54 protein-coding genes (2 of these 54 running past the window's edge) are annotated in these 57,671 nt (G+C 47.3%); 37 read left to right on the top strand and 17 right to left on the bottom strand.

Annotated elements, in window-relative coordinates:
• The 3 genes in view from msbA to ACUZ8J_RS08090 are tightly spaced (each overlapping or abutting the next) and all read left to right on the top strand, a layout consistent with a single transcriptional unit that may run on beyond the window.
• Positions 1–282 carry the 3' portion of a lipid A export permease/ATP-binding protein MsbA gene (msbA, locus tag ACUZ8J_RS08080; protein WP_446693542.1) on the top strand. The gene continues 1,521 nt to the left of window position 1, outside the view, so the window shows 282 of its 1,803 coding nt (coding positions 1,522–1,803); the start codon falls outside the window, past its left edge; the stop codon is at positions 280–282.
• Positions 283–1,290, top strand: a complete 1,008-nt coding sequence (lpxK, locus tag ACUZ8J_RS08085) for a tetraacyldisaccharide 4'-kinase (RefSeq protein WP_446693543.1) — start codon at positions 283–285, stop codon at positions 1,288–1,290.
• Entirely contained in the window at positions 1,280–1,459 is a 180-nt protein-coding gene (locus ACUZ8J_RS08090; RefSeq protein WP_011623174.1) for a Trm112 family protein, read from the top strand. The genes lpxK and ACUZ8J_RS08090 overlap by 11 nt, the downstream gene beginning before the upstream one ends.
• A 104-nt stretch (positions 1,460–1,563) precedes the next feature.
• Here ACUZ8J_RS08090 and ACUZ8J_RS08095 read toward each other — a convergent pair whose 3' ends face one another.
• Positions 1,564–2,028 carry a hypothetical protein gene (locus tag ACUZ8J_RS08095; RefSeq protein ID WP_374918748.1) on the bottom strand — a complete coding sequence of 155 codons (465 nt, stop codon included), beginning with the start codon at positions 2,026–2,028 and terminating at the stop codon, positions 1,564–1,566.
• A 163-nt stretch (positions 2,029–2,191) separates the two neighbouring features.
• Here ACUZ8J_RS08095 and ACUZ8J_RS08100 point away from each other — a divergent pair, with 163 nt between their 5' ends.
• Positions 2,192–2,881, top strand: a complete 690-nt coding sequence (locus ACUZ8J_RS08100; protein WP_248968293.1) for an energy-coupling factor ABC transporter permease — start codon at positions 2,192–2,194, stop codon at positions 2,879–2,881.
• 59 nt (positions 2,882–2,940) lie between these two features.
• Here the strand turns inward: ACUZ8J_RS08100 and ACUZ8J_RS08105 are convergent, their stop codons facing one another.
• The 3 genes from ACUZ8J_RS08105 to ACUZ8J_RS08115 all read right to left on the bottom strand — a co-directional run bounded on the left by ACUZ8J_RS08105 (position 2,941) and on the right by ACUZ8J_RS08115 (position 7,397).
• A complete protein-coding gene (locus ACUZ8J_RS08105) occupies positions 2,941–3,297 on the bottom strand; it encodes a glutaredoxin family protein (RefSeq protein WP_086902606.1) in 357 nt (118 codons plus the stop codon).
• A 233-nt stretch (positions 3,298–3,530) separates the two neighbouring features.
• Positions 3,531–6,749: a DUF748 domain-containing protein gene (locus ACUZ8J_RS08110; protein WP_446693544.1), complete on the bottom strand. Its 3,219-nt coding sequence runs from the start codon at positions 6,747–6,749 to the stop codon at positions 3,531–3,533.
• A gap of 267 nt (positions 6,750–7,016) precedes the next feature.
• The gene (locus ACUZ8J_RS08115; protein ID WP_086902608.1) at positions 7,017–7,397 is read right to left on the bottom strand and encodes a VOC family protein; all 381 of its coding nucleotides are present in this window, start codon (positions 7,395–7,397) and stop codon (positions 7,017–7,019) included.
• Between the two features lie 352 nt (positions 7,398–7,749).
• Between ACUZ8J_RS08115 and ACUZ8J_RS08120 the strand changes: the two genes are divergently transcribed.
• The 4 genes from ACUZ8J_RS08120 (at position 7,750) to ACUZ8J_RS08135 (ending at position 9,675) form a co-directional block, all read left to right on the top strand.
• Entirely contained in the window at positions 7,750–8,454 is a 705-nt protein-coding gene (locus ACUZ8J_RS08120) for a DUF445 domain-containing protein (RefSeq protein ID WP_446693545.1), read from the top strand.
• A 166-nt stretch (positions 8,455–8,620) separates the two neighbouring features.
• The gene (gene tnpA / locus ACUZ8J_RS08125; RefSeq protein WP_039978090.1) at positions 8,621–9,055 is read left to right on the top strand and encodes an IS200/IS605-like element ISShes8 family transposase; all 435 of its coding nucleotides are present in this window, start codon (positions 8,621–8,623) and stop codon (positions 9,053–9,055) included.
• 85 nt (positions 9,056–9,140) lie between these two features.
• Complete coding sequence (locus ACUZ8J_RS08130) at positions 9,141–9,488, top strand: VOC family protein (protein WP_446693546.1); 348 nt, start codon at positions 9,141–9,143, stop codon at positions 9,486–9,488.
• On the top strand, positions 9,469–9,675 hold the full coding sequence (locus ACUZ8J_RS08135; protein ID WP_089067539.1) for a DUF1289 domain-containing protein: 207 nt from the start codon (positions 9,469–9,471) through the stop codon (positions 9,673–9,675). Before ACUZ8J_RS08130 ends, ACUZ8J_RS08135 begins: the two co-directional genes overlap by 20 nt.
• Positions 9,676–9,787: 112 nt before the next feature.
• On the opposite strand, the gene cdd is transcribed toward ACUZ8J_RS08135, so the two are convergent.
• A complete protein-coding gene (gene cdd / locus ACUZ8J_RS08140; RefSeq protein ID WP_086902612.1) occupies positions 9,788–10,678 on the bottom strand; it encodes a cytidine deaminase in 891 nt (296 codons plus the stop codon).
• A 207-nt stretch (positions 10,679–10,885) separates the two neighbouring features.
• Positions 10,886–12,298, bottom strand: a complete 1,413-nt coding sequence (gene sbcB / locus ACUZ8J_RS08145) for an exodeoxyribonuclease I (RefSeq protein ID WP_446693547.1) — start codon at positions 12,296–12,298, stop codon at positions 10,886–10,888.
• 175 nt (positions 12,299–12,473) lie between these two features.
• Here sbcB and ACUZ8J_RS08150 point away from each other — a divergent pair, with 175 nt between their 5' ends.
• From ACUZ8J_RS08150 to ACUZ8J_RS08160, 3 genes are all read left to right on the top strand, one after another.
• The gene (locus tag ACUZ8J_RS08150; RefSeq protein ID WP_446693548.1) at positions 12,474–13,280 is read left to right on the top strand and encodes a hypothetical protein; all 807 of its coding nucleotides are present in this window, start codon (positions 12,474–12,476) and stop codon (positions 13,278–13,280) included.
• 32 nt (positions 13,281–13,312) lie between these two features.
• Entirely contained in the window at positions 13,313–14,128 is an 816-nt protein-coding gene (gene rlmA, locus ACUZ8J_RS08155) for a 23S rRNA (guanine(745)-N(1))-methyltransferase (protein WP_446693549.1), read from the top strand.
• Between the two features lie 306 nt (positions 14,129–14,434).
• Complete coding sequence (locus tag ACUZ8J_RS08160; RefSeq protein ID WP_011072720.1) at positions 14,435–14,644, top strand: cold-shock protein; 210 nt, start codon at positions 14,435–14,437, stop codon at positions 14,642–14,644.
• A 410-nt stretch (positions 14,645–15,054) separates the two neighbouring features.
• On the opposite strand, the gene ACUZ8J_RS08165 is transcribed toward ACUZ8J_RS08160, so the two are convergent.
• Positions 15,055–16,614, bottom strand: coding sequence for a SulP family inorganic anion transporter (locus ACUZ8J_RS08165; RefSeq protein ID WP_446693550.1), 1,560 nt, complete (start codon positions 16,612–16,614; stop codon positions 15,055–15,057).
• Positions 16,615–16,758: 144 nt separating this feature from the next.
• Complete coding sequence (gene rne / locus ACUZ8J_RS08170) at positions 16,759–20,046, bottom strand: ribonuclease E (protein WP_446693551.1); 3,288 nt, start codon at positions 20,044–20,046, stop codon at positions 16,759–16,761.
• Positions 20,047–20,641: 595 nt separating this feature from the next.
• Here rne and rluC point away from each other — a divergent pair.
• Together rluC and ACUZ8J_RS08180 are read left to right on the top strand one after the other, a co-directional pair.
• Positions 20,642–21,601 carry a 23S rRNA pseudouridine(955/2504/2580) synthase RluC gene (gene rluC, locus ACUZ8J_RS08175; RefSeq protein ID WP_086902634.1) on the top strand — a complete coding sequence of 320 codons (960 nt, stop codon included), beginning with the start codon at positions 20,642–20,644 and terminating at the stop codon, positions 21,599–21,601.
• Positions 21,602–21,713: 112 nt separating this feature from the next.
• Positions 21,714–22,388 (top strand): HAD-IA family hydrolase, encoded by a 675-nt coding sequence (locus ACUZ8J_RS08180; protein WP_446694919.1) that lies wholly within the window; start codon positions 21,714–21,716, stop codon positions 22,386–22,388.
• A 163-nt stretch (positions 22,389–22,551) separates the two neighbouring features.
• Here ACUZ8J_RS08180 and ACUZ8J_RS08185 read toward each other — a convergent pair whose 3' ends face one another.
• A complete protein-coding gene (locus ACUZ8J_RS08185) occupies positions 22,552–23,139 on the bottom strand; it encodes a Maf family protein (protein ID WP_374918759.1) in 588 nt (195 codons plus the stop codon).
• Between the two features lie 286 nt (positions 23,140–23,425).
• Between ACUZ8J_RS08185 and yceD the strand changes: the two genes are divergently transcribed.
• The 11 genes from yceD (at position 23,426) to ACUZ8J_RS08240 (ending at position 32,128) form a co-directional block, all read left to right on the top strand.
• Entirely contained in the window at positions 23,426–23,950 is a 525-nt protein-coding gene (yceD, locus tag ACUZ8J_RS08190) for a 23S rRNA accumulation protein YceD (RefSeq protein WP_011623156.1), read from the top strand.
• Between the two features lie 17 nt (positions 23,951–23,967).
• Positions 23,968–24,138 (top strand): 50S ribosomal protein L32, encoded by a 171-nt coding sequence (gene rpmF / locus ACUZ8J_RS08195; protein ID WP_011072715.1) that lies wholly within the window; start codon positions 23,968–23,970, stop codon positions 24,136–24,138.
• A 15-nt stretch (positions 24,139–24,153) separates the two neighbouring features.
• Positions 24,154–25,182, top strand: coding sequence for a phosphate acyltransferase PlsX (gene plsX / locus ACUZ8J_RS08200; protein WP_023267848.1), 1,029 nt, complete (start codon positions 24,154–24,156; stop codon positions 25,180–25,182).
• Between the two features lie 9 nt (positions 25,183–25,191).
• Positions 25,192–26,151 carry a beta-ketoacyl-ACP synthase III gene (locus ACUZ8J_RS08205; RefSeq protein WP_055647216.1) on the top strand — a complete coding sequence of 320 codons (960 nt, stop codon included), beginning with the start codon at positions 25,192–25,194 and terminating at the stop codon, positions 26,149–26,151.
• 104 nt (positions 26,152–26,255) lie between these two features.
• On the top strand, positions 26,256–27,182 hold the full coding sequence (gene fabD / locus ACUZ8J_RS08210; RefSeq protein ID WP_037427248.1) for an ACP S-malonyltransferase: 927 nt from the start codon (positions 26,256–26,258) through the stop codon (positions 27,180–27,182).
• Positions 27,183–27,191: 9 nt separating this feature from the next.
• A complete protein-coding gene (gene fabG, locus ACUZ8J_RS08215; protein ID WP_037427245.1) occupies positions 27,192–27,938 on the top strand; it encodes a 3-oxoacyl-ACP reductase FabG in 747 nt (248 codons plus the stop codon).
• Between the two features lie 163 nt (positions 27,939–28,101).
• Positions 28,102–28,335, top strand: coding sequence for an acyl carrier protein (gene acpP / locus ACUZ8J_RS08220; RefSeq protein WP_006081231.1), 234 nt, complete (start codon positions 28,102–28,104; stop codon positions 28,333–28,335).
• A gap of 209 nt (positions 28,336–28,544) precedes the next feature.
• Positions 28,545–29,783, top strand: coding sequence for a beta-ketoacyl-ACP synthase II (gene fabF, locus ACUZ8J_RS08225; protein WP_037427243.1), 1,239 nt, complete (start codon positions 28,545–28,547; stop codon positions 29,781–29,783).
• A 178-nt stretch (positions 29,784–29,961) separates the two neighbouring features.
• Positions 29,962–30,330 (top strand): hypothetical protein, encoded by a 369-nt coding sequence (locus ACUZ8J_RS08230; protein ID WP_037419714.1) that lies wholly within the window; start codon positions 29,962–29,964, stop codon positions 30,328–30,330.
• A gap of 116 nt (positions 30,331–30,446) precedes the next feature.
• A complete protein-coding gene (locus tag ACUZ8J_RS08235; RefSeq protein WP_037419717.1) occupies positions 30,447–30,926 on the top strand; it encodes an acyl-CoA thioesterase in 480 nt (159 codons plus the stop codon).
• Between the two features lie 326 nt (positions 30,927–31,252).
• Complete coding sequence (locus ACUZ8J_RS08240; protein ID WP_055647217.1) at positions 31,253–32,128, top strand: NAD(P)-dependent oxidoreductase; 876 nt, start codon at positions 31,253–31,255, stop codon at positions 32,126–32,128.
• A 96-nt stretch (positions 32,129–32,224) separates the two neighbouring features.
• On the opposite strand, the gene ACUZ8J_RS08245 is transcribed toward ACUZ8J_RS08240, so the two are convergent.
• Complete coding sequence (locus tag ACUZ8J_RS08245) at positions 32,225–33,073, bottom strand: D-hexose-6-phosphate mutarotase (protein WP_279768985.1); 849 nt, start codon at positions 33,071–33,073, stop codon at positions 32,225–32,227.
• A gap of 227 nt (positions 33,074–33,300) precedes the next feature.
• On the opposite strand from ACUZ8J_RS08245, the gene ACUZ8J_RS08250 reads away from it, so the two are divergent.
• The 3 genes from ACUZ8J_RS08250 (at position 33,301) to ACUZ8J_RS08260 (ending at position 38,950) form a co-directional block, all read left to right on the top strand.
• On the top strand, positions 33,301–35,091 hold the full coding sequence (locus ACUZ8J_RS08250; protein WP_446693552.1) for an acyl-CoA dehydrogenase C-terminal domain-containing protein: 1,791 nt from the start codon (positions 33,301–33,303) through the stop codon (positions 35,089–35,091).
• Positions 35,092–35,350: 259 nt separating this feature from the next.
• Complete coding sequence (locus ACUZ8J_RS08255; protein ID WP_446693553.1) at positions 35,351–37,579, top strand: TonB-dependent siderophore receptor; 2,229 nt, start codon at positions 35,351–35,353, stop codon at positions 37,577–37,579.
• 363 nt (positions 37,580–37,942) lie between these two features.
• Positions 37,943–38,950: a patatin-like phospholipase family protein gene (locus ACUZ8J_RS08260; protein WP_446693554.1), complete on the top strand. Its 1,008-nt coding sequence runs from the start codon at positions 37,943–37,945 to the stop codon at positions 38,948–38,950.
• A 162-nt stretch (positions 38,951–39,112) separates the two neighbouring features.
• On the opposite strand, the gene asnB is transcribed toward ACUZ8J_RS08260, so the two are convergent.
• The 5 genes from asnB to purM form a co-directional block, all read right to left on the bottom strand.
• Positions 39,113–40,777: an asparagine synthase B gene (gene asnB, locus ACUZ8J_RS08265; protein ID WP_446693555.1), complete on the bottom strand. Its 1,665-nt coding sequence runs from the start codon at positions 40,775–40,777 to the stop codon at positions 39,113–39,115.
• Between the two features lie 468 nt (positions 40,778–41,245).
• On the bottom strand, positions 41,246–42,919 hold the full coding sequence (locus tag ACUZ8J_RS08270) for a M28 family metallopeptidase (RefSeq protein ID WP_446693556.1): 1,674 nt from the start codon (positions 42,917–42,919) through the stop codon (positions 41,246–41,248).
• A gap of 185 nt (positions 42,920–43,104) precedes the next feature.
• Positions 43,105–43,851 (bottom strand): HAD-IIA family hydrolase, encoded by a 747-nt coding sequence (locus ACUZ8J_RS08275; RefSeq protein ID WP_037419391.1) that lies wholly within the window; start codon positions 43,849–43,851, stop codon positions 43,105–43,107.
• 139 nt (positions 43,852–43,990) lie between these two features.
• Complete coding sequence (purN, locus tag ACUZ8J_RS08280; protein ID WP_249555369.1) at positions 43,991–44,635, bottom strand: phosphoribosylglycinamide formyltransferase; 645 nt, start codon at positions 44,633–44,635, stop codon at positions 43,991–43,993.
• Positions 44,635–45,672, bottom strand: a complete 1,038-nt coding sequence (gene purM / locus ACUZ8J_RS08285; protein WP_011623139.1) for a phosphoribosylformylglycinamidine cyclo-ligase — start codon at positions 45,670–45,672, stop codon at positions 44,635–44,637. The genes purN and purM overlap by 1 nt, the downstream gene beginning before the upstream one ends.
• Positions 45,673–45,999: 327 nt before the next feature.
• Between purM and upp the strand changes: the two genes are divergently transcribed.
• Positions 46,000–46,626: a uracil phosphoribosyltransferase gene (gene upp / locus ACUZ8J_RS08290; protein ID WP_011072698.1), complete on the top strand. Its 627-nt coding sequence runs from the start codon at positions 46,000–46,002 to the stop codon at positions 46,624–46,626.
• A 217-nt stretch (positions 46,627–46,843) separates the two neighbouring features.
• Positions 46,844–47,509 carry an RDD family protein gene (locus ACUZ8J_RS08295; RefSeq protein ID WP_446693557.1) on the top strand — a complete coding sequence of 222 codons (666 nt, stop codon included), beginning with the start codon at positions 46,844–46,846 and terminating at the stop codon, positions 47,507–47,509.
• Between the two features lie 73 nt (positions 47,510–47,582).
• On the opposite strand, the gene ACUZ8J_RS08300 is transcribed toward ACUZ8J_RS08295, so the two are convergent.
• A complete protein-coding gene (locus ACUZ8J_RS08300; RefSeq protein WP_446693558.1) occupies positions 47,583–48,902 on the bottom strand; it encodes a Na+/H+ antiporter family protein in 1,320 nt (439 codons plus the stop codon).
• Between the two features lie 370 nt (positions 48,903–49,272).
• Between ACUZ8J_RS08300 and ACUZ8J_RS08305 the strand changes: the two genes are divergently transcribed.
• Positions 49,273–49,878, top strand: a complete 606-nt coding sequence (locus tag ACUZ8J_RS08305) for a peroxiredoxin (RefSeq protein ID WP_011623136.1) — start codon at positions 49,273–49,275, stop codon at positions 49,876–49,878.
• 83 nt (positions 49,879–49,961) lie between these two features.
• On the opposite strand, the gene rnt is transcribed toward ACUZ8J_RS08305, so the two are convergent.
• A complete protein-coding gene (gene rnt, locus ACUZ8J_RS08310) occupies positions 49,962–50,630 on the bottom strand; it encodes a ribonuclease T (protein WP_011623135.1) in 669 nt (222 codons plus the stop codon).
• Between the two features lie 142 nt (positions 50,631–50,772).
• On the opposite strand from rnt, the gene motY reads away from it, so the two are divergent.
• From motY to tolB, 7 genes are all read left to right on the top strand, one after another.
• Positions 50,773–51,645 carry a flagellar protein MotY gene (gene motY, locus ACUZ8J_RS08315; RefSeq protein ID WP_089067560.1) on the top strand — a complete coding sequence of 291 codons (873 nt, stop codon included), beginning with the start codon at positions 50,773–50,775 and terminating at the stop codon, positions 51,643–51,645.
• 794 nt (positions 51,646–52,439) lie between these two features.
• Positions 52,440–54,620 (top strand): prolyl oligopeptidase family serine peptidase, encoded by a 2,181-nt coding sequence (locus tag ACUZ8J_RS08320; protein WP_374917957.1) that lies wholly within the window; start codon positions 52,440–52,442, stop codon positions 54,618–54,620.
• A gap of 170 nt (positions 54,621–54,790) precedes the next feature.
• Complete coding sequence (gene ybgC / locus ACUZ8J_RS08325) at positions 54,791–55,192, top strand: tol-pal system-associated acyl-CoA thioesterase (protein ID WP_011626519.1); 402 nt, start codon at positions 54,791–54,793, stop codon at positions 55,190–55,192.
• Positions 55,182–55,868, top strand: coding sequence for a protein TolQ (tolQ, locus tag ACUZ8J_RS08330; protein ID WP_011623131.1), 687 nt, complete (start codon positions 55,182–55,184; stop codon positions 55,866–55,868). The genes ybgC and tolQ overlap by 11 nt, the downstream gene beginning before the upstream one ends.
• The gene (tolR, locus tag ACUZ8J_RS08335; protein ID WP_011623130.1) at positions 55,868–56,302 is read left to right on the top strand and encodes a protein TolR; all 435 of its coding nucleotides are present in this window, start codon (positions 55,868–55,870) and stop codon (positions 56,300–56,302) included. The genes tolQ and tolR overlap by 1 nt, the downstream gene beginning before the upstream one ends.
• Complete coding sequence (tolA, locus tag ACUZ8J_RS08340) at positions 56,303–57,325, top strand: cell envelope integrity protein TolA (protein ID WP_109285679.1); 1,023 nt, start codon at positions 56,303–56,305, stop codon at positions 57,323–57,325.
• A 9-nt stretch (positions 57,326–57,334) separates the two neighbouring features.
• On the top strand, positions 57,335–57,671 hold the start of the coding sequence (tolB, locus tag ACUZ8J_RS08345) for a Tol-Pal system beta propeller repeat protein TolB (RefSeq protein ID WP_011623128.1). Its footprint extends 992 nt past the window's final position; 337 of the gene's 1,329 nt are visible here — the first part of the coding sequence; the start codon lies at positions 57,335–57,337; its stop codon lies beyond the right edge, outside the window.

A 57,671-nucleotide genomic window follows, 5' to 3' on the forward strand; every position in this document is an offset into this window, starting at 1 on the left:
GCGATCGCCCGCGCTATGCTGCGTGATGCGCCAGTGCTGATCCTCGATGAAGCCACCTCGGCACTCGATACCGAATCTGAAAAGGCGATTCAGCAGGGGCTGGATAATCTACGTCAAAACCGTACCTCGGTTGTGATTGCCCACCGTTTGTCGACCATTGAAAGTGCCGATCAAATTTTAGTGGTCGATCAAGGCCGTATCGTCGAGCGCGGTACCCATAAATCCCTGCTGGAACTTGGCGGCATGTATGCCAAGTTATACCAAATGCAGTTTGGTAGCTAAATGCAGGCGCTGGTAAATAAAATTTGGTACGAGGGTCACCCATTGCGGTGGCTCTTGCTGCCGTTTTCTGTGTTATTCGCTTTGATCACCGCGATTCGTCGCAGCCTGTTTCGCTTGGAATTCAAATCCCAAACCCCATTACCCGTGCCTGTTATTGTGGTGGGAAACATTACCGTTGGTGGCAGCGGTAAAACTCCCACAGTCATTTATTTGATTGAACTGCTACGGCAACAGGGGTTTAACCCTGGCGTGATCAGCCGTGGTTATGGTGCGGATATCCAAGGGGTCAAAGTCGTTACCGCAGCGGATAGTGCGGCGGCTGTAGGCGATGAGCCCGCCATGATAGTCGCGCGCACCGGCGTACCTATGGTGGTGGGAGCCAAACGTGTCGATACCGCCAAGGCGTTGCTGGCACAGTTTGCCGTGGATGTGATTATCTGTGACGATGGCTTGCAACATTACGCCCTTGGCCGTGACATTGAGCTGGTGGTGATTGATGGAAAACGCGGTTTAGGGAATCGTCATTTGCTGCCAGCAGGGCCGCTACGGGAAGGTGCTTGGCGCCTAAACCAAGTGGATTTTGTAGTGGTCAACGGTGGGCCCGCTCAGGCGAATCAATATGAGATGCAGCTGAGTCCGAGTGCGGTGTTGCCGGTAAATCCCAAGGCTGAGGCCGTGTTTGACCCGACGCAACCCGTGGTGGCGATGGCGGGCATTGGTCATCCGGCGCGTTTTTTTGAGACGTTAACGCAGCAAGGTATTCAACTCGCGTTATCCCATGGTTTTGATGATCACCAAGCCTACGATAAACACGTGTTATGCGAGCTTGCGGCATCTCGCCCGCTGATGATGACAGAAAAAGATGCGGTTAAATGTCGCGATTTTGCACAAGAAAACTGGTGGTATTTGGCTGTGGATGCCAAGCTATCGCCACAATTTGATCAACAGCTGCTGAGCCGTGTGCGCTCTGTGGCTGCAGCTAAACAAGGAAAATCCCATGGCGTTTGATAAAAAACTGTTAGACATAGTCGCTTGCCCAGTGTGTAAGGGAAAATTGGAATACGATAAAACAACGCAACAATTGATTTGTAAGGCAGACAAATTAGCCTATCCAATCACGGATGGGATCCCTGTGTTACTCGAAAACCGTGCCGTTCCTTTAAACGAAGCAGTTTGATCTGCTGGGCCATTGTGAATCATCGGTAGGCCATTTGGGGCTTAAGATGCTTCGGTCTATAAATGGCAAGCTTAAGAGGGCGATAATCTCGCCCTCTTAATGTTTTAAAAACGCACGAATTTTTGTTTATCTTCCTCGGTGGCGCCTTCTTTACATTCTCCACGAATTTCGCCGCGTCCCGATTCAATATTTCGACTCAACTCGAAATAACCCTCGCGGCAATATCCTGTCATTTCTAAGGTTTTATCTAATCCCAGCTCGACTTGTTTACCCCAAATCTCGAGTGAGTCGGCCTGCTCTTTGCGGCTACGGCGTTGCTCTCTAGGATCTTGGGCGACTTGGCGCATGCGTTCTTCGTGGGGGAAGGGGCGCTCGGCATTATCCTTTTTCGATTTGTCTTCGGCTAAACCGGCTTGATAGGTAAAGAGTTTCAGGCCATCGGCGCGGATATCTGTGGTGAGCTTATCTTTAAACTTCCCCGCAAATTCAGCGGGATCTATCGGGGCGCTGCTACAGGCGAGTAGGGTAAAGCAGCTCAGCAGTGTCAGACTTATCGATCTTAATGGCATATGAGGGATTACTCTTAGGTGATTCACTTATCGAAGAATACCTTAATATGCCGCGAAATATCATGCAATTATGGGTTTTATTCGCGATATACTCACTCTCGTATACCGCTTATCTTTACCGCTTTAGCACGCCGAATGGCGCTGTACCGAGGGAGCCTTACTCATGTTGGACTTTTGGGCGAATCGTTTTGCACAAATCGAATGGGATATCAGCCCATTGCAGTGCCTGAGTCTGTTGCTGCTGGGACTGTGGATTTATGCCATCTGGCCCAAGGAAGAGTTACAACAGGTACTGAAGGACAAAGGCCTACAATGGCGACTGTTACTGACCTTGATTGCGGTGAACACCCTGTGGCTGCTCAATGCCAGTATTCAAGTGGGATTGCATTTACACTTTTTAGGCATAGTCACTTGCCTACTGATGTTTGGTTGGCGTTTAGCCACGGTTGCCTTGCTGCTACCGAGCGCTTTTTTCAGTGTCTTTGTGTTAAAGCAGCCCGCCGAGTTTGGTGCCTTTAGCCTGTTTGCGATTGCGATTCCGCTGTTCTGTGCTTTTATTCTCTACAGCCGTAGTTATCATTTGTTCCCTAAGCATATTTTTGTGTTTATTTTTGTTGGCGCTTTTATTAACGCTGGTTTGTCGACGGTTTTTCATCAATTCAGTTGGGCATTCTGGCTGTGGTGGTCAATGGATTACGACTGGGGCGTGTTGATTGATAACTATCTGATGTTAATCCCACTATTAGCCTTCCCCGAAGCGCTACTCAATGGTATGGCGGTGACGCTTTTGGTGGTGTACCAACCCCAGTGGTTGTTTGACTATTCCGATCGCGAATATCTTTGGCGTAAATAAACGTGGTGCCTGTAAAGCAAGAGGCAAATAAAAAGCGCGCCATAGGGCGCGCATTTCACTTAGGCAAAGCGTTGATCTAAGTAATTAATAATTTCTTTCGATTCATACAGCCATTGCACTTGGCCATTTTCTTCGATGCGTAAACAAGGAACCTGTTGTTTACCCCCCTTTGCGATGAGCTCATCTTTGTGCGGTGATTGTTTTGCATCAACCGTTTGAATATTTAGTCCTTGACGACGCATGGCGCGGCGCACTTTTACGCAGAAAGGGCAGGCATTGTACTGATATAAGGCCAACGCTTGGGTCTGGGCGTCAATCTGTTGTTGCTCTGCCTGTGGGCGCTTGCGCTTCTTTGGAGTGAACACAAAGTTCAGTAACAAAATGATCCGACCTAAAATCCAGCGAATAATAAACATAATTACCTCGAATAAAGTGTGTTAGCGCGCCGCAGTATGGGTGGTGCAAAAGGGCATTTCGTTGTCGAAAATACTTGGCGAAATGTGATTCCGTTCGCATAAAGCCGCAGAGTGTAACCTAAGGGATGCGTGAGGCCAAGCAATTGAGAGTGAGGCTGTTTGTCGACTCGCGGTATAAAAACGCCCAGTGGGCACTGGGCGTTTTATTATCCATGTTTTGATATTGGTGAGTATTAGTTCGCGTCGATGCTCATATTCACCTGCGCCGCATCTTGGTTCAGGGTCACGCGGCTCTCGAGTAGGAAAATCCGCTCCGGCGCTATCCCTTTACTGTCGACAAGATAGGCCTTCACCGACTTCGCCCTCTCTTGGGCTAAATCACCAAGCATACCTTGGCTGACGTTTTGCGCTTTTACCGTGAGGTTATACAGGGCGATGTGCCAACGGGTAGTGAGTTCCTCTTTGCTGAGTGGTGCATCTTTGGTCTCGGCAATAATAGTGTCTTTCACATCATCCGGATTGGTTTTGACTTCCTGCTCGTACAGTTTGACCAGTGCATCGGCCAGTGGACCCTCGGTTGGGAATTGGCTCGGACTGAGATCCGCGGGTAATTCTGTCAGTGGCAGATTGGCTAGTGTGGCCAGCTTACGCTTCATCATACGCTCGGCAATCGCTTGGCTATCCTTGACGGCATCCACGCTGCCTTCGAGACTCAACTTGAGCATTGGGCGATCGTCTAAGCCTTTAGCGAGTTTATCTAAGCTTTCCTGCTCATGTGGACTGAGTACAAATTGCCCTGGATTGAAGGGGATTTTATCCAAGGTTTCATCGGAGCCCACCAGACCCGCAAGGAAAGAGAAGGGCGCTGTTACGGCCTTAGTGATCACATTGGTGATGGCCGTCATGATAATACCGCCGACACTAAAGCTGGGTGAGTCTAAGTCGCCGGAGACTTCCATCCCAAGGTCAATCACGCCGTGGCGGTCCTGCAACAGGGCAATCGCTAATGTCACCGGTAAACTGGTAGCTAAGTCACTGTTACTGCGTTTACCCAGTTTGAGCTGATCAATCACTAAGTGGTTGCTGCCCTTGAGTTGGTTTTGCTCCAGTTTGTAGTTGAGCGCTAAGGATAATTGCCCTTTATCGATGTAATAGCCAGCATAGGTGCCTGAATAAGGATTTACTGAGGTTAGCTCGACACTCTTAAACACTAGGTCTAAGTCAAGATAAGGCTTATCCAGTAGTGGGTTAATATCCCCTTTTAGGGTCACTGGCGCATAACGGTCAATTTTCCCCTTAATATCGACCGATGCCTTAGTGCCGGGTTTAGAGGATAAGTGACTGATATTGCCTTCAAGCTGCTCAATGCCTGAGGCAAAGTTAGGCGTGAGGGAGTTATCGGCGAAAAACGCCGAGCCTTGGTTAAAGCTGATTGTCTGAATATCTAAGCTTAACTCGGGCTGCTTAGCCGTTGCATCGGGGCTGCTCTGCGGCTTAGCCACTGTCTTTGCCGTTGAAGCAGTAATCTTAGGTGCGTCGGTCGCAGGCGTTTCCACTATCAGATTACTGATATTGGTCGTGCGATCCTTAGCGATAACCACTTTAGCGTAGGGCTGGTCAAAGCTTAAATGGTCGATATTAATTTTATTCAGCTGTTGGTCAAAATCGAGCTGATTAATATGCATTTTTTGCCATTTAACCAAGGGCGCTTTACGAATGTTGTCGAGGATACTCAGCTCATTCAGTTCAACACTGCCTTGATAAATCGCCTTACCTTTGCCATCGGCGTTTAGCTTACCCTCACTGCTGAATAGGCCGCTGCTGAGCTGCATATTCACATAGGGTGCAAGATAGGGTTGGAATTGGGCTAAGGCGAGCTGTTCGACTTTCAGATTGGCACTAATGGCTTCGCCAGGCACATCGACCTGCCCTTGAGAGTGGAAGCGCCCTTTGTCATTCAGACCAAAGGAAAGTTCGTAGTCGATGGGTGCTTTTAAATCACTCACAATGGCTTGTGTTGCAAAATTAAGGGGATAAACACGCCATTGCTGTGGGGTTTGGGTGAGTTTATGCTCCTCAAGTTGAATATCGTAGTTTTCGATACTCAGCCCGCCCAGTGTCACTAACCAAGCATCTTGCTGTTCAGTGGCGCTCTTTTCCGAGGCCTTTTGTGAAGGCGATGCGGCGGACGTGTTCGTTTCAGCTGACGCTTCTGTTGTTTGCGCTTCTGCAGGTGTGTTCGGCGTTGCGGTATCTGGGCTGGCAGCCATAGATGTTGGCATTAACAGCTGCGCTAAATCGATGCCTTGTTCATCCAGCTTGGCCTTAAGGCTTAAACCTTCACTGTGGATTTGCTTAATGTTGATGCGCTGCTTGGCGAGGTTGAGGTTTACTCCATCTATCGCCAGCAAGGGTAAGGCGATAATGGACTGGTCGCCATTGAGTAAATCAACTTTCTCTACAATCACTTGGCCGCGATCGGCCGTGAGTTGTACGTTTCCATCCGCTGGCAACTCAACTTGGTAATGACTGTTGATACTGAGTTCACCCGTCGCCAGTTTTACCTTGAATTGCTCAGCAACAAATGGCCAGAAGGGGGCGAGTTGCAGTTTTGCGAGTTGTACATCCCCGACAAGTTTAAAAGGGAAAAGCTGGAATTGTCCGGCAAGGCTGACTTCACCCGCATGGGCATCCTGTAGCTGGGCGACAAATTGGTTGTGCAGAATGCTCGGAGGATTCGATGCAGTGTTGGCCTGAGCCGTAGGCGCAGCCGTTGCAGGCTTATCCTGAGATTGAGTCGCTTGAGCAGTTGCAGGGTTAGCGGGATTGGCCGTCATCAAATACTCAGTATCTAACTGACTGAGTTTAAAATTGATATTGGGATAATCAACTAAAGCATGGGTGATGTTATCCTCAAATTTGACCTTACCCGCCGTTAAGCTGAATTCACCTAAAATCACTCGCAGTGGGCGGGTATTTTCTGTGGTGGTTTCTGGCTCATTCGGGGTTTTTGCCTGATTAAGCCGAGTCAGAATGTCGTCAAAATTGAACTGCGTTGCCCCTTTAGATTGAAAACGGCTGACATTGGCGAAGGGCCCTTGCAGCTGGATATGGTCAATCACAAGGGCTTGATTAAACACGGATTGCCAGAAGTTCACTTCAAATTGAAGCTGAGATAATCCCGCAAAGGCTTGATTGTCACTCTCTTTAACTTCGAACTGTTCGATATTGACTCTATAGGTAAAAGGATTAATTCGCAGATCCTGTAATGACACAGGACGGCCCAAGACTTCGGTAAGCTTCTCTGGGGCGAAAGACACTACGGCCTTGGGGAGTACCAGTCCAAGGATAATTAGGTAACTTAAGTAGGTTATCGCTAAATAGGCGAGAATTCGTTGGTATCGTGGGCGGCTAAAGAACGCGAGTTTTAACCGTGATAGCTGAGTCAACATAGTGAGATTAAGGCTCCAATACGCACGCTGGCGCGAAATCTATCAATTAATGCGGCTATTCTAGCGAATAATGCTTAAGTGTGCATGATTTGTTTTGATTTTTCCCAATAAAATCTGAGCATTACCTTGCGATAACCCATTTAGGTGATAAGCGATATTAAGTGATAACCCTAGATTCACAGGGGCAACATTTTTGTGCCGCTCAACTTTGGCTGACAAGTTGAGCCTCATATTAATAATCAGATAATGCGCGAGCTCAATGCTCTGTTATACCGAGAGATAACTTATCGCCGCGATAATGGCACCCTGTGGGTCTTTTATCCAACAAAAACGACCTACTTTGGGAATATCCTCTGGGCCAAAGAGTATGTCTCCACCAAGTTTTTTGGCATTAATTGCCACTATATCGACATCGGCGACAGTGACATAACCCGTCCAATGGCAAGGTAGTGCGGGGATTAGATTATCTGTGATCCCTCCGATGCCAACACCTTGATTTTCAATGAGGTGATACTGACCATGGGGCATTTTGACCGTTCTAAACTGCCAACCAAACACTTCGCCATAAAAGCGCATGGCTTCTTCGGAATCGTGGGTACTGAGTTCATGCCAACCTAAGGCACCAGCGGTGTTAAATGCAGAGTCCATAAGCGCATCCCTTATGTTTTGAGTTATTGAGCAAACGGGTGAAGTAATAGCCACCTTGAGTGTAGACGATGCTTTTCAATAATTCCTAAGCGCCTTGAGAAATGTGCAATTATTTTTGTTTAATAATCATTAAACTAAGTTAATGTTAATTAATGAAATAACCTCATTCGCTTCGCTCATCATCATCTAAGTAACGCCGGTTCGATACCGCTTGAGTTAGCTGGGTTTTCGCGATGTTTTATTGATCTTTGGTGACGCTTCGCATCTCTTTTCAGCATTAGACCTGCATCCCCTTCGCTTGCTAAACTAGCGCCATTTGCAATCGCATCGATAGCTTAAGAGGGGAGTAAGATTGAATAAGAGTTTAGTGACAAATGTGTTAGCGGCCATTTGTGTGATTTTGGGATACGCACTGAGCTTACCCATTCTGTTTAATGTGGGTTTGTTTGCCCTATCTGGCGCCATAACTAACTGGCTTGCGGTGTATATGCTGTTTGAGAAGGTCCCAGGTTTATATGGTTCTGGCGTGGTGCCATCGCGTTTTGAAGAGTTCAAAGCGGGGATTGCACATCTTATGATGAAGCAGTTCTTCACCACAGAGAATATTGACCGTTTTCTGTCGGAAAAAGAGGGGATTAGCCAAATCGATTTGGCGCCAGTGATTGATAAAGTCGACTTAGCACCTTCTTTCGATGCCTTAGTTAACACTGTGGCACAATCTTCCTTCGGTGGCATGTTATCCATGTTTGGCGGCACAGAGGCGTTAATGCCGTTAAAGGAACCCTTTATCGAGAAAATGAAAGCCTCTTTGGTGGAAATGTCCGAGAGTGAACAGTTCCGCAACTTATTGAAACAAGAGATTGAACAGCCGAGTGTGATGGCCGATCTACAAACGAAGATCGCCAATATCGTTGAACAACGCCTGAGTGAATTAACGCCGCAAATGGTTAAACAAATCGTGCAGGAGATGATCCAAACACATTTAGGTTGGTTGGTCGTGTGGGGCGGGGTATTTGGTGGCGCCATCGGACTTGTCGCCGCCTTAGTACAAGGTTAATCTGGCAATAGCCAGCATACTAAAGGGAGCATTGGCTCCCTTTTTTATTTTTAGCCCAAAACCACCTACTTCAGTAGGTGGTTATCATCATTTGAGGCTTTGCCTGTATACCTACCCATGTTAAATGCATCTTTGATTTTTAGCGAAGTCAAAAGAGGCAAATAACATGAGTAGATACGAGCAAGCATCGCATGTGTTCTGGCGATGTCAATATCATATAGTCTGGACACCAAAGTACCGCTTTCGGATATTGAAAGGTAATGTCGGAAAAGAGGTTTATCGATGCATTCAGGTTTATTGCCATCAAATGGGATGCATAGTCATGGAGCTAAATGTTCAAGTTGACCATGTCCATTTAGTGGTGAAGGTACCTCCGAAGATATCTATATCGAATTTAATGGGGGCGTTAAAAGGTAAGATAGCGTTGAAAATATTCAGTAAATTTCCTTACCTACGTAAGAATAAACTTTGGGGAAATCATTTTTGGCAGAGAGGATACTTCGTCGATTCGATTGGAATTAACGAGGAAATAATCCGTAGATACGTTAGGCATCAAGAGAAAGTAGAGCGGCAAGAGCAGGGTCAACTTGCTCTTGAATAAAGGCCCCCTTTTAGGGGGTTAAAACAAAGCCACCTTCTTCAGAAGGTGGATTCTTTACTTTGATTAATCATGAGCAGGGAACGTTATGGATCATCACAGTATTAATTATTTAGAAATCCCCACCACAGATATTAGCCGCTCCAAGGCCTTTTTTAATACGGTATTTGGCTGGCGCTTTGAAGATTACAGCCCGCAGTACAGCTGTTTTATTGATGCGGGGATCACGGGAGGGTTTTATCAAGCAGAGGTGAATTTTAACCTCGAAAAAGGTTGCCCGCTCATCGTGTTGTACAGCAAGGACTTAGAACAAACTCAAGCGGCGGTGACGGCGGCGGGCGGCGATATCAGTGCAGATATTTTCAGCTTTCCCGGTGGACGGCGTTTCCACTTTATCGAGCCTGCGGGCAACGAATATGCGGTCTGGTCAGAGTAATCACCTCGAACATCCCTGCGTGCGAAATTGCTGCCTCGATCAGCAAGATATCTGCATGGGCTGCTTTAGGCATTTGGATGAGATCTTAGCGTGGCGCACCATGACACAGGCGCAGCGCGATGATTGTTACTTGAGAATGGCTGAGCGAAAGGCGTTGTTCGAGGCTAAACGAAGCGCTAATCCTTAAGTGTTAATCTTTAAGCTGTAGGCGGTAAATTAAGAGTATCTTATTGTAACAGCTAGAAAAACGGCGCTTAGCAAATACAAGTGTATAAAGCTAAAGCGCCGCTAGACTCGCGTTAGACGGGGTCGACCACAATGTGCTCAAGTTCGATGGCCGCAACGGCATGTAAAGCATCCATAGTTGCGCCCACTAAACTGATTTTCCCCTGTGACGATTCGACCAACACTGCACGGCGGATCTCGCCAAAATCACGGTTATGTCGAGTCAGATTCGATAAGGCCATCTGCATTGGCAGCATGGAAGGGTTAAACGCCGCGTTTTCAGCGTAGCGACCACAATAGGTTGCACCATCTGCCGTTTCTAATACGACAGCCGCGTAACTTTGGGTATAAGGTGCATAGCTTAAACCCGCATGATCTAATGCCTCAATCACCATAGGATCGCTGCTATCGAGGGCAAATTCGGTTTCATGCTTGACCAGCAAGGGCGACTGTACATTTAAGTCCTTTGGCCCAAATGCGTAGGGTAAGTAATAGGACAGTAAATGGCTGTCTTGCGATGGCAGATGGATCTTAATTTGGCCACCCTCGACGAGTTCGTTCATAAACTGACGGCAATGACCACAGGGGCTGGCATTGACTATCATGTCGACAATTTGGCTCTCGCCACTTAACCATGCGTGGCTGATGGCGCTTTGCTCCGCATGCACTGAGTGAAACAGGGCCTCGCCGGGCAGTTCTAAGTTGGCGCCCATATAGATGTCGCCACTTTTGCCTTTGGCAATCGCTCCGACATAAAACTCGCTGATCGGCGGTTTCGCTAAGGCGGCGGCAATAGGCAGCAGTGCCAGTAACACTTCGGCTTCGGTCATTTTGCTGCTTTGGACTAACTCTGCCAGTTGCTGTGCATCAATATGTCCCGCAAAATTTTGATGTAATAGGGGAATTAATGCGTCAGCCAATGGTGTTGGCAGCTGGGTTATGCTTCTGATAAATCTATCTTGCATTTCCCGACTCCTTGTTTGTTAAGTTCATGGAAGAACATTCTAGTAATTTTGTTACGGTATAAATGCGAGTTAGTTCGCGTTTACACCTCAATTTAACGCCAGATAGGTTACATCTGAAAGTCGTTATCACTGTCTGGCGTTAACTAACGGTCTTATTTAGCTATCTGCTTATCGGTTCACTATCGGTGTTTTAGCGTTCGCGTCGCTTTAGAGCCCGCGTAAATAGTGACACAGAGCTGCGAGTAACTTCTGTTTGTGTTCATCACCCTCGGTATCTTGCAGCAGATTTTCAAGTTTCAGTAAATAATCCTGATCGCTCAAACGTTGCTGGCAGAAGGTACGCCAACGCTGGGCCTCTTGATCATTCAGCTGCTCTGGGTAGTTACGTGCCCGATAGCGAAACAGCATCTCGGGGATACGTCCATCGTCAAACTGCAGATCTAGCGCCGCTAGATTTTGTGGCAAGGTATGGCGAATGATCTCCATCTTGGCTTTATCGGCGGGGCTGAAAAAACCACCGGAATACAGCATCAAATCGGGATCTGTGGTTGTCACTTCGCCTTCATGCTCAAAGAGTTGCGCGAGTTTTTCCCGCAATTCTGGATGAGCCTTTAAGCGTTTGTATTGCTCTCTAGCAAAGGCTTTATCGATATTGAGTCTGTCTGCTTGGGCATCATCCAAAATCTTGGCCGAGGTAATAAAAGGACATTTGTTAAGGTGAACTTGTTTGACGGGAATAGGTAACTCATCTGCGGCAAGTTCGGCTCTTGGTGTATACATGCGAGTCTTTATTTGCTCGACATCCAGCTCAAACAGCGGGCTTAAATCCATCGCTAAGTTAACGCAAATGATGGCGTTTTTGTTGCTTGGATGGTGGGCAACGGGGGCTATCAGCGTCGTACAACCCTGCAGCGCACTGATTTTGGAACTCACATGGGCAAGCGGTTGCATATTCAATACATCGATTTGTGCACTCACGGCCTGTTTACGACGCAGCTCAAAATAGTATTGATATAACTTGGGTTGCTTTTCTTTAATCAGCTTGGCCATGGCGATGGTGGCGTACACATCGGACATGGCATCGTGGGCTTTTTCATGGCTTAAACCATTGGCTTGCGTCAGGTGCTCTAACTTAAAACTGGGTGAGCCATCTTCTTTTAAAGGCCAATGGATCCCATCTGGTCTAAACGCATAGCAAGCTCTGACTAAATCGATGATATCCCAACGTGTATTGCCATTTTGCCATTCGCGGGCATAGGGATCGATAAAGTTACGGTAGAATCCGTAACGGGTGACTTCATCGTCAAAACGTAAGGAGTTATAGCCTGCGACACAGGTATTCGGTTGGCTAAAGAGTGCATGAATGCGCCCCATAAACTCGGTTTCTGGCAAGCCTTTTAAGTTGGCTAATTGTGGTGTGATCCCTGTGATTAAAATGGCTTCGGGCGAGGGGAGATAATCCGTTGATTGTTTACAGTAAAAAGTCTCGGGTTCACTGATGATATTGAGATCTAAGTCTGTGCGGATCCCGGCAAACTGGGCCGGTCTATCCTTGGCTGGAGTGGCTCCGAAGGTTTCATAATCGTGCCAAAAAATACTTGGCTGAGATGCTGTATACATAATTTCAATCAAATGACGGTTTTGTCGAATGATAGCATCTTAACACTTAAACTCACCGCAATATTCATTAGCAAAAACCGAGATTGAGAAATTATATTGAAAAGATAAGCGCTTAAGAGGTGATCTTTACCTCGGTTGACAGTTACAATTCCCCCTTGAACAGGGAATCAGTCATATGCATCATCAATATCTTAATGAACCTATGGTACTCGATGTCGGGCTGGCCTCGACGCTGACCTTAACCTTGCCCAGCAATATTAGCGATTTCATCGTGCTTGAGGCGATGGGGGGACCATTGCTCGAGTTGATTGTAGTGTCAGAAACACCACAGCCGCAAATTGCCGTCCGCTTCCAGCCTATTTTGGGACTTAAGCTCAATGCAGTTGTGGTTGATGCCGCAAGCTTTACCACATCTAGTTTACGGCATCGGGGGCAGGGCGTTCGGCTTTATCCTCGTCTGGGGACTGCACCTAAATTTTGCGCCCAAGAGCTGCGGACAGGGATATCCATTAAAGTGGATGTGCCGGACGGAGTCGCTTTGTCACTACAATCTGCGTCTAAGTTTGAGTTAGTCACACTCGAATCCGATGTTCGGAGTTTACACGAGCCCAAAGTGCTAATGATGGCTAAAGCTATTTTAGCGCGGGAATATGACTATAATGCCACTGCCGAATCCCTTGCTGTATGCTTGACTGAGATCGAGCAAGTCCGGCTTGAGCTGCAAGCGTTTTTGCGGGGGGAAGTAGGACTCTGCCATGCCAGTTTAGCCGAAGAGGCGGTTCGACTCGATCCCTTGCTGCAACAAAAACGTCAATGGCTGTTTCGCACTTATACCCATATGTTCGAGCGACCAAACTTTAGTCGCGCCGCCAATGACGGTTTGAATATTGATAAAGCCTTAAGGAAGCTCGAATGTTTTGAGCTACTCGCTTCCCCTGAATTACTGCAAATGGTGGAGCGACTCATGGAAGATGAGGCATAAGCTAGCCATTCCAAACATTTAAGAGTTAACCAATGCAATATATATGTCCTTTGTGTGCTTTACCGCTCACCTTGACTGAACGAACTTGGGGATGCCCGCAGGCACACAAGTTCGACATGGCCAAAGAAGGTTATGTGAATCTGCTCCCCGTGCAGAAGAAAAATTCCAAAGATCCCGGTGATAATCAGCAGATGATGTTGGCTCGCAGGGAGTTTTTAAATGCGGGTTACTATCAAAGTTTAAGTGACAGAGTGAATGCGTTGGCACTTGAGTATGCCAGCGAGGCGCAGCGGATCCTCGATATCGGCTGTGGTGAGGGGTATTACAGCCATCGTCTATACGATACTCTGGCAGCCAGTCATCCTTGCCTATTACAAGGTGTTGATATCTCGAAATCGGCAATAAAATATGCCGCCAAACGTTATCCTGGCTTAAGCTTTTGTGTGGCGAGTGCCTACGAAATGCCAATTCCAGCCAACAGCATCGATTTAGCGATTCGCATTTATGCCCCATCAAAGGTGGAAGAATTACAGCGGATCATGGCGACTGGCGGGATACTGATCACTGTGTCACCTGGGCCTTTGCATCATTTTGCATTGAAACAGCAAATTTATGCTGAACCTAGATTACATCCAGTGTCAGACGCAAAGATAGTAGGCTTCGACTGCTTACATCAAGAGCGGCTAAGGTCACAACTTGAGCTAAATATCAGCCAAGATATTAGCCATTTTCTTGAAATGACTCCCTATGCTTGGAAGTTTTCTGCGGAACAAAAGCAAGCATTTGCTCGAAGTGGGTTAAGTTGCGAATTAGATTTTCAGATTGAAGTACATCGCATTTCAGTCTAGAGATTGATTTTAAGCTATTGAAATAAATTATTTAAAATGCTTAACTGTCGATGCTTAAGCCGTAAGAACATGCTGTTCTGCGAGCCGGTAGCAAAACCTTAAACTGGCTTGGTTTAAATAAATTTTTCAAAGTGTCGCAGTGTGTTGACTTATCTTTAGAATGGTTTATAGTTTTACTAGCTTGAAGGTTGGGCTTATATTTATGTGTTCAATACGACCAGTTCGTCCTGTAAACATAAGTAATACCGGCATTTTCCAGCTCCACCGCCGTTAAGGCTTTAATTTTTTATTTACAGGATTTATATCATGTCTCAAGTTACTGGTGTAGTTAAGTGGTTCAACTCTGACAAAGGTTTTGGTTTCATCGAGCAAGAATCTGGTCCAGACGTATTCGTTCACTTCCGTGCAATCAACTCTGACGGTTTCAAAACTCTTGACGAAGGTCAAAAAGTGTCTTTCACTGTGACTCAAGGTCAAAAAGGTCCTCAAGCTGAAAACGTAACCGTAATCGGTTAATTTTCAGTGCTGTTAGCCTAGGTGCTAATAGCAAGGGATTTAAGAGCTGTGGTTGATACCATGGCTCTTTTTATTTGTGCCGCGTTTAAGTTTTCTGCGTTATTGCTTTACGTCCCTGCGTGTTGATTCGATAGTTTTCTTGCTCATTGCTCATTGCTCATTGCTCATTGCTCATTGCTCATTGCTCATTGCTCATTGCTCATTGCTCATTGCTCATTGCTCATTGCTCATAGCTCATAGCTCGTTTTCTCTATTGTTATCTCCTATTTATCAAACCTAAGTTTGGGTGTGATGTTAAGTCATCAGGTGTTTATACACATCAAGTCTTGTTTTCAATATAAAAATAAACCCACGATCTTTTGTGACGTTATCCTTCAGACCGTGGGTTATGCAGTTTTATTAGGTGCTTTTTAAGAATCTAGCTTATCGTCCGCGACTTTATAGTGGGGATCGTCCAGCAAATTCACTTCAACCAGATCGCCCGCTTTGTGAAGTAAGGCCTTGCAGTCGGCACTTAAATGCACCAAATGCAGCTTTTTACCCAGCGTGACATAACGTTCGGCAAGGGTATCTATGGCTTCTAGCGCCGAGTGATCGGCTACACGTGAATGTTTAAAGTCGATGATAACATCTTGGGGATCCTGCGAGGCATCGAAGAGTTCGAGGAAACTGGCCACTGAGCCAAAAAAGAGTGGGCCGTTCAGCTCATAGACTTTCCAGCCAAGGCTATTTGAGGTTGCTTTTACACTGATGTGTTTGGCATGTTGCCATGCAAACACAAGCGCTGACACCACGACACCGACAAAGACGGCAAAGGCGAGATCGGTAAAGACGGTCACAGTGGTCACGAGCACAATGACAAAAGCATCATGTTTCGGCACTTTGCCCATAAACTTAAAGCTTGCCCATTCGAATGTGCCGAGCACCACGATAAACATCACCCCAACCAAGGCTGCTAGTGGAATAATTTCGATAAAGGATGCACCAAAGAGGATAAAAGTCAGTAAACCGATAGCCGCAGTTATACCAGATAATCTGCCGCGTCCACCTGAGTTAATGTTGATCATAGATTGACCAATCATGGCACAACCGCCCATGGCACCAAAAAAGCCGCTAGTGATGTTACCTACGCCTTGACCAATACATTCTTTATTGCTTCGTCCTCGGGTATTAGTCATCTCATCGATAACCGTTAATGTTAACAGGGATTCGATTAATCCGACGGCGGCTAAAATAAAGGAATAGGGCAGAATAATGTAGAGTGTCTCAAGGTTAAAAGGCACTTGTGGGATCGCAAAGCTTGGGAGTGAACCTGCGATGGTCGCATGCTCATCGCCACTCATGGTTTTAAGAAAATCCAACACATTTCGGGTGTCTAAGTCAAAACCGATCACGATGGCGGTCACGCTTAGAATCGCAACTAACGATGAGGGCACAGCTGTAGTCAGTTTGGGGAGAAAGTAAATAATCGCCATAGTCAGTGCGACTAGCCCTAGCATTAGCATCAAAGGTTCTTGGGGGAGCCAGACTAATTCCCCTGCGGCATTTTTGACTTTAAATTGCCCGAGCTGAGCCAAGAAAATCACAATGGCGAGGCCGTTCACAAAACCTATCATCACAGGATAGGGGACAATTCGGATAAACTTACCCAGTTTAAATATCCCTGCGCTGATTTGGATTAATCCAGCCAGTACCACAGCAGCAAATAAGTATTGCACGCCATGTTCAACCACGAGGGACACCATCACCACGGCCATTGCACCCGTTGCGCCAGAAATCATGCCTGGGCGTCCGCCTATTAATGCGGTAACTAATCCCATAATAAAGGCTGCATAGAGTCCGACCATAGGTTCGACGTTGGCGACGAAGGCGAAGGCTACGGCCTCAGGGATCAGCGCTAGGGCGACCGTCAGTCCCGAGAGAATATCGGCTTTGTGACTAGATGTTTTGTGGCGAAAGAGATCGAACATGAAACCTCTGTTAATCATTTGTGTTGGCAAAATAGCCGCGAATACTAACAAAAAAGCCGATTCAGCTAAACCTTAAATATGACTTAATTGGCTGAAAATAAAAAAGCCATGCAAGTGCATGGCTTTTTAACAACGACTTGGCGATTATGGACGAGCCATATCCGATTCGGCGCTATTGCTTTGCTTCAGCTTAGGGGCAGTGACTTCGGCTGAGGCGGTATTGTCATACTCGCGGCCTTTTGGCACTTCTACCTGTGTTCTGACTTCTACCGTCGGCTTGGTCATATCTGATGACACCATTGAACCAAAACGGCTAGCGGCTTTGGGTTTGCTCACCACGGTTTCAGCTGCAGGGGCTGCGACAGCTTGAGTCACAACGGGTTTCGCCTGTGGTTTAACGATTGGCGCAGGTTTTGCCATTGGAGCTGAGGCCACTGATTTCACGGCTTCTTTCACTTCGGCTTTTTCCACTTCGGGCGCTACTGCTTCAATTGCAACAGTTTCTGATTTCGCTTGAGCAACTGGAGTTTCAGCTGGGGTCACAATGGCTTCTGTAACCGCTTCTACAGTTTTAGCTGGCTCAACAGCAACTTCTTCAGCCTTAACGCTCGTCTCTGGCTTGTTGTTTACCGCAGTGTCAGCAGGCGCTTCTGTTACTGCAACTTCAGCTTTAATCTCAGCCACTTGCTCTGTAGCTACTACCTCAACAACTTCAGTCTCAACAGCTTTATTGGCGGTTGTTTCAGCAACTACAATGACATCTGCCGTTTCGACTACAGCTGCAGGAGAAGTCACTGTCGGTTCTGCGGCGACTTCAATTGCTTTTGCTTCTGTGGTCTCAGCTGCTTCTGCAGTTTGAGCGGTTGGCGCTGGGTAGTCTTGAGCATCACCGAGTGCATCGTTTGGTACGAATTGCGCAGGTGCAGAGACGCCTTGCTCATCTTCATCACGGCGACGACGTTGACCGGCCGCTCTTAAATGACGTGGGCTACGGCGACTACGACGTTGTCCATCGCGAGATTCGCGTTTCGCTTTATCATCTGCATCGGCACTGACTTCGGCGTTATCTGCATCGGTCTCTGCTTCGGTCTTCACTTCGATTACGTCAGCTGGGGCCTCAGCACGGTTTTCAACCACTGGCTTTTCAGCGCTAACTTCAGTGCTTGCTTCCACTTGGCTTGCTGCGTCAGTCGCTTCTGCTGTCTCATTGGCAACAGCAGCTTCTTTGCGTGGCTGGCGGCGTGAGCGCGGTGCTTTCGTCTCAGCTTGTGGCTCTGTTGCAACGTCAGTATTGGCAGCATTAACGGCGGCCACTTCGGCTAATACCACTTCTTCTTGAATTGGCGCTTCGGTCGTTTCATTGGCGTTATCGATGCGTACTTTACGACGCATGTTACGGCGCTGACGACGCTCACGGGCCACTTCTTGCTTTGGTGTGTCGTCTTGAGACTCAGCAACCACTTCTTTTGGTGCTTGATTACGACTCTTAGGCTCTGGTTTAGTGCGCTTTGCATTCTCATCTTTTTCACGAGCTGGGCGCTCTTGAGCCTGAGGTACATCAGCCGACTTCTTGGCATTGCGAGTGCGTGGCTCGCGGGTGCCTTCTTTCGCTTTGTCAGCATCTTGGTTATTGCGAGTGCGGCGAGTGTCATTACGACGATTACGACGGTTCGCATTGGCAGTTTGGCTGTCAGACTTTTTGGTTTCTGTGGTCTTTTCTGCCGCAGGCTTATCGCTTGAGCTGAAGAAGGCGCCAATGGCACTGAACAGTTTGCTGAAGAAACCTGGCTCGGTTGCTTCCACTTTGTTGGCAACAGGTGCAGCGGCTTGTTCGACTTTCTGCGGTGCGGTGAAGCCTTTTAGGGCTGGTGCTGGCGCAGCAGTGCGTTCCAGTTTACGGGGTTCGTATAACTTGGCTTCAGGCTGTTCGATGCGCTTGTAGCTGGATTCATCGATTTCATCGTCAGTGCGGTGACGAATAACGCGATAATCAGGAGTCATCATATGTGGATCTGGGATCACATAGACCTCTACATCATGGCGTTGCTCAGTGATACGAATCGCTTTGCGTTTTTCGTTCAGCAGGAAGGCCGCCACATCGACAGGCACGATGGCTTCGATTTGTGAGGTGTTTTCCTTGATGGCTTCTTCTTCCATCAAACGAAGAATCGACAGCGCTAAAGATTCGGTACTACGAATCGTGCCTTGGCCATGACAGCGAGGGCAGATATGTGCAGCCGATTCTTCTAAGGATGGACGCAGACGTTGACGCGACATTTCCATCAGACCGAAGCGAGAAATGCGGCCCAATTGTACGCGGGCACGGTCGTGGTGCACTGCATCACGCAGGCGGTTTTCAACTTCACGTTGATGGCGCACTGGCGTCATATCAATAAAGTCGATCACGACCAGACCACCTAAGTCACGCAGACGTAATTGACGGGCAATCTCATCGGCGGCTTCAAGGTTGGTATTTAATGCGGTTTCTTCAATATCGCCGCCCTTCGTTGCGCGGGCAGAGTTGATATCGATTGAGGTTAATGCCTCAGTTGGGTCGATAACAATCGAGCCGCCCGATGGCAGACGCACTTCACGTTGGAACGCGGATTCAATTTGCGACTCGATTTGGAAGTGAGTAAATAATGGCACTTCGGCTTCGTAGAGTTTTACACGCTCAACGAAATCAGGGCGTACCAGTGCGATATGTTGCTTGGCTTCTTCGTAAATACGTGGGTGATCGATTAAAATCTCGCCCACATCACGGCGCAGATAATCACGAATTGCACGCACAATCACGTTACTTTCTTGGTGAATTAAGAAAGGTGCATTGCGGCTTTGTGCGGCTTCGGTAATGGCGGCCCAGTGGTGTTGTAGAACTTTCAAGTCCCACTTAAGTTCGGCTGATTCTTTGCCAACACCCGCGGTACGCACGATAAGCCCCATACCCGCTGGTACTTCTAAATCGGCCATGGCTTCTTTTAATTCGGTGCGCTCATCACCTTCGATACGGCGAGAAATACCGCCAGCACGAGGGTTGTTTGGCATCAGGACTAAGTAAGAACCCGCTAAGCTGATGAAGGTCGTCAGTGCAGCACCTTTGTTGCCGCGCTCTTCTTTGTCAATTTGAACAATAACTTCTTGTCCTTCACTGACCACTTCTTTGATATTTGGGCGGCCTTGGAAAGAATAACCTTTAGGGAAGTATTCTCTGGCTATTTCTTTTAGCGGTAAAAAGCCGTGGCGCTCGGCACCATAGTCAACGAAAGCGGCTTCTAAAGAGGGTTCTACGCGGGTGATTTTACCCTTGTAAATGTTGGATTTTTTTTGCTCGTGACCAGGACTTTCAATATCCAGATCGTACAGTTGTTGCCCGTCAACCAGGGCAACACGCAACTCTTCTGATTGAGTTGCATTGATTAACATACGTTTCATGATGACGTCATTCTTCTTTAAATGGAGGTCATCAAACAATCGCGTTTCGCTGCATTACGGGCCTAGCAGTAGGTCAACGAAGCCTCACGGCTGGTGGCTAGGCAAGGTGCGCATTACTGTTAGACGCAGTCGCTGCGTGTCGCATCCTATTTATGGCTTATTTTTTAATGATTACAAAAACAAGGAATTCGTTGTAAAACATCAACCAACCCCATAAATTCTTTAATTTCGTTCCGGTAATGCCCAAGTCGAATCGGTTTGTCTGACGACAAGTTAAAATATATTTCGAAATCGGTGAGAAAAACTTTAGATAAACCTAGTCAAAGTAAGGTTAGATTCTCGATTTAATCGTAAAAAACGCATTTGTGGTATTTTTACTCAGTATACGATTTGCAAATCAATGAGTTGCTATCAAGAAAATCTTTTTTAATCTATAAAGCTTTTCACTTGGGACTGGGACCTTGTGAACACTTTATTCACGGCTTATCCCTAATCGCTGGTGAAATATAGCAATAATCAAAAAATTCAGCAATGGAAAGGCACAATTCTTCTTAAGTGTTGTACAATGGCCGCCGTTTTAAGCAGATGGCACATCATGAATACAGAATCTCCACAGCTACAGGTGCAGTTGATCACGATTGACGAAGACCACCTCGACCAACGAATCGACAATTTTTTAATCACAGTGCTCAAGGGCGTTCCTAAGAGCATGATTTACCGTATCGTTCGTAAGGGCGAGGTACGGGTGAATAAAAAACGCATTAAGCCCGAGTACAAATTGCAAATCGGTGATGTGGTTCGCGTACCGCCGGTCAGAATGGCTGAGCAGGATAATCGTACCGCGCCTTCCGCAAACTTGAGTAGAGTGTCACAGCTTGAAGACCGTATTTTGCATGAAGACAATCATCTGATTGTTTTGAATAAACCTGCGGGCATTGCGGTCCATGGTGGCAGTGGCGTCGATTATGGTGTGATTGAAGCATTGCGTTCCTTGCGTCCACAACAAAAGTTTTTAGAACTGGTTCACCGTCTCGATAAAGACACCTCGGGCGTGTTGTTGGTGGCCAAAAAACGCAGCGCCCTTAAACATATGCACGATCAGTTGCGTTATAAAAAGATGCAGAAAGATTACTTGGCATTAGTCAAAGGTGAGTGGTCGGCGCAGGATAAAGTGGTTAAACAGCCGCTATTAAAATTAACGCTTAAGTCGGGCGAGCGTATCGTTCGAGTCAATGCCGAAGGCAAACCCTCGGAAACGCGCTTTAAAATTGTACAGCGTTATCAAGGTTGTACTCTGGTGCAGGCGAGTCCTGTGACAGGACGTACCCACCAGATTCGGGTGCATTGCCAATATATGGGGCATCCTATCGCCTGTGATGAGAAATACAGCGAGCAGGCGTTTGATGACAGTATGCGCGCACTCGGTCTGACCCGACTGTTTTTACATGCGGCAGAGTTAATGTTTATTCATCCTGAAAATGATGAGGTGATGCGAGTCTCAGCGCCGCTCGATGATAATTTGCAGCAACTGCTCGGCAAGTTAAAGCGCGCTTAGCGTTTTTTCTGCGCCTATTACCTTCGGATAACCTGAGAACGTGAAAGTGTCAGTGAGTCATTCAAGCCAACGAAAATACGATTTAGTGATTTTTGATTGGGATGGCACGTTAATGGATTCTATCGGCAAAATCATTGTTTGCATTGAGAATATGGCAAGGGCGCTGGCGTTGCCAGTGCCTGCTGAGGCGGATATTCGCAATGTGATTGGCTTGTCGATGACGCAGGCGTTACAGGTGTTATTTCCAGAAGGTTTGACTTCAGTGCCGCCGCGTAACGGATCTGCAAGCAGCGCAGCACAAGCGGGGGCAACTCAAGCACTTGTTGGCACTGATGATTGCTATATAAAGATGCGCGCCGAGTTTAAGACGCAGTATTTGCACCTTGATACCACGCCAACGCCGATTTTTAACCAAGCTCCCCAATTACTCGAATCATTATCAACAGCAGGATATCAACTTGCTGTCGCAACGGGTAAGGCGAGAGCAGGCTTAGTGCGCGTGTGGGAGCAATCCGGCTTAGGTCACTATTTTATTGCTTCGCGCTGCGCCGATGAGGCGCAGAGTAAACCTCACCCAGAAATGATCTTAAGTTTGCTGCAGGAGCTTGGTGTTCAGCCTGAACGAGCATTGATGGTCGGAGACTCTTTGTTGGATTTAACCATGGCGGCGAATGCGGGTATCGACGGTGTGGGTGTCACTTACGGCGCCCATAGTAAAGAAATGCTCCAGCAAGCTAATCCCATCGCTTTAATCGATTCCCCTGAAAAACTCTTGCTGCATTTATAGTGATTGACTCATCTGCGCCGATTAATGACGAATGCTGAGCTGAATCGCTAAAAACCTAAGTGCTTGTTGAGTTATCTAGGCAAGCGATTATGGATAACAGTGCCATCTCGCTTGCCCATCTCGATCCGCACTTACGTCATGCCACCTTAATAACCACTTCACGCTAGCCGGCTAAGACATCGATTCCATAATTGAGCAGCATTTCAGTTAACAGTATCAAGGGCAGCCCAATCAGGGTGTTAGGATCTCGGCCCTCTAAGCGAGTAAACAAGGCAATCCCTAAACCTTCACTCTTAAAGCTGCCCGCACAATAAAAAGGTTGCTCTTTATCGACATAAGCGGCGATTTGCGCGGCCGTCAGCTGACGAAAATGCACGGTGAAAGGTTCGACCTGAGCAGTCACTTCTCCAGTCTTAGCATGGTAGAGCGCAAGACCGGTATAAAAGGTGATAGCTTTGCTAGAGGCTTGGCTGAGCTGCTTAATCGCATTGTCTCGATTTAATGGCTTACCAATAATCTTGCCGTCAATCACGGCGACCTGATCTGAGCCTATAATTAATCCATGTGGAAAATGGCTTGCACCTGCCTTGGCCTTAGCTTTGGCGAGTCGTAAGACTAAGTCTTGAGCGGACTCATTTGCCATGGGGCTTTCATCGATATCCGGATTGCAAGTCTCAAAGGCTAAGCCTAACTTTTGCAATAGTGCTTGCCGGTAAACAGAGGTAGAAGCGAGGATTAACTGGGGCGTCATCGGTAAAAATCCATAAGAAAACCTGACTCATTGTCGCTAATCGTCACGCTTGAATGCAAGCGAGTGGTGGCTGATAGAATGACTTTAGGGCGGTAATCGGGGATTCTTACGATGAGTGCGGCTATTTTAGACGGCTTACGCTTGTGCGCCGCCCCGTGCTTGGGTAAAATTTCGCTTCCGTTAATTTCAATGTTGGGGCTAGAGAATCACTTAAGTCGCAAACTGGGACTTAAGTTAGAAATTTTTCTTTGACTCTAGCGTTTTCAAACTATAATATGCGCGCCTTATGCAAACAGTAAAGATACCGGTTTCAATTGATCCTATTCGCGCCGCCTCGAGCCGTTCTACCTATGAGGGGATAGTGCCAGGGCAGCAATTGAAAAGATTAAATGAGTTATGTGCCGGCGACTGTTCCGATGTGGCAGTGTCGATTGAATGTGGCGTAGATTTGCAGGGGATAGTCTACCTGAAAGGGAAGGCTGTGACGGAGCTCACTCTGGTTTGTCAACGTTGCATGACGCTATTTACCACTGAGGTTACGGTCGAGTTTTGCTTCGGTCCATGCCGGACTAAGGCAGAAATCGATGAGCTCCCGGATGCGTATGACCCAATTGAGTGCAATGAGATTGGCGAAGTACGTCTGCATCAATTGATCGAAGATGAATTGATAGTCGCTATGCCTATCATCCCGATGCATGAAGAAACTGATTGCAACATCGGGTCAATGGACATAGTTGTAGGCGAGATCGAACCCGCTCAAGAGGAGCGTCCAAATCCGTTTGCAGTGTTAGAAAAACTGAAGAGCAAGTAATCTAGGAGACAGGGCCAATGGCTGTACAACAGAATAAAAAATCTCGTTCTAAGCGCGGTATGCGCCGTTCACATGACGCACTGAGCACTGCTCAGCTGTCTGTTGACGCTACCAGCGGTGAAGTCCATATGCGTCACAATGTGACTGCTGATGGTTTCTATCGCGGTAAAAAGGTAATCAACAAGTAATTTGTTGGTTTCCTAATGACGAGTCTGACGCTCGCGTTAGATGCGATGGGTGGCGATCATGGCCCCCACGTCACGGTGCCTGCAGCCTTGCGGGCACTAAAATCTCACTCTTCTCTTAAAATCATTTTAGTCGGCGATAAGACTGAAATTGATGTCTATCTGCGTCAAGCAGAACAACCGTTACTCTCACGTATTGAAGTCATTCACACCGATGAAGTGGTGAGCATGTCCGATAGACCCGTGCACGCTTTGCGTACCCGCAAGAATAGTTCGATGCGCTTGTCGATTGAACTGGTGCGTGACGGACGAGCGGCGGCGTGTGTGAGTGCGGGCAATACTGGTGCCTTGATGGCCATGGCCAAGGTGTTATTAAAAACCTTGCCCGGCGTAGACAGACCCGCGTTGGTCAGTTGTTTACCCTCGGTCACGCAAAAGCCGGTTTATTTATTGGACTTAGGTGCCAATATCTCCTGCGATTCAGAAACGCTTTTCCAATTTGCCGTGATGGGCTCTGTGCTGTGTGAGGCAGTGGATAAAAAATCCCGCCCTAAAGTTGCACTCCTTAATGTGGGCACAGAAGAAATCAAAGGCAACGATCAGGTTCAACAAGCGGCGCAAATACTGCAAAACACCGATCAGATTAATTACACCGGTTTTATTGAAGGTGATGAAATCTACTCGGGCAATGTGGATGTGATCGTTTGTGACGGTTTTGTGGGTAACATCACGCTCAAAACCTCTGAAGGCATTGCCAAGTTATTGGTTCATCAGTTAAAACGTGGACTAACCCAAGGTTTCTTCGTGCGTTTTTTGGCAAAACTCATCGCCCCCCGCATTCAGGCGGTTCTCAGCCAGATGAACCCCGACCACTATAATGGTGCAAGTCTGATAGGATTGCGCGGCATAGTTGTAAAGAGCCATGGAAATGCGGATGAAACTGCCTATTTACAAGCAATTAGTTTGGCAGTGACTGAAGCGCAACGTCGACTCCCCGAAATGATAAAAGATCGTTTGGAGTCGATTCTTTTAGATATAAATAACTGATTCCTCCTTATGCATACAAAAATTCTCGGAACTGGTAGTTACCTACCGGTGCAGGTGCGTAGTAATCAAGATTTGGAAAAAATGGTGGAAACCAGTGACCAATGGATTGTTGAACGCACTGGTATTTCAGAGCGCCGCATTGCAGCGCAAGACGAAACTGTCTCAACGATGGGCTATCAGGCGGCATTAAATGCGTTAGAGATGGCCGGTATTGAGGCATCAGATTTAGATATGATCATTTGCGGTACAACCAGTGCGGCAAATGCATTCCCTGCCGCGGCCTGCGAAATCCAAGCCATGCTCGGTGTGCACACCATTCCAGCCTTCGATATCGCGGCGGCTTGTTCAGGCTTTGTGTATGCCTTATCGGTTGCGGACCAATTCGTTAAAAACGGTACCGCGAAAAAAGTCCTCGTGATTGGCGCTGATGTATTATCCCGTCTGTGTGAGCCGGAAGATCGTACCACCATTATTCTGTTTGGGGATGGTGCGGGGGCGGCGGTTATCGGTGCTTCCGATGAGCCCGGGATTATTTCAACCCATATTTATGCCGATGGTCGTCAAGGCGATTTGCTTAAGTGCGCTTTCCCACCACGTCAGGGGGAAACCTCTGAAGCGGTTGGTTTTATGACGATGAAAGGCAATGACGTCTTTAAAGTGGCGGTGACTCAGTTATCCCATGTCGTGACTGAAACCTTGCGCCTGAATAATATCGATAAGTCGGAAATCGACTGGTTGGTGCCGCATCAGGCTAACTTCCGCATTATTAATGCCACGGCGAAAAAGCTAGACATGAGCTTAGATAAAGTGGTGTTAACCCTTGCTAAGCATGGTAATACCTCGGCGGCTTCGGTACCTATTGCTCTGGATGAAGCTGTGCGTGATGGTCGGATCCAACGTGGTCAGCTCTTGCTGCTCGAAGCCTTTGGCGCTGGTTTTGCGTGGGGCAGTGCGCTCGTCCGTTTTTAACCGTATCTGTATACGAATAAATTCCTGCTCATCGTTATCTTGGTTAGCTGTCCAAGATAACGGTTTAGTGTTCAATAAATTAAGTTCGCCATAGGTAATTTGATATGGAAAATGTAGCTTTTGTATTCCCAGGCCAAGGTTCACAGGCCCTTGGCATGTTAGCCGAGCTGGCTGCTGTACAGCCGATCGTGGGACAAACCTTTGTCGAAGCGAGTGAGGTGTTAGGGTATGATTTGTGGGCATTAGTGCAAGACGGCCCCGTTGAAACCTTAAATGAAACCGATAAAACTCAGCCTGCTTTATTAGCGGCAAGTGTGGCGATTTGGCGTGCCTATGTTGCCTCTGGTAAAGCTATGCCTGCGATGTTAGCGGGTCACAGCCTAGGCGAATATTCTGCATTAGTTTGTGCTGGTGTGATCGACTTTAAAGATGCGATCAAACTTGTTGAACTACGTGGTCAATTGATGCAGCAAGCCGTACCCGCCGGTACTGGCGCTATGTACGCGATTATCGGTTTAGATAATGACGGTATTGCTAATGCGTGTATTGAAGCCGCTCAAGGCGAAGTGGTAAGCCCAGTTAACTTCAACAGCCCTGGCCAAGTGGTTATCGCCGGTCAAAAAGATGCGGTTGAACGCGCTGCTGCGGCCTGTAAAGCGGCGGGCGCCAAAATGGCGGTAGCCTTGCCTGTCAGCGTGCCATCACACTGCGCATTAATGAAACCTGCTGCTGATAAATTAGCTCTTGCGTTAAACGATGTGCAGTTTAATGCGCCGAGCATTACCGTTATTAATAACGTAGATGTGGCATCACCCACTGCGGTTGCCGACATTAAAGATGCGCTGGTGCGTCAACTGTATTGCCCTGTACGCTGGAGCGAAACTGTTGAATTAATGGCCGAAAAAGGCATTACCCAGTTAGTTGAGTGCGGTCCTGGTAAAGTATTGACAGGTCTTGCGAAACGCATTAATAAATCTCTTTCTGCCCAAGCAGTTAATGACGTTGCATCCCTTGCCGCGTTAACTGAATAAGGAGTTTGTATGAGTATCAATCTGAGTTTAGCGGGCAAAGTTGCCTTAGTGACAGGCGCGAGTCGTGGTATTGGCCGTGCGATTGCCGAAACCTTAGTCGAAGCCGGTGCGATTGTGGTTGGAACTGCCACAAGTGAGAAGGGCGCCGAAGCAATTCAAGAATATCTGGGTGACAAAGGTTTTGGTTTAGTGCTTAATGTTACCGATAGTCAATCCGTCACCGATTTATTCGATTCGATCAAAGAAAAAGCGGGTGATGTTGATATTCTAGTCAACAACGCGGGTATCACCCGTGATAATTTGCTGATGCGAATGAAAGATGATGAATGGAACGATATCATCGATACCAACCTGACATCATTGTTCAGACTATCAAAACCTGTGATGCGTACCATGATGAAAAAGCGTTTCGGCCGGATCATCAATATCGGTTCAGTGGTAGGCACTATGGGCAATGCAGGTCAAGTTAACTACTCGGCAGCAAAAGCTGGTTTGATCGGATTTACAAAATCTCTTGCAAGAGAGGTTGCATCTCGTCAAATTACAGTTAATGCTATCGCTCCTGGATTTATCCAGACCGATATGACTGATGAGCTGACCGAAGATCAGCAAAAAGCTATCATGTCTCAGGTTCCGATGGAACGATTAGGGCAAGCGCAAGAAATTGCCAATGCCGTACTCTTCTTGGCGTCGGACTCTGCCGCTTATATCACAGGCGAGACTTTGCATGTGAATGGCGGAATGTACATGGTTTAAGGGCGGATGGCAGGGATACTGTCGCAACTGAGTAGTGATCTGTATCAATTGGTCGCTAAATTTCGTGGTTAGACCACGAAAACTAAGCTTGCATTGTCAGCCAAATCTAATAAACTACTCGCAATCTTACGCAAGTGCGTAATTTGAATAGGAAAGAAAACTAATGAGCAACATCGAAGAACGTGTAAAGAAAATCATTGTAGAGCAACTGGGCGTTAAAGAAGAAGACGTTAAACCAGCGGCATCTTTCGTTGACGATCTGGGTGCAGATTCTCTGGACACTGTTGAGTTGGTTATGGCTCTGGAAGAAGAGTTTGATACCGAGATCCCTGATGAAGAAGCTGAAAAGATCACTACTGTTCAAGCAGCGATCGATTACGTTTCTAAGAATCAGTAATTCTGAATTCTAGAGAACAGGCGGCAAATATGCCGCCTGTTTTTGTTTTATCCCCGCCTAATTCTGCAATAGTGCCATTCAATCGTCTCTGGAAGCTGTGTTGAATTTATCCATGAGATGCTCGCCGCAGATTGGCGAAGACATTTTAATGATAGAACTGCATTTGTCTGTCATAACTTAATCTATTTAGCATTCAAAAGGTGACTGCCGTGTCTAAACGTCGTGTAGTGGTAACCGGTTTAGGGTTAGTAACGCCCGTGGGCAATACTGTCGACACTACTTGGAAAGCCCTGCTTTCGGGTAAGAGTGGGATTGCGCCCATAACCAAATTTGATGCCAGCGAATTTACCACTCGTTTCAGTGGTTCTGTAAAAGATTTCGATGTTGAGCAGTACTTAACTAAAAAAGACGCCCGCAAAATGGACCTCTTTATTCAGTATGGTATGGCTGCGGGCATCCAAGCTATCCAAGACTCAGGTCTGGATATGAGCAAAGAAAACCCTGGCCGTGTGGGTACCGCAATCGGTGCTGGCATGGGCGGTATGTGGTTGATTGAACAAAACCACAGCGCGCTATTAAGTGGTGGCCCTCGTAAAATTTCGCCTTTCTTCGTGCCAAGCACCATTATCAATATGATTGCCGGCCATTTATCGATTATGTACGGTATGACGGGCCCTAACTTTGCCGTCACTACCGCCTGTACTACCGGTGTGCATAATATCGGTTTTGCGGCGCGCACTATTGCCTATGGCGATGCTGACGTAATGGTTGCCGGTGGCGCCGAAGATGTGACTTGTCCACTCGGTGTTGGTGGTTTTGGTGCGGCCAAAGCGCTGTCAACCCGTAACGATGACCCAACGGCGGCCAGTCGCCCATGGGATAAAGACCGTGATGGTTTTGTCATCGGTGATGGTGCGGGTGTGATGGTGATGGAAGAATACGAGCACGCGAAGGCGCGCGGTGCGACCATTTATGGTGAACTCGTCGGCTTTGGTATGAGTGGTGATGCGTTCCATATGACATCGCCTCCAAGTGATGGAGCGGGCGCTGCGGCCGCTATGGTCAATGCAGTGAATGATGCTAAGCTGCCATTTGAAAAAATTGGTTATATCAATGCGCACGGCACTTCAACGCCTGCGGGTGATAAAGCTGAAGCGGCAGCGGTGAAATCTGTGTTTGGCGATCATGCCTACAACCTGCTTGTAAGCTCGACTAAGTCTATGACGGGTCACTTGCTGGGCGCTGCGGGTGCGGTTGAAGCGATTTTCACTCTGCTTGCGCTGCGCGATCAAGCCGTACCACCGACCATCAACCTCGATAATCCAGATGAAGGCTGTGATTTAGACTTCGTGGCGCACACTGCCCGTGATGTAAAGTTAGAGTATGCTCTGTGTAACTCCTTCGGATTTGGTGGCACTAACGGTTCATTGCTGTTTAAGAAAGTCTAAACAGCGGTTAGCTCGATAAAAAATGCGCCTACTGGCGCATTTTTTTATGCTCGAATTGTGCCTAATATCACTTTCTAACCTGCTGATATCCAAATAGTTAACCTTTGTTCATCAAGCTTGTTTAATGCCCTTTGCCGCCGATAATGACAGGCATATTCTATTTAAAAGGAAATCTGTCATGTTAAACCCTCTGGTGATCCCGCTTGTGCCTATCGTTGGTGCCGTAACCGCAAATTTGACCGAATTAATTCGTGGTGAATCCAAAGCTTGGCATCCTAATATGGATATCGGCATGAAGACCTTCACCTTTGCGATTGCGGCATATGTGTTGGTGTGGTTCGCCTTATTGGTGACCGCCATCAGTGTCGGTGGCAGTAACCATATGTCATCGGGATTTGAAGTGATTGGGTTGTTTTTGGCTGGGTTGGGTGTTTACACTTATGGCAAGGGCACTCGCTTTGTTAGCAGTCAATTACAGCTGTGGTTGTATCGCCTGGCGTTGCCGGGATTATTACTCTCCTGTGGGCTAATAAGTTACTTTGGCTAAATCGGTTCTCTTCACTGGGACAATCGTAATTATCTTTACGCTATTGCGCATTTCTATCGTAAACTCAACTTATTGCAAAATCATTGAGCCACAGAGGCTGAATAAGTTGAGGTTATATGGCTGGTATCGATAGACAAATTACCCTGAGATTTTTGTCAGAACCCGCAGATGTGAATTTTGGTGGTAAGGTTCACGGTGGCGCTGTGATGAAATGGATTGACCTTGCGGCTTATGCCTGTGCTGCGGGCTGGAGTGGTAAATATTGTATTACCGCCTATGCGGGTGGAATTCGATTTGTTCAGCCTATCCTCGTGGGAAATATCGTCGAAGTCAGCGCTAAGGTGATTTATACCGGTAAGACCTCTATGCACATCGGTATTGATGTGCGGGCAGGGGATCCTAAGGTCTCTGAGCGTCATCTCACCACTCACTGTATTGTCATCATGGTTGCCGTGGATGAAAATGGTCAACCTACACCCGTGCCTGAATGGGTGCCGCAGACTGAGTATGATATTCATCTGCGTGATTCCGCACTGCGCTTAATGGAAATGCGCAAGAAAATTGGCGCCGAAATGGAAGCACACGTACAAAAGTGATTTGGGTTAGTTATAAAAACAAAGGCGCCTCTGTGCGCCTTTGTTGTTTCTGTCGAACACTGCGTTTGTTGCCAAGTGCATTTTTACTCTGACGCTCGCCTAATCGAGTGCTACACTGCCGCCACCGTTTTAGCTACAGATTGACCTTTTAAGTTGAAACACTTGCTCGCATTTTTTTAGTTTGGGTAGGGTCTTTCTCGGAGTAACATAAGCGCGCATCCTGTGTGTCGTTAATTTATTGTGTTAATTCAGTGAGGTTAAATGAACGCAGTGCAAATGTGTGGTGTAAAACGTTTCACCTTGTTTATCAATTAAAGGAGTTCCTCATGGCAAAAGTCGCATTTATTGGTTTAGGCGTAATGGGTTACCCCATGGCAAGACACTTACTCAACAAGGGCCATGAGGTTACTGTGTATAACCGCACTTTTGCCAAGGCACAAACCTGGGTCGAGAACTACGGTGGTCGCTGCTGCCCAACGCCTAAAGAGGCGGCAATCGGCCAAGATATTGTTTTTACCTGCGTAGGCAACGATAACGACTTGCGTGAAGTGGTATTAGGCAATGATGGCCTGATCCATGGTATGGCTCAAGGCACTGTATTGGTGGACCATACGACGGCTTCAGCCGATGTGGCCCGTGAATTACATAAAGTGCTGGCCGAAAAAGGCGTCGATTTTCTCGATGCGCCTGTATCTGGTGGCCAAGCTGGTGCCGAAAATGGCGTACTGACTGTGATGGTCGGGGGCGATCAAGCTGTGTTCGAGCGTGTTAAGCCCGTTATCGAAGCGTTTGCGCGCTGCGCAGAGCGTTTAGGTGAGGTTGGTGCAGGCCAGCTCACTAAGATGGTCAACCAAATTTGTATCGCAGGTGTGGTTCAAGGCCTTGCCGAAGCACTCCAATTTGCCCGTAAGGCTGGTCTTGACGGTGAAAAAGTGGTTGAGGTGATCAGTAAAGGCGCGGCGCAAAGTTGGCAGATGGAAAATCGCTACAAAACCATGTGGGGACAGAGCTATGATTTTGGTTTTGCCGTCGATTGGATGCGTAAGGATTTAGGCATTGCCCTAGAAGAAGCTCGCCGCAATGGCTCGCACTTACCCTTAACCGCGCTAGTGGATCAGTTTTACTCAGAAGTTCAAGCCATGGGTGGCAATCGTTGGGATACTTCTAGCTTGTTAGCGCGTTTTGAGAAAAACACTAAATAGGCGGTGATTGCCAAATAGATTGCCATCGTGAATTTGATGGCATAAAAAAGCCCAGTCATGCACTGGGCTTTTGCATTGATGGGGGATAAAGACGGATTAGTCTGCCCAGCGAATATGGGTGACTAAACTGTGACTCTCGCCAGGAGCCAGCGTTAATTTATCTTCAAGCACATTGGCGGCTTCAAGACACACCATGGTCTGATAATCATCGTGATTAAAGCGGGCAAGGCGAGTCGATTTTTCAATCCAAGGGTTCCACAGTACGGCCGAGTGGCTATTTTCGCGGCTCACTTCAATCACACCTTGGGGCGTATGTAAGTGTTGAACTGGACCTAGGTTGGTGTAAACGCGGTCGGTTTCGCGGTCAAATAGCACATCATCTGTCGTTTGCGGATAAGGCCCTTCGGCAAACTCAATATATTGAGCGCCACTAAAACCAGTGGCTTTAAGCTGGTGAATATCTTCAATCGGAAAATAGCTGTGTAGTGCTTGGGTGAGCGTAACGGGCACATCGCCAAGGTTAGTATTAACTAAGCTGATACTTAAGGTTTCACCTAAGGTAAAGAGCACGTTGACTTGGGTATGGTGCGGCCAAAAGACCTTGTCTTCTTCGCTGATCGTTAAACTGAAACGCAAATCCACCAGTTGATTCCGCATCTCAACCGACTCGAGTGTCCAAATACGGGTGCGGGCAAACCCATGTTGTGGAAAATTAGCTTGATTGCTCATGCCAAACCAAGGCCAGCAGACGGGTACACCGCCACGGATCCCATTACCGGGTTGATAGTCATCCGCCGAAGACACCCATAACAAGGGCGGCTTACCTACGGGTTGAAAATGGTCGATTTGCGCGCCCTGTAAAAAAATCCTTGCTTGGCATAACGCAGTGTTTACTTCGACATAATCGAGCCCGTTTGCGTGTTTTTTGGTGGTAACAGAACCCATAGTAACAATATCCTCAACCTGATGACGTATCAGCAATACAGACACTTAGCTTACAAACTTTTGCACTTGAGCATAAGCCTTTGTTGCGATCAATTTACGGTTTCGCTGTTCGATTGTGTAAACAAAAGTCACTGCACAGAGTCTCAGATGCTTCCTTTTTCAACAGATTTAGCTAAAGTGGTCAGAGCACTTAGTCCATTGCCATAAAACAAGAAAGGGAAGCGATTATGCCAGTCTATCAAGCACCACTACGTGACTATCAATTTATCCTCGATGAAATGTTGCATATTTATCAGCAAGATGCCCTAAAAGGCTTCGATGAAATCGACCCTGATCTGGTCGATGCCATCCTGCAAGGTATGGCGGATTTCAGTACTGAGGTGATGTTGCCGTTAAATAGCGTGGGGGATGTGCAGGGCTGCAAACTCGTGGATGGCAAAGTGGTTACCCCCGAAGGTTTTGCCGACGCCTATCAGCAGTTTGTCGACAATGGCTGGCCGACACTGACCTGCGATCCCGCCTACGGTGGTCAAGGACTGCCCGAAGTGGTCGGGATTTTTGCGACCGAGATGCAAACCTCGACCAACATGGCCTTTGCCATGTATCCCGGCCTTACCCATGGCGCCTATTCGGCCATTCATGCCCACGGCAGTGAGGCACTTAAACAGAAATATTTAGCCAAATTAGTGAGTGGTGAATGGACTGGCACCATGAACCTCACAGAATCCCATGCCGGAACCGATTTAGCGCTATTGCGCACTAAGGCCGTTCCCGCGGCGGACGGCTACTTTGCCATCACTGGGGAGAAAATTTTTATTTCCTCGGGTGACCATCAATTTACCGATAACATAGTGCATCTGGTACTCGCCCGTTTACCCGATGCGCCCGAAGGTGTGAAGGGGATTTCGCTGTTTGCCGTGCCTAAAGTGTTAGTGAACAGTGATGGCAGTTTAGGAGAGGCGAACAGCCTCTATGCTAGCGGCCTTGAGCACAAAATGGGGATCCACGGCAACTCAACCTGCGTGATGGTATTTGAGGGGGCACTCGGTGAGTTAGTCGGCGAACCCCACCAAGGGCTGCGCGCTATGTTTACCATGATGAACCAAGCACGCTTAGGTGTTGGGATGCAGGGGTTAGGCGTGTCCGAAATCGCCTATCAAAACGCCTTGGCCTACGCCAAGGACAGATTGCAGAGCCGCGCCATTAGTGGGGCTAAGGCGCCCGAAAAAGCCGCCGATCCGATTTTGGTTCACGGTGATGTGCGCCGAATGTTGTTATCGCAAAAAGCCTTTAACGAAGGTGCCCGTGCTCTCGTTGGCCAGCAGGCGCTGTGGCTCGATGAGGCTGAGCGCCATAGCGATCCTGCCAAGGCGAAAGTGGCTGCCCAGTTAGCGGCCTTATTTACCCCAGTGGTGAAAGGCTTTATCACTAATCGTGGCTTTAATGCCTGTGTGGATGCCCAGCAAGTGTTTGGCGGTCATGGCTATATCCACGAGTGGGGAATGGAGCAGTTTGTGCGTGATAGCCGCATCGCTTTGATTTATGAAGGCACGAATGGCATTCAGGCGCTCGATTTAGTTGGGCGTAAGCTGCTGAGCGATCGCGGCGCTGCCATGCAGCAATGGTCAGCGCTAGTGACTGAGTTTATTCAATCACAGGGCAAAGATCCGCAAATGCAGCCCTATGTAAGCGGGCTAATGGATTGCGCCACCGATTTACAAAAGGCGAGTGGTTATTTAGCGACCCATGCGGCGAGCAATCCCGACATTATCGGCGCGGCATCGATGGCGTATCTAGAGTTATTTGGCATAACCGCCCTCGCGTGGATGTGGGCTCGTATGGCTAAGATTGCCCTGACGGCACTCGAAAATGGCACGCAAGAGACCGACTTTTATCAAGCTAAACTGAAAACGGCGGACTTTTATATGGCGTATTGGGCCGTGCAAAGCCGCAGCCTGCGTAAACAGTTGGAGCAGGCGAGTGAGATGTTAACAACGCTCGATGAGGCTATTTTTTAAGTCTTTACATTCAAAGCGTTATAGCCAGTAAAACAGTAATAAGCCAGCAGAGTGATGCTGGCTTTTTGATGCTGGCGCTGACCTAGATAAGAATTGCGCTCCTGTATTGGAGTGACGCTCCCATCTTTACAATTGTTACAAAAACCCATCCATGTAAATTTAAATGAGAATTATTGTCACCTACGATTCAAACTTTATAATGACGCCAACTTAAGATGACAGGAGTAGACCACAGGTCTACTCGAGGTTGGGGGACTTTGTGAAATCTCGTTTTGCCTATTCAATACTAACGCTTGCCCTGATGCCGCATTTGGTTTTTGCGGCTGCGTCTAACGCTCAAGAGAGCAAACCCGAGCAAGAAAATGCTTCAGCGGCACAATCCGCTACCCAAGCAAGCACTCAAGCTTTAGCGCAAACCAGTGCTCAGACTGACACTAAAGCGCCCGAGCGGATTGTGGTACGTGGTCGCGCCATGCAAATGTACGTCGATAAAGAGACGGAAATTGGTACAAAAACGGCGGTTAATGTGATGGAGCTGCCGCAGTCGGTACAAGTGCTGACCGAGCAACTGATTGACGACCAAGCCGCTCGCAATATTACCGACTTATACCGCTCCATTGCGGGGGTGAGTGAATTTAGCTATTCCGGTGTGACCTTTCGTGGTTTTCGCGACGATGCCAACGTGTTTTACGACGGCGTACGTGGCGATCCGTATTCGGGCTTTTCGGTGCCACAACTGTTCAACGTGCAGCGGGTTGAAGTGTTAAAAGGCCCCGCATCGGCACTCTATGGCGGCGGTGAACCCGGCGGCATGATCAACTATGTCACTAAAAAGCCGACGTTTGTTGAGCGTAAAGAGCTCACCCTAAGCACAGGCAGTTACGACATGATGGGCGGCTCGCTGGATTTCACCGGTGGCTTAACTGAGGATTTAGCCTATCGTTTAGGGGGCTATTATCAGCAGGAAAATAGCTTTCGTAACAATGCCGATAGCATGAATGCCGAAGTGGCGGGTGGCTTACTGTATGAAATCAGTGACGATACTAAGCTCACCACCACATTCGATCTGATCAAACAGGATTTGGGCGGTAATCGACTCCGTGGTGTACCCGTGGATGATGCGGGGAATTTCCTGGTTGACCCATCCTACAATGCCAACGAGAAGAGCGACTTCCAAAAGATGGATGCTTTGGTGCTGCAAGCGATTCTCGATCATCAATTTACGGATGATTTTTCGGTGAAAACGCAGCTCCGTTATCTCACGAATGACTCCGATCAGCAGTACCACGAGTCCCGTGGTTGGGTCGATGTCAACGGTGACGGCAAAGCTAACAGCGCGGATGGCACGATCAAACGTGAATATCGGGTGCAAGCCCGTGCTAATGATGAAATCAGTTTAACCAATGATTTTGTTTATCGTTTTAATGCCTTAGGTTTTGAGCATGAGTTCCTGTTCGGCGGCGATTATCACTATGTTGAAACCGAGTACCATTACAAACTGGCGACGGATAAAACCGGCGTCGGTAACCTGAATATTTATGAGCTTAACTACGGTGAGACTGATCCTAGTACTTATCAGTTAAAAGACATGGATACTGACGGTACCCGTGCCAACCGCTTTGGCCTGTATCTGCAAGAGCATCTGCATTTTAACGAACAGTGGTCACTGATTGCAGGCCTGCGTTTCAGTCAGTTTGAAGATTACAACAAGAAGACCGGATTCTCCTTTAGCGATAATGCCATTACCCCAAGGGCGGGCCTGAATTATCGTCCACTCGAGTCTATGTCCTTTTACTTGAACTATTCAGAGAGCTTTAATCCCGCTTCATTGAGCGATCAGGAGCAGGAAGGGGGCGATGGCTATCTTGATCCTGAAACCGGTAATCAAATTGAGCTTGGGATGAAAAACGAGTGGTTGGATGGCCAGTTTATGACCACACTCGCGCTCTATCGTATTGAAAAACAAAACGTGGCTCAGGCGAACCCGCTCGATACCGGCAAGGATGATGGAATTCCTGACTTAGTGAATTTAGGCGAAGTGCGCAGTCAAGGCGTCGAATGGACGCTGGTGGGGGACTTAACCGATAACCTGACCATGACCGCTAACTATGCCTATAACGATACCGAAGTGATCAAAGGCGTGACCAACGACAGCCTGACCAACACCTTCGGTGACGGTAAACGTTTTGCCAATGCGCCGCGTCACCAAGCGGGCTTATGGACGCGCTATGATATTCAAGCGATTGATTCGGCCATCGCCTTTGGGATGGACTATGTGGGTGAGCAATTTAGCCTCAATGGTCAAACGGTAAAACCCCATACTGTGTTTGATATGAGCTGGACGACCCAGTGGGACCAAACCCAAGTGCGCGTAAATCTGAAGAATATCTTCGATAAGGAATATGCTGTCAGTGGATTTAGTGAGCGCAATGGCCATTTCCCTGGCGAGCCTCGCAATGTCACGCTTGAACTGAGCCATAAGTTCTAGTGGGATAGGCCTTGCAGATAACGAGCTAACTTGGGTTGGCTCTTTATCTTTTACTCGATATTTATTTGATGACTCGCTCATCTCTTTCTCATGTTTTTCTCATGCGAATGTGCTGCCAAGGATTTGTTTTATCCTGTGCGGCAGGCATGGTTAATCATTCACTCTCTCACCAGCACCCTTAATCATCCCGTGATTGGCGAGTCGTTCACGCCAGATGATAACGCCTGCATCATGTATATCATTCGCAGCTTATTTTAATTTTCGATTACCGCGATTGATTCTATCCGTTTTTTGCTATCGCAATCTTTGTTTAGACTGAGCTTATCTATTCTCCATTGCGTCTTTGTTGCGATAAGGTCAGTTATGCCGCCGATTAGCCATTTATCTTCTGCCTCTCAATCTGTTGCCGCGTCGAAAGTGGCGTTAATTGCAGAAGGCGGCGGCCAGCGTGGCATTTTTACCGCAGGCGTACTGGATGCTTGGCTTGAGGCGGAGTTCGACCCCTTCGACTTATTGATTGGCACCTCCGCAGGCTCGCAAAACTTGACCAGCTTTTTAGCCAGACAAAAGGGTTACGCCAAAAAACTAATCCGGGGGCTAACGCGCCATAAACGCTTTTATCAGCTAGGGCGCGGTCTGATTGGTGCGAATGTTATCGATCTCGACTGGTATTTTGCGCAGACTCAGCGTGGCAGCTTTAAGCTGGATTTAGCCGCGGCGAGTCAATCCCTCAATGGGCGAGAACTCCTTATCACCACCACGAGAGTTAGCGATCGCCAAGGGTATTTCTTGAGTCCAACCAGTCATGAGCACTGGCGTGAGTTACTTAAAGCCTCTAGCGCATTGCCTTTTTTATATAAACAGGGAGTGAAGTTAACGCCTTGGCTAGGGATTGAATCTGCCAATCATAGCGATGCGACACTCGAACCCGAGCAAGACTTTTACCTCGATGGTGGCTTAGCGGCGCCGCTGCCCGTGCGTGAGGCGTATAAACGGGGTGCCCGCAAAATTGTGGTAGTGAGGACGGTCAATGCAGACTTTCAAGCTCAATCGGCTTGGGTACATAAGCTTAAATCGTGGATCTGTGTTTCTGGTTTTTGCCCTAAGACCATTGATTACTTAGTGCAGCATGAAGAGGCCTATCAGGCCGAGTTAGATTTTATTGCCAATCCTCCCGATGATGTCGAAATTGTGCAGATTTTTGCGAAGGCACCATTACAGAGCAAGTTGTTAGGTAGCACAGATGCGGATTTACGGATTGATTACCAACAAGGGATAAAGGCGGGGAAGGCGTTTCTTGCTAAGTCTTCTTGGCAAATTGCCAAGGTTAAAGATGTGACGCCTTTTTCACCACTGGCGATATCGGTCTAGGTCATGGAGTATCTGCCTAGAGCACTTAAGGGATATTGCTTGGTCGTCTTTGCGTTTGCCTAGCGCGGCAGAGCTAGCTCCCATTCTTAAAGAAATGAGTTAATGAGTTAAAGATAAAAGCCACCCTTGGGTGGCTTTTATCTTAATGAGATGCGTTGGCGATTAATAGCTGGCAGCATGCACTGAGCGTACGGCACGGCCAGAAGGGTCGATAATGCCACGTAAGCTTTCGTCCCATGCCAGCGCTTCTGGAGTAGAGCAGGCGACTGACTTGCCACCGGGCACGGTTTCGGCCGCGCTAGCTAAGGGATAATGCTCCTCAAAGAAACAACGGTAGAAATAGGCTTCCTTGGTTTCTGGCGTGTTGTACGGGAAGCGGAACTTCGCGTTGGCCAGTTGCAAGTCGTCTACTTGCTCGGCGGCATGGGCCTTCAAACCATCGATCCAAGAGTAACCCACGCCATCACTGAATTGCTCCTTTTGACGCCAGGCGACTTCTTTGGGTAATTTATGCTCAAAGGCTTGACGCAGAATGTGTTTCTCAATCCGGCCATCCTTAGACATTTTTGCCTCAGGGTTGATACGCATCGCCACATCCATAAATTCCTTATCGAGGAAGGGTACGCGGGCTTCGAGTCCCCATGCGGCCATGGCTTTGTTGGCGCGCAGGCAGTCGAACAGATGCAGTTTATCCAGCTTACGGACTAATTCCTCATGGAAAGCCTGTGCGTTTGGCGCCTTATGGAAGTACAAATAACCGCCAAAGAGTTCGTCGGCACCTTCACCCGATAACACCATTTTAATGCCCATCGCCTTGATTTTTCGTGCCATTAAATACATTGGTGTGGCAGCACGAATGGTGGTGACATCATAGGTTTCTAAGTGATAAATCACTTCTTTAATCGCATCTAGCCCTTCTTGGAAGGTAAAGTTGATCTCATGGTGAATCGTTCCAATCGCATCGGCAACCTTCTTCGCTGCGGCTAAATCCGGTGCGCCTTTTAAACCGACAGCAAAGGAGTGTAGCTGCGGCCACCAAGCTCCTGTTTCACCGTCATCTTCGATACGGCGTTTGGCAAAGGTTTGGGTTATCGCCGAGATCACCGATGAGTCTAAACCGCCGGAGAGTAATACTCCGTAAGGTACATCGGACATCAATTGGCGCTTAACTGCGGCTTCTAGAGCTTCACGCAATTCTTCTTGGCTGGCGCCGTTATCTTTCACCGCATCAAAGCTTCGCCAATCGCGAGTGTAGTATTGCACTGGCTCACCGATGCTTGAGTACAGATATTGCCCGGGCTGAAATTCGGCCACGGTTTTACAGACGGGCATCAGCGCCTTCATTTCGGAGGCAACGTAGAAGTTACCCGCTGAATCACGCCCAGTATAGAGCGGAATAATACCCATATGATCGCGACCAATTAGGTAAGCGTCTTTGGCTTTGTCGTAGAGTACGAAGGCGAAAATACCGTTTAATTTATCAAGAAATTCAGTGCCGTATTCCTGATACAACGCCAGAATGACTTCGCAATCTGAGTTGGTTTGATAGCTATATTTATCGCCGAGTTGGGCTTTGAGTTCTTTGTGGTTATAGATTTCACCGTTGACCGCGAGGATAAGGCTGCCATCTTCGGTTAGCAGTGGCTGCGCGCCATGTTCTATATCGACAATGGCTAAACGTTCGTGGGCCAAAATAGCCTTATCGCTGGCGTAAATGCCTGACCAATCGGGGCCGCGATGGCGCATCAGTTTGGACATTTCCAGTGCCACTTGGCGTAGCTCTTTCGCATCGGATTGAATATCTAAAATTGAAAAAATCGAACACATAATCCCACTCCTAAACCGCTGTATTTCATTTGAGGATGTCTCAATTGAGTATCAATGTGCCAGTGATTCGGAATTTTGCCAAATATTATTTTTGATGATTTGTTCGCTTTTTGGTGTTATTGATGAGTTTGATCTATCTTTAAAATGGTTTTAATTGAGGTTTATTTAATTAATTTCGCATTTTTATGAATAAAGTGTTTTTGGTGGTGGGTTGTGAAGCGGGATATTGGTAAATACGTAATGTTGACTCAAGAAAATCCGTTTTTAGGAAAATCATCATAAATGTGAGCAAGATAGTGATCCAATCGCAAGTGTTGCTGATTTAATAAACAGTTTGTCGGCGGTCATTGCGCGTGTTGCTACAGTCAAGGTCAAACTGTGAATATAAAGTGGGGCGGCTCATAAAATAATAAGGCACCTCTCAAGGTGCCTTATGGGATTTTTCAGCGATGAATCGTTTTCAAGTGCTTATTTTGCGGCCGTGGCAAGTTCCGTTTTGGCAGGACGCAGGCTGTTAAACTCAGTGCCTTGATAATAGCCAGGCCAATCTTGGCTGTTGCCTAAGCTGCGAGTCACTTGATAGTAAACTTCGAGATCTTGAATCGCACCGCTCAGATCCCAGTCTTCACGGTATTCATCGCAGACATTGTGGTAGCAACCCTTCATGGTCGCCTGCATTTGAGTCTTATAGCTTGCCGTTGCGGCATCTACGGGTTCGCTTCCGCCACCGGCAAAGACCGCGGGTACGCCGAGTTTGGCGAAGCTGAAGTGATCAGAGCGGAAAAAACCGCCCGAGGCAGGATTTTTTTCACCCAAAGCAATGCGGTTTTGTTGTTTGGCGGCATCGACTAAGTAGTTTTCAAGCTCAGACTTGCCTTTGCCAACAATGGTAAAGTCCTTGGTTTTTCCATAGATATTGGTGCTATCTAGATTGAGTACCGCCACCGTTTTATCAATCGGATAGATAGGATTTGCTGCATAATAACGTGAGCCAAGCAAACCTTGCTCTTCGCCCGTGGTGGCGATAAATGTCACTGAGCGGGCTAAACCGTGGCCTTGTTTGGCATTATCGGCAAGTTGTCTGGCGATTTCTAAAATACCGGCAATACCGGAAGCGTTATCCATTGCGCCATTGTAAATTTTATCGCCTTCTTTACTATCATCTTTGCCAATATGGTCCCAATGGCCCGTGAACAGGATGTGTTCATCGGCTTGCTTAGTGCCGGGAAGGGTGGCGACCACGTTATAGCTGTTAGCGTATTCGGCTTTGTTTTTAAAGGCGATGTTGGCCGTTTGCTCTAGGGATAAGTTAATCGGACTATCGGCTGCGCGCGCCATCAGCGTTGGTAGAGATAAACCTGCTTTTTCAAATAATTGTGTTGCAGCATCTAAGGTTAACCAGCCTTCGACTTGCACGCGGCTATCTTGCTCGGCTTTGCTGAGGACCAAATCCTGCTGTGGTCCTGTCCAACTGTTTTCGACCACGGACCAAGGATAAGAGGCAGGCTCAGTATCGTGAATAATCAATGCACCAAGCGCACCTTGGCGGCTGGCTTCTTCAAATTTATAACTCCAGCGGCCGTAGTAGGTCATCGCTTTGCCATTAAATTTGCCTGAATCTGGGCGGGCAAAACCGGGATCGTTTACTAAGATCACCGCGATTTTGCCTTTCATGTCGAGATCTTGGTAATCGTTCCAGGCATATTCAGGTGCATTCACACCATAGCCAACAAATACCAGTGGCGCGCTCTCAATGTTCACACCACCGTTATCGTGGCGACTGCTGAGTACCAGATCTTGACGGTATTTAAAGGGTAATCCTGCCAGCGTGACTTGCTGCGCTTCATCTGCGGTATAGCTCACCATAGGCACAGGTTGTAAAAAGCTGCCTTGGTAGCCGCCCTTAAGTCCCATCTCTGTAAAGGCTTTGGATAAATAATCCAAAGTGAGTTTTTCACCCTGAGTGGCTGGGGCGCGGCCTTCAAACTCATCGGAAGACAGGGCTTTAATATCGTTTCTAAAGCGTGCTTCATTCATTTGCACGGGTTTCAGTGCGGCACTGCTGTTGGCATCGGGTTGGGCCGAATTAGGGCTGCAGGCACTGAGCATGGCTAGCGCGCAAAACGGATACAAAGGTCGCATAGGTTGATCCTACTGTTATTTTTAGGGCGTGTTTAACGCGAATATTGAAGGGGTATGTCGTGCCTTATCATGAAGCAAGCGACAATGGGGTACAAGGGAAGTCCAACGGCAAATATGTTACTTAATGTTAAGGTCAGTGGTGTTTCTCAGCACGCTAAGGTGCTGAGAAGCTGGCAGTTTGATGCTTAAACGACATCGATATCGCCGGCACAGGCGAAAACATGATTTGGGCGGAAAGGTTCTTTATCGATATCTTCAAGTTTACTTACGCCGCTGGTAACCAGAATGGTCTCAAGTCCGGCTTGGAAGCCTGCCAAGATATCGGTACGCATATTGTCGCCGATGATCACGGTATTTTCGGAATGACCGTCAATATGATTGAGCGCCGAGCGGATAATCCATGAACTCGGTTTACCGACGTAGAAAGGCTTTTTGCCGGTAATACGCTCAATCGGTGAACACAGCGCGCCGCAGGCGGGACTGTAAGCGGGGCCGTGAGTGTCGGGATTGGTGGCGATAAAACGGGCGCCACGAGCGACGAATCCGGCAGCCTTATGGATCATATCCCAATTGTAGGAACGGGTTTCGCCAACAATCACAAAATCGGGATTAATGTCGGTAATAGTAAAACCGGCTTTATAGAGTTCATGGGTGAGGGCACCTTCACCAATCACAAAGGCTTTACTGCCCTCTTGATGTTTTAAAAAGTCGGCGGTAGCCATGGCCGAGGTATAAAAACATTCTTCTGGGATGTCTATCCCTGCTGCGCTAAGGCGGTTTTGCAGATCTTTGCCTGTTTGTACCGGATAGTTAGTGAGAATGACAAGGGGATTGCCTTGCTGGAGAATGCGCTGGATAAATTTATCACTGCCGGGGATCAGCTTATTGTCGTGCAGGAGTACACCATCGATATCGCAGATAATATTTTTCATCTAATAATCTCTTTTATGCCGAACAAAATCACTTTTTGTTAGCTTATCTAATGCCACATTAGTCCATAAAACAATGGTTTTGTATGTCATAGCCCAAAAAAAAGAGACCTTTAAGGTCTCTTTTTCCAATATTCAGAGATTAATCGGGTGCGTAACCATTAGGTCCGATGAGCGTGCCATCAAGATAGGCTTGGCCGTCTTGCATTTTTAGGCGTTGATGGCTAAACCATTTCACCACTAGGGGGTAAATAGCATGCTCTTGCTCGTGGACACGCGCAGCGAGCATCTCTGCGGTATCGTCTTCATAAACTGGGACTTTCGCCTGTAAAATCACCGGACCAGCATCTAGCGCTGGGGTAACAAAATGCACACTTGCGCCATGTTCTGTTTCTTTGGCATCAATGGCACGTTGGTGGGTGTGTAATCCGGTAAATTTGGGCAGCAATGAAGGGTGGATATTGATCATGCGACCTAAATAATGATTCACGAATTCATCGGTTAGAATGCGCATAAATCCAGCCAACACGATTAAATCCGGTTGGTATTGTTCAACTGCAGCCATTAACCGTGCATCGTAATCAGAGCGAGATTCACCTGTGCGAGCAATCACGCAGCTGGTATCAATTTCACTATGATGGGCACGAACTAGGCCGTAGGCATCGGGTTTATTACTGATCACTCCGACAACTTCGGCTTGCAAATTATCGTCACAACCGTCGATAACGGCTTGAAGATTACTGCCATTTCCGGAAATTAATACAACTACACGACAGCTTTGGGGCATTACAGGATCTCCACTTGCTCTTCATTGCCTTCGCGAGCAGCGATAGCACCGATAAGCCATGCTTGTTCGCCTTCCGCTGCCAGCAGCGCAAGTGCGGCATCCACTTTATCGGCTGGCAGCGCAACGATCATGCCGACACCACAGTTAAAGGTACGGTACATTTCATATTCTGCAATGTTACCGTTTTCCATTAACCAATTGAAAACAGCTGGCCATTGCCATGAATCACCTTGAATAACGGCTTTGCAGTTTTCAGGCAGTACGCGAGGAATGTTCTCCCAGAAACCACCGCCAGTGATGTGCGCCATTGCGTGCACGTCCGATGCTTCGATCAGCTTGAGCAATGATTTAACGTAAATTTTGGTTGGTTCTAACAGATGTTGGATCAATGGCTTGCCATTGAGATCCTGTTGAGGGTCCGCTTGGCTGACTTCTAATACTTTACGAACTAATGAATAGCCATTTGAATGAGGACCACTTGAAGCTAAGGCGATCAGTGCATCACCCGCGGCCACTTTACTCCCGTCAATGATGTCGGCCTTTTCAACCACGCCCACACAGAAACCTGCGAGGTCGTAATCTTCACCTTCATACATGCCTGGCATTTCAGCGGTTTCGCCGCCGATTAACGCACAACCAGATTGGAAACAACCTTCGCCGATGCCGTTAACAACAGAGGTTGCTGTTTCAACATCGAGCTTGCCTGTTGCATAGTAATCGAGGAAAAACAATGGCTCAGCGCCTTGAACGATCAAATCGTTCACACACATGGCCACTAAGTCGATACCGACTGTGTCGTGTTTTTTGTAATCGATAGCTAAACGCAATTTAGTACCAACACCATCGGTGCCTGACACTAAAACAGGTTGCTTGTATTTAGTGGGTAATTCACACAATGCGCCAAAACCACCTAAGTTGCCCATTACCTCTGGACGACGGGTACGTTTAACAGCCGCTTTAATGTTACTTACCAGTGCATTACCAGCATCAATATCAACGCCAGCGTCTTTATAGCTCAGTGGGGTAGGAGTGCTCACGGAGGATCCTCTCGGGTACATCGTTATTGGATTTTTATGCGGCGGTATTCTACCAGCTTGTGCTAGGGGTCGAAAGCCATGATTTGGATTTATCGACTTGTCGGGAGTATTTTTAGCTTCACAGCGGGATATTTCACATTTTCTATCCTGCAATTGGTCATAAAATAGCGTCTTAATGAGTGTATCTTAAGCGATAGGCAATAATTCTTGGGATATTGCTCACGATTAGCTCGAATGGCAAAACTTTATGTTTTACCCAATAAACAAATCATCTAAAATCTGAAAAATTTGCCTAAGATATTTCGCGAACAACAGTAGGAGAGAAAAATGAAAGTTGTCGAGGTTAAACACCCGTTAGTGCGTCACAAAATCGGCCTGATGCGTGAAGGTGACATTAGCACTAAACGTTTCCGTGAGCTAGCCGCCGAAGTGGGTAGCTTGTTAACCTATGAAGCTACCGCAGATTTCGAAACCGAAACTGTTACGATTGAAGGCTGGAATGGTCCGGTGGATGTGGATCAGATCAAGGGCAAGAAAGTGACTGTTGTGCCTATCCTGCGTGCAGGTTTAGGCATGATGGATGGCGTACTTGAGCATATTCCAAGTGCGCGTATTTCGGTTGTGGGTATTTACCGCGACGAAGAAACCTTAGAGCCAGTGCCATATTTTGAGAAGCTGGCCAGCGACATGAACGAGCGTATCGCGCTGATCGTTGACCCTATGCTGGCAACCGGCGGTTCTATGATTGCGACTATCGACCTGCTGAAAAAACGCGGTTGTACGTCGATTAAAGCCCTAGTGTTAGTCGCTGCGCCTGAAGGAATTAAAGCCCTTGAAGCGGCTCACCCTGATGTAGAGCTGTATACTGCTGCTATCGACAGATGCTTAAATGAGAAGGGCTATATTCTGCCTGGTTTAGGCGATGCGGGTGATAAGATTTTTGGGACTAAATAATTTGTTGATTTAGTTTTTACCATTAAAAAAGGGAGCATTAGCTCCCTTTTTTAATGCGCTTTTTCCTAATGACTCTTGAGTTGTGATATTTCTGCGTGTTAATGAATTGTTGAGTTGGAGCGGTGGCAATGCTATTTTTCTGCGTTTAATGATATGCCTAGCATTAATCATGGTTTTTGGTTGAGGCTAAGACGAATGTGCACGGAGAATGCATTTAATGGATTTTGTTCCAAATTATGATAATTACACCTTGGATGAACTGATTGATGTCCAAAGAAATATCAATCGGGACAAATATCCTGATAGAGCGGCAGTGGTTGATGTACTTATCTCGCTAAAACTTCAGGATCCTGAGATTAAATCGACCATGGATAAACAAGCGGAATCAGAAAAGTACGCTACGTTTGGTCCTCGATTTTGGTCCTCTATAATCGATAGCGTAATTATCAGTATTTGTTCTGTGATTATTGTATCTGCGATTACGCACGTAGCGCCCGTATTCCAAGTCGCGTTAAATTATTTCGATACTTGGAAATTTGCATTGTATTCCGTGCTGCTCCACACCCTTTATGGTCAAACATTTGGGAAAATGATCTTTGATATCAAGGTAGTTGACTATAAAACTGAAGGTTCCATTAGTCTTAATCAAGCGCTATTAAGGGATAGTGTTCCCATCATCATGTTAATTTTACTTGTGTTTTTCAGTGTATTTTTCCCGCTTGAGACTACAGAGGATTTGTCGAGTTGGAAGCTTTATACCATCATAGGTTTAAGTATTTCTTTTCTTATATGGCATCTACTCGAAATCATTACCATGTTATTTAATGAGAAAAACAGAGCCATTCATGACTATTTAGCCGGGACGGTCGTTATTCGTACCTGACTTGTGTGCCTAGCAAATAAAAAAGCGTGGAATTATCCACGCTTTTTTATTTTAGCGCCCATGAGTCTAGTCCCTAGAGCACCATGGCGGCAATCCAACCAAAGACCAGTAAGGGAATATTGTAATGGATAAAGGTTGGGATCACGCTATCGCGAATATGGTCGTGTTGACCATCGGCATTTAAACCCGATGTGGGGCCCAATGTTGAGTCAGATGCTGGTGAGCCAGCGTCTCCCAATGCCGCAGCGGTACCGACGAGTGCGATAGTCGCAGGCACGGAAAATCCGAAGCTTAAGGCCAAGGGGACGTAAATCGTCGCGATAATCGGAATGGTCGAGAAAGACGAGCCAATGCCCATAGTGATCAAAAGGCCGACCAGTAACATCAAAAAGGCGGCAAGGGCTTTATTGTCGCCAATCAATGAACTTAGTGACGAGACAAGTGTGCCGACTTCACCAGTTTCTTTGACTACCGCAGCAAAGCCTGCAGCGGAGATCATGATAAAGCCTATATTGGCCATCATGCGCACGCCTTGGGTGAAAATATCTTGATCGGCAACGTGCTTTAGCGCGCCTGAAAAACTGAAGATCATAAAGCCGACTAAGGCGCCAAAGATCATCGAATCGGTTTCAAGTTGCACAAACAGGGTCGCCAGAATCGCAAATGCAGCGATAGCGATATTGCGTTTATTGAGGGTCTCTTCAGGCTCTGCGGTCAGGACCTTAGCTTCATCGTAAACCCTAGGTTTGCGATAGCTGAAAAATACTGCGATGAGTAAGCCGACCACCATCCCTGCAGCGGGGATTAGCATAGCGGGGGGAATTTGATCGCGTACGGCGACCAATCCATTGCCCGTTAGGTTAGAGAGCAAAATATCATTCAAGAAAATCCCGCCAAAGCCCACAGGTAAAATCATGTAGGTGGTCACAAGGCCAAAGGTCAGCACGCAGGCGACCAGACGGCGGTCGATATTCAGCTTAGTCATCACATGCAGCAGCGGCGGCACGAGTATCGGAATAAAGGCGATATGGATTGGCAGGATATTTTGCGATGCCATCGACATCAGGAGCAGGGATAACAACAATAACCAGCGGACCCAGTTGGTGTTGGTGGCATTGGGATCTTTGCCAAGGCTTTTAATGATGGAGTTGGAGATCAGTGTCGTTAAGCCTGAATGGGATAGTGCTACGGCAAACGCACCGAGTAAGGCGTAGCTGAGGGCGATTTGTGCACCGCCACCTAATCCCGTATTGAAGGCATCAATCGTTTGATGCAGATCCATTCCCCCCACTAAACCGGCAATGAGGGCACTGATGGTGAGGGCAATAACCACATTCACCCTCGCTAAACTGAGGGCTAACATTAAACACACAGCAATAACGACTGCATTCATAGACAATATCTTAATTCTGTAAACCAAAGGGACTATTTTTGACTGCAAAGGCTGTGTCTGTCCAGTTTACGGCGGCTTAATCTGAAAAATATCTGAAAATGTGAATTGGGTGGGTTTTTACTGTTAGACGAATGTGTTCTCGTACGCTTACCACTCGTCCAGATTGCTCTATCCTTAAGCAGTAGTGTCAAAATGCCCTTGAAAAATGTGATATTGGTCTTAAATAGGTTGTAAGGCAAAACGCACGACTTATAATGCCTAAAGATTTGATTGGTAAGCTCCCTCAAATACACTCGCGCAAATCGGTGCTAGCGTGTTTAAGGGATGTTTTACTTTAATAGTTAGTTCAACTCATAGATGGAGATATAAAATGAGCGTATTAGTAGGCCGTCCGGCTCCTGATTTTACTGCTGCAGCTGTATTAGGTTCTGGCGAAATCGTAGATAGCTTTAACTTAACTGCGGCCATCAAAGGTAAGCCAGCGGTTGTATTTTTCTATCCACTTGACTTCACTTTCGTTTGTCCATCAGAGTTGATCGCTTTCGATCACCGCATGGAAGAGTTCACTAAGCGTGGTGTTGAAGTGATCGGTGTGTCTATCGATTCTCAATTCACTCACAACGCATGGCGCAACACCCCAGTAGAAAAAGGTGGTATTGGCCAAGTGAAATACACTTTAGTTGCTGACGTTAAACACGACATCTGTAAAGCATACGATGTTGAGCACCCAGAAGCTGGTGTGGCTTTCCGTGGTTCATTCCTGATCGACAAAGAAGGTATGGTACGTCACCAAGTGGTTAACGATCTGCCATTAGGCCGTAACGTTGACGAAATGCTGCGTATGATCGACGCTCTGCAATTCCACGAAGAGCACGGTGATGTTTGCCCAGCAGGTTGGGAAAAAGGCGACAAAGGTATGAACGCAAGCACTGAAGGTGTTGCGGCTTACTTAGCAGAAAACGCAAGCTCTCTGTAATTTGCTGATTTTCTTGTAATAAAAAAGCTGCCTCAGGGCAGCTTTTTTATTGGGCGTGTGACAGCGGTTATAAGCATTAACGCTTATTCCTCACCATCTGTATCCTCTGACTCACCAGCGGCTAAGAGTGGCCAACCGCCTAAGTGCTTCCAGCGGTTGACGATATAGCAAAACAGCTCCGCGGTGCGCTCTGTATCGTAAAGTGCAGAGTGAGCTTCTTTATTATCGAAGGGGATCCCCGCCATGATGCAGGCTTTGGCCAGCACGGTATGGCCGATAGCTAAACCTGCGAGTGTTGCCGTATCAAAGGTGGCAAAAGGGTGGAAGGGTGAGCGTTTTAAGTCACAACGCTCAATCGCTTTACTCACAAAGCCATGATCGAAGGCGGCATTGTGCGCCACGATAATACTGCGGTGGCAATCGGAGGCCTTCTGCGCTTTTTTAACAGCTTTAAAAATCTCTAAAAAGGCTTCTTTTTCGCTTACTGCGCCGCGTAATGGATTGGTGGGATCAATACCATTAAAGGCCAGTGCCTCAGGTTCTAAGTTGGCGCCTTCAAAGGGCTCAATATTGAAATGCAGGGTTTTATCAATGCCGAGCAAGCCTTCATCATCCATTTTTAACAGCGTGACGGCTATTTCCAGCAACGCATCGGTTTGAGAGTTGAAGCCCGCGGTTTCGACATCTATCACTACTGGAAAGTAGCCTCGAAATCGGTGTTTCAATTTGTTTGCGTCGCTAATATCGCTCATTAAAGTACCCAAGAAAAATGATAGGGCGCTATTATGCTAAATGAACTAGGATGTGTCATGTTTGATTGGTGGTTTTATGAGCTAAAGGAACTAAAAAGTTTGCCGATAAAACTTCGTAACCGAATAAACACGAGTAAGGGCTATGTGGCGAAAACTGATATTAGTATCAATTTTATGCGTTCCAGCAACTGCAATGGCAGAGTTGCGCCACTATGTGGCCTCTTTGGGTGAATCCCAATGGCGAGTCAGTCAAAACAGCCCCATCGTGTGCCGTCTTGAGCATGATATTCCATCTTACGGTAAGGCGATTTTCACCAGCGAAGCGGGTAAACAGTTAAATCTTAATTTTACCTTGGACATGTGGGTGAAACCGGACCAAGTCACACAGGCGACCTTGATGAGCCGTGCTCCCCAATGGCGTCCTGGCGTGGTGTCGAAAGAAATCACTTCATTACGTTACCAAAAGTACTTTAATGGTGAAGTGCCAAAACGTGCTGCTTGGTCGATGTTGAGTGAGTTGAGCCGTGGCATGGAACCAACGTTTTATTATGCCGATTGGTATAACCAGTCCAATAAAATTGCTGTAGGGCTGTCGGCGGCGAACTTTGGCCGTAAATATGCTGAGTTTAAGTCGTGCTTATCGCATTTATTGCCCTATAGCTTCGAAGATATTGCCTTTACCGTACTTAATTACGAAGAAGGTGGAACCGACTTAACGCGGTTCTCACAGCAACAGCTTTCGCGTATTCAGGAATATTTGTCCTACGATCCTGATGTGGAGTTGGTGTTAGTCGATGCCTATACCGACAGTTACGGTGGTCGTTCCGTTAACCAAAAAGTGTCGGACAAGCGCGCTGAATCGGTAAAAGATTTCTTTGTCGCCAGTGGGATCCCACAGGATAGGATTGTGACCGTCGGCCATGGTGAGCGCCGTCATGTGGCGTCGAATGACGATATTGAGGAGCGAGCCCTCAACCGCCGCGTGGTTATCCGGATCAGTAAGCCGCTGATGTGAGTTATTGTCTCTAAGTTAATGCCCATAGCTTATCGTTTAAAAGATAGCGTTACGCCTAGTGTTAATACGTTACAAACAGCAATGCCAAGTCTTCGGACTTGGTATTGTCATTTCTGAAGCGTGCATCTCGCGAATGCATGCGTGTTATTCCAATCTCAATCATTCAAGCTTTTGGCTTTTTAAAGTTCGGCAATGCTAAGAGTGACGCTAAGGCATGAGGTCATTGCTGCGTTTTTAGCGAAGAGGATTAGATTTTTATGTAACAAAAGACGACTGAAAATCGCTAGATTTTCGTGGCGTGTTTGAATCGAGATAAAAAAAAGCCCGCTTAAATTAAGCGGGCCGCAAAAAATGCATTTGCAATCAACAAATTGAAGGAAGGAAGTCAAGCATAAGAACCAGGGATGAACTGACGTCTTAAAAAGACACCAGTTTAAAAGTTCTTTGTTTTCCATATCCGCTAGCGGATATCTCCTGAAAACAAGCACATTCTAGTGTGTCCCAAGGGCTCAAGCAAACGAGAAAAATTGCCCTGACACATTAGCAAAACTAATGACTAATTAAGTGATCTGGCTCACTTAAGTCACTATTTAGCTTGATTAACAACTTGTCAGTCAGAATTAATGCATAAAAATACACTTCAATAAACTCATCATTGCTACCACTTTGTTAAATCTTGCTTCTTCGCTAGAAAAGCTCATCTTTTGCTGCGGCATTGCCATGAAAAATTTTGCTTGTATAGTACTTGCTGCAAAAGAGCGTTAAGCCGGACATCACCAAAAGGACGATAAAAGATGGCATTAAGATTTCGCCTTGCCCAGCAAGGTTTATTAGTGGCCACATTGGGCATGGCGTTGGCCGCCTGCCAGAGTGGCAATACGCCAGAAGAGGCCGCACAGCAGATCAGCGCAAACAAATTGGTTTACCCAGAAACCCGAAAAGACAACTTAGTCGAGACTATTCACGGTGTTGCAGTGGCGGACCCTTACCGCCACCTTGAAGAAAACACGCCAGAAACTGAAAGCTGGGTAAAAGAACAACAGGCCTTTGGTCAAGCTTACTTGGCGAAGATACCCAACAAACAAGCCGTGGTTGACCGTATCACTGAGCTGTGGAACTACGAGAAAATCTCTGCTCCCTTCGAGAATGGCGATAACCAGTTTTATTACCGTAACGATGGTTTACAAGCGCAATCGGTGCTCTATGTAAAAGGCAAAGACGGCGTTGAGAAACCTGTACTGGATCCAAATGGTTTTTCAGCCGATGGAACTGTGGCACTTTCTGGCGTTTCAGTCAGTAATGACGGCAAGATTTTAGCCTATGGTGTGTCTAAGTCGGGCTCTGACTGGCAGCAGTGGCAGTTTATCGATATTGCTACGGGTAAAAAGCTGAAAGATGAACTCAACTGGATTAAATTCTCCAGCGCAGTGTGGGACAAGGAAAACCAAGGTGTTTTCTATGCCCGTTACGATGCGCCCGCGGGCGGTGATTTACTGGCCGATGTGAATTTTAATCAAAAAGTGTATTACCACAAATTAGGCACTGATCAGCGCCAAGATTTATTGATTTACGAACGCCCACAAAATAAAGATTGGGGTTTTGGCATCGATGTGTCTGAGCAGGGCGAATATTTACTGTTGTCAATTTCGCAAGGCACAGACAAACGTAATCGTTTCTTCTATAAATCACTGTTTGAACCTAAAGCGCAGGTGGTTGAATTAATCCTTAACCTCGAAGCGGAATATGAGTTTTTAGGTAATGATGGCGCAGTATTTTATTTCAAGACCGATTTAGATGCGCCAAACGGCAAAGTGATTGCCATCGATACCCGTAATAGTGATAAATCCCAGTGGCAAACCATTATTCCAGAATCGAAAGATCCTATTAATAAAGTGGCCATTATTAATGACCATTTAGTCGTGAGTTATTTGCACGATGTATTGGGACAATTATCGATTTTCAGCATGGGCGGACAAAAGCGTCAGGATGTCACTTTACCTGGCAAAGGTAATGTCGCTGGGCCTTTCGGTAAGGCGAGCAAAGACTATTTCTACTATGTCTTTAACAGCTATATTCAACCCGAAACCACCTATAAGTTCGATTTTAAAACGGCAGAGTCGACAGTAGTCGCTAAGCCGCAGGTGTCGTTCAATCCCGATGATTATGTGTCTGAGCAAGTGTTCTACACCAGTAAGGACGGTACTCGCGTCCCTATGATGGTGTCCTACAAGAAAGGGCTGGTGAAGAATGGTCAAAACCCAACGTTACTGTATGCCTATGGTGGTTTTGCGATTTCAATGACACCGCGTTTTAGTCCTGCCAACATCGCTTGGTTAGACATGGGCGGCATTTACGCCGTACCAAGCCTACGTGGCGGCGCGGATTACGGCGAAAGCTGGCACCAAGCAGGGATGTTCGATAAAAAGCAAAATGTGTTTGATGACTATTTTGCGGCGGCAGAATACCTAATCAACGAAAAATACACCAACAGCACTAAGTTAGGTGCCTATGGTCGCAGTAACGGTGGTTTGTTGATGGGCGCTGCGGTTACTCAACGTCCGGAACTGTTCGCCGCCGTGTTACCTGCCGTGGGTGTGCTGGATATGCTGCGCTTCCACAAGTTCACTATTGGTTGGGCTTGGACCAGTGAATACGGCAGTGCTGACAACGCTGAGCAATTCCCTGCGTTATTGGCTTACTCTCCTTACCATAACGTTAAAGCGCAGGCCTATCCTGCAACTATGGTGATGACGGCTGACCATGATGATCGCGTGGTACCACTTCACAGCTTTAAGTTTGCCGCCATGATGCAAGAGAAGCAGCAGGGCGATAAACCCGTCATTATGCGCATTGAGTCCAATGCAGGGCACGGTGCGGGCAAACCGACGGCAATGAAGATTGACGAGTTTGCCGACATTTACAGCTTCCTGTGGCAAAGCTTTGGGCTGACATTGCCGCAAACCCTCGCAAAATAGCGAACTATGTTAATGAAATGGGGTCGTTTGACCCCATTGTTATTTACAAATCCCTCAATTGCGCTGAAACCCGCGCTATCCCTATCTATATCTTCGTCGGGTCATTCACAAGTCTTGTTTCCCTAGGTATAGTAAGCGTCAATTTTTCAACCAAAATTTGCTGATTTCAAATGACGTTTAATTGGCCCATTTCAGTCTATTACGAAGACACCGACGCAGGCGGCGTTGTCTATCATTCGAACTATCTCAATTTTTTTGAGCGGGCGCGAACCGAGTGGTTAAGAGCCTTAGGCGTAAGCCAGACTGCACTGTTAGCCGATGATACGGCGTTTGTGGTTAAGCGGGCGGAATTAGATTTTAAAAAAGCCGCGCGTTTTGAACAGAACCTTATTGTAGAAACTAAGGTCATAGAGTTGAAAAAGGCCTCGTTGGTATTTCATCAACGTTTGGTTGATCATCAGGGAGACTGTTATTGTGAAGGTACAGTGCTAGTGGCCTGTGTTGCCTTATCACGAATGCGTCCCCGAGCTATTCCCTTAAATATTGTGCAGGAGTTTGACAGTGCAAGCTGATATGTCGATTGTTGGGTTATTTTTACAAGCCAGTTTATTAGTGAAATTTGTGATGTTCACTTTACTTTGCTTGTCTGTAATGTCTTGGACGGTGATTTTACAACGCCGTAGCTTATTGACATCTGCAAAAAGTAAATCGGCAAAATTTGAAGATAAATTTTGGTCAGGCGTTGATTTAAATCGTCTGTATAAAGAATTATCGGCTCGTCCAGATAATACTGGCTTAGAGTCATTATTTGTGACGGGTTTTAAAGAATATTCACGTCTAAATAAATTAAATAACAAAGTGCCCGATGCGGTGATGGATGGGACTTCACGTGCCATGCGCGTCACCTTATCCCGTGAATTAGAAAAGTTAGAAGCCAACTTACCTTTATTGGCTACTATTGGTTCGACTAGCCCTTATATCGGTTTGTTTGGTACGGTATGGGGTATTATGAATTCATTTATCGCTATCGGCTCAATGGAAAACGCGACGCTCGCCATGGTGGCGCCAGGTATTGCAGAAGCACTGATCGCAACTGCAATGGGTCTGTTTGCGGCAATCCCAGCCGTTATCGCTTATAACCGTTTTGCGACTCAAGTTGAAAAGCTGGAAATCGGTTACGCTAACTTTATGGAAGAGTTTTCTAGCATCCTGCATCGCCAAGCATACAGTGAGAAGGAAGGCGTATAATGCAAGTCGGTTATCAGCGTAAACGTCGTCGCCCCGTTGCCGAAATCAACGTGGTGCCTTATATCGACGTCATGCTCGTGCTGCTGATTATTTTCATGGTAACAGCGCCGATTGTGACCCAAGGGGTGAAAGTGGAGCTGCCTCAAGGGGCGGCCGAAGTACTGCCTGCGGACAGTAAGCCGCCAGTGGTCGCGTCTATCGATGCCGACGGGGCTTATTTCCTCAATCAGGGCGGTTCTAATAACGAAGAGATGGAATTGGATGAGTTAGCCACCGCCGTCGCGGCGATCATGGTGACAGAGCCAGAGCGCCCAGTGGTGGTGAAAGCCGATAGAAATATTCCTTACGATAACGTGATCCAATTGATGGTGACCCTGCAGCAAGCAGGCGTCCCCTCAGTCGGTTTGATGACGGATTCACCCAAGGAGAAATAGGTGGCGGATAATTCAAATGTTGCATTACCTCTGTCAATTTCAGCAGGTATTCATATTGGCGTGATAATTATTCTGGCCATTGGCATAGATTTCACCCATAAACCTGAACCTGTGCAACAAGTTAGCGCCCCTGCAGTAAAAGCTGTTATGGTTGATCAGCAAAAAGTGGCTAATCAAGTTGAAAAGCTTAAGCAGGAAAAGCGCGATGCTGAGCGCCGCGAACGTGAGCGCCAAGCCGAACTTGAACGCAAAGCACAGGAAGCAAAGCAAGCCCGTGAGCGTGAACAAGCACAGTTGAAGAAACTGGCGGAAGAACGTAAGCAGCAGGAAATTGAGACCCAAAAGGCCAATGATGCCGCGAAAGCCGCGCAGGTGAAGCAGCAACAGGAAAAGGAAAAAGCGCAGAAAGCTGAAGCCGACCGCAAGCAGAAGGAGCAAGAACGTAAACTTGCTGAAGATGCAGCTCAAAAAGCGGCGGAAAAACGCAAAGTAGAAGAGGCCGCAGCCGCGAAAGCCGAGGCAGACCGTAAGCAGAAGGAAGCCGAAGCCAAGGCGAAAGCAGAGGCAGACGCTAAGGCCAAAGCGGAGGCAAAAGCCAAGGCAGATGCTGAAGCGAAAGCAAAGGCCGAAGCTAAGGCAAAAGCGGATGCAGAAGCCAAAGCGCGTGCCCAGCAAGAGCAGGAAATGGCCGATGCGTTAGCCGCCGAACAGGCTGCGTTATCGCAAACCATGAATAAGCAAATGCAGACGGAAGTGGGTAAATACACCGCGATGATTAAATCGACGATTCAACGCAACCTAGTGGTTGACGAGTCGATGCGTGGTAAAACCTGCACTGTTTCTGTGCGTTTAGCCAATGATGGTTTTGTGATCAGCAGTCAGACACAGGGTGGCGATCCTAACGTGTGCCGTGCAACTAAAGCGGCGATCTTAAAAGCGGGCAAGTTACCAGTGTCTCCGGATCCTGCGGTTTATAACTTGATGAAAGAAATTAACTTAATCGTTGAACCAACGTTTAATTAAAGGAGTCCCATGAAAATTTTGGCAAAATGGTTAGCATTGGCGGTTCTGCTTTGCACTATGCCGGCAAAAGCGGCGCTGGATATTGTGATCACTGAGGGTGTGGATGCGGCGCGTCCAATCGCAGTGATGCCATTCCAATGGCAAGGAGCGGGTGCACCACCTCAGGCGATCGCCGATGTGGTGATGTCAGACTTAATACGTAGCGGTACCTTCAAACCATTAGATGAATTAGGGTTACCACAACGTGGTATCGGTGCTTTAGCCCAGTTTGACGCGAGTGCGTGGGCCAATGTGGGTGCCGAAGCCGTTGTTGTGGGATCGGTAAAACCCTATGGCACAGATCAGT

The sequence above is a fragment of the Shewanella sp. Koi 1 genome (genome assembly GCF_052907445.1).

Excerpts from the sequence above, each read along its gene's own strand:
- sbcB (WP_446693547.1), bottom strand. The coding sequence starts at position 12,298 with ATGTATACAGCATCTCAGCCAAGTATTTTTTGGCACGATTATGAAACC.
- asnB (WP_446693555.1), bottom strand. The coding sequence starts at position 40,777 with ATGTGTTCGATTTTTTCAATTTTAGATATTCAATCCGATGCGAAAGAG.
- lpxK (WP_446693543.1), top strand. The coding sequence starts at position 283 with ATGCAGGCGCTGGTAAATAAAATTTGGTACGAGGGTCACCCATTGCGG.
- fabG (WP_037427245.1), top strand. The coding sequence starts at position 27,192 with ATGAGTATCAATCTGAGTTTAGCGGGCAAAGTTGCCTTAGTGACAGGC.
- ybgC (WP_011626519.1), top strand. The coding sequence starts at position 54,791 with ATGACGTTTAATTGGCCCATTTCAGTCTATTACGAAGACACCGACGCA.
- ACUZ8J_RS08275 (WP_037419391.1), bottom strand. The coding sequence starts at position 43,851 with ATGAAAAATATTATCTGCGATATCGATGGTGTACTCCTGCACGACAAT.
- ACUZ8J_RS08100 (WP_248968293.1), top strand. The coding sequence starts at position 2,192 with ATGTTGGACTTTTGGGCGAATCGTTTTGCACAAATCGAATGGGATATC.
- ACUZ8J_RS08230 (WP_037419714.1), top strand. The coding sequence starts at position 29,962 with ATGTTAAACCCTCTGGTGATCCCGCTTGTGCCTATCGTTGGTGCCGTA.
- rpmF (WP_011072715.1), top strand. The coding sequence starts at position 23,968 with ATGGCTGTACAACAGAATAAAAAATCTCGTTCTAAGCGCGGTATGCGC.
- tnpA (WP_039978090.1), top strand. The coding sequence starts at position 8,621 with ATGAGTAGATACGAGCAAGCATCGCATGTGTTCTGGCGATGTCAATAT.
- ACUZ8J_RS08150 (WP_446693548.1), top strand. The coding sequence starts at position 12,474 with ATGCATCATCAATATCTTAATGAACCTATGGTACTCGATGTCGGGCTG.
- ACUZ8J_RS08165 (WP_446693550.1), bottom strand. The coding sequence starts at position 16,614 with ATGTTCGATCTCTTTCGCCACAAAACATCTAGTCACAAAGCCGATATT.
- acpP (WP_006081231.1), top strand. The coding sequence starts at position 28,102 with ATGAGCAACATCGAAGAACGTGTAAAGAAAATCATTGTAGAGCAACTG.
- rne (WP_446693551.1), bottom strand. The coding sequence starts at position 20,046 with ATGAAACGTATGTTAATCAATGCAACTCAATCAGAAGAGTTGCGTGTT.
- ACUZ8J_RS08260 (WP_446693554.1), top strand. The coding sequence starts at position 37,943 with ATGCCGCCGATTAGCCATTTATCTTCTGCCTCTCAATCTGTTGCCGCG.
- ACUZ8J_RS08245 (WP_279768985.1), bottom strand. The coding sequence starts at position 33,073 with ATGGGTTCTGTTACCACCAAAAAACACGCAAACGGGCTCGATTATGTC.
- ACUZ8J_RS08130 (WP_446693546.1), top strand. The coding sequence starts at position 9,141 with ATGGATCATCACAGTATTAATTATTTAGAAATCCCCACCACAGATATT.
- ACUZ8J_RS08105 (WP_086902606.1), bottom strand. The coding sequence starts at position 3,297 with ATGTTTATTATTCGCTGGATTTTAGGTCGGATCATTTTGTTACTGAAC.
- ACUZ8J_RS08115 (WP_086902608.1), bottom strand. The coding sequence starts at position 7,397 with ATGGACTCTGCATTTAACACCGCTGGTGCCTTAGGTTGGCATGAACTC.
- ACUZ8J_RS08320 (WP_374917957.1), top strand. The coding sequence starts at position 52,440 with ATGGCATTAAGATTTCGCCTTGCCCAGCAAGGTTTATTAGTGGCCACA.
- ACUZ8J_RS08090 (WP_011623174.1), top strand. The coding sequence starts at position 1,280 with ATGGCGTTTGATAAAAAACTGTTAGACATAGTCGCTTGCCCAGTGTGT.
- ACUZ8J_RS08305 (WP_011623136.1), top strand. The coding sequence starts at position 49,273 with ATGAGCGTATTAGTAGGCCGTCCGGCTCCTGATTTTACTGCTGCAGCT.
- ACUZ8J_RS08295 (WP_446693557.1), top strand. The coding sequence starts at position 46,844 with ATGGATTTTGTTCCAAATTATGATAATTACACCTTGGATGAACTGATT.
- purN (WP_249555369.1), bottom strand. The coding sequence starts at position 44,635 with ATGCCCCAAAGCTGTCGTGTAGTTGTATTAATTTCCGGAAATGGCAGT.
- yceD (WP_011623156.1), top strand. The coding sequence starts at position 23,426 with ATGCAAACAGTAAAGATACCGGTTTCAATTGATCCTATTCGCGCCGCC.
- rlmA (WP_446693549.1), top strand. The coding sequence starts at position 13,313 with ATGCAATATATATGTCCTTTGTGTGCTTTACCGCTCACCTTGACTGAA.
- ACUZ8J_RS08240 (WP_055647217.1), top strand. The coding sequence starts at position 31,253 with ATGGCAAAAGTCGCATTTATTGGTTTAGGCGTAATGGGTTACCCCATG.
- tolR (WP_011623130.1), top strand. The coding sequence starts at position 55,868 with ATGCAAGTCGGTTATCAGCGTAAACGTCGTCGCCCCGTTGCCGAAATC.
- ACUZ8J_RS08270 (WP_446693556.1), bottom strand. The coding sequence starts at position 42,919 with ATGCGACCTTTGTATCCGTTTTGCGCGCTAGCCATGCTCAGTGCCTGC.
- rluC (WP_086902634.1), top strand. The coding sequence starts at position 20,642 with ATGAATACAGAATCTCCACAGCTACAGGTGCAGTTGATCACGATTGAC.
- ACUZ8J_RS08110 (WP_446693544.1), bottom strand. The coding sequence starts at position 6,749 with ATGTTGACTCAGCTATCACGGTTAAAACTCGCGTTCTTTAGCCGCCCA.
- ACUZ8J_RS08180 (WP_446694919.1), top strand. The coding sequence starts at position 21,714 with ATGGATTCTATCGGCAAAATCATTGTTTGCATTGAGAATATGGCAAGG.
- motY (WP_089067560.1), top strand. The coding sequence starts at position 50,773 with ATGTGGCGAAAACTGATATTAGTATCAATTTTATGCGTTCCAGCAACT.
- ACUZ8J_RS08095 (WP_374918748.1), bottom strand. The coding sequence starts at position 2,028 with ATGCCATTAAGATCGATAAGTCTGACACTGCTGAGCTGCTTTACCCTA.
- ACUZ8J_RS08250 (WP_446693552.1), top strand. The coding sequence starts at position 33,301 with ATGCCAGTCTATCAAGCACCACTACGTGACTATCAATTTATCCTCGAT.
- ACUZ8J_RS08135 (WP_089067539.1), top strand. The coding sequence starts at position 9,469 with ATGCGGTCTGGTCAGAGTAATCACCTCGAACATCCCTGCGTGCGAAAT.
- cdd (WP_086902612.1), bottom strand. The coding sequence starts at position 10,678 with ATGCAAGATAGATTTATCAGAAGCATAACCCAGCTGCCAACACCATTG.
- ACUZ8J_RS08185 (WP_374918759.1), bottom strand. The coding sequence starts at position 23,139 with ATGACGCCCCAGTTAATCCTCGCTTCTACCTCTGTTTACCGGCAAGCA.
- ACUZ8J_RS08300 (WP_446693558.1), bottom strand. The coding sequence starts at position 48,902 with ATGAATGCAGTCGTTATTGCTGTGTGTTTAATGTTAGCCCTCAGTTTA.
- ACUZ8J_RS08160 (WP_011072720.1), top strand. The coding sequence starts at position 14,435 with ATGTCTCAAGTTACTGGTGTAGTTAAGTGGTTCAACTCTGACAAAGGT.
- rnt (WP_011623135.1), bottom strand. The coding sequence starts at position 50,630 with ATGAGCGATATTAGCGACGCAAACAAATTGAAACACCGATTTCGAGGC.
- ACUZ8J_RS08205 (WP_055647216.1), top strand. The coding sequence starts at position 25,192 with ATGCATACAAAAATTCTCGGAACTGGTAGTTACCTACCGGTGCAGGTG.
- upp (WP_011072698.1), top strand. The coding sequence starts at position 46,000 with ATGAAAGTTGTCGAGGTTAAACACCCGTTAGTGCGTCACAAAATCGGC.
- plsX (WP_023267848.1), top strand. The coding sequence starts at position 24,154 with ATGACGAGTCTGACGCTCGCGTTAGATGCGATGGGTGGCGATCATGGC.
- fabD (WP_037427248.1), top strand. The coding sequence starts at position 26,256 with ATGGAAAATGTAGCTTTTGTATTCCCAGGCCAAGGTTCACAGGCCCTT.
- ACUZ8J_RS08235 (WP_037419717.1), top strand. The coding sequence starts at position 30,447 with ATGGCTGGTATCGATAGACAAATTACCCTGAGATTTTTGTCAGAACCC.